The sequence below is a fragment of the Dickeya parazeae Ech586 genome (assembly GCF_000025065.1).
In the GTDB taxonomy this organism is placed as follows: Bacteria; Pseudomonadota; Gammaproteobacteria; order Enterobacterales; family Enterobacteriaceae; genus Dickeya; species Dickeya zeae.
Window position 1 is genome coordinate 922,746 of the sequence record NC_013592.1, and the last position, 57,671, is coordinate 980,416.

Genomic DNA, 57,671 nt, shown 5'->3' on the forward strand with positions numbered 1-57,671 from the left:
AGTGTCCCCCACGGTGTGGGGGACACTTGTCATGACGTCGTATGATTACTTCGCAGAGAAGTGCATGTACTCCAGCGCGTTTTCACCCGCCATACGGCCTGAGTTGAGGGCAAAACCGAACGTCCCGCCGCCCAACAGCAAATCATAAGTGTCGCCGTACATACCGGCGGCATCGTTGCCGGTCACGTACAGGCCCGGCACCGCGCTGCCGTTCGGGCTGACCGCTTCCATTTTCTCGTTAATTTTCACACCGCCGAGCGTACCGAGCGCTGCTGGCATCATCTTCACGGCATAGAACGGGCCAGTTTTCACCGGACGCAGATAATCCATGCTCTTGTTGAAGATCTCGTCGCGTTTCTGGGTGGCATAGCGGTTGTTGTCTTCAATGGTGCGTTTCAGCACGGCCGGGTCGATGGCCATTTGTTTGGCCAGGTCGTCGATACTGTTGCTTTTGAAGACAAAACCGCGGTTTTTCTGGAGTTCTTTGGCAAACTCGTCGTCGAATTTCACCAGTTTGGTATTGGCGATAACCCATTCGCCGATCGGCACATCGATACCGTCGTTGACTACGTGCTTGCGGGTTTCCTCGTCGAAGACGGAGTACATAACGCCACCTGCTTTCGCCAGCGCGTTACCGGCGTGCGGCCAAATGATAACGATGGACTCATCGGTGAAGCGGCGTCCGGTCTTGTCTACCCACAGGTACGGCTGGCGAGCGGCGGCCAGCATCTGGGAGTTAGGGGCATACTCCGGCAGACCGGGGCGGTAAGACTGTACTACGCCCATGCCTTCTTCTTTGGCACCAGCCTTCCACGCCATTTTGATGCCGTCGCCGTCTTTACCGATGTTACCTACCATGATGGTGTCGGGCATAGCGACGTATTTTTGCAGCATCTCTTTGTTGTTGGCGTAACCACCGGTGGCGACGATCACCGCTTTGGTGTCGATCTGGAACGGTTTACCGTCGCTGCCTTCAGCGATCACGCCGGTAATTTTGCCGTCCTTCATCACCAGGTCTTTACCGGCGGTTTTCACCAGCGTCGTAACCTTCATGTTTTTAAACTGCTCATGGAAGGTTTTGATCAGGTAGCGACCGTGGCCGGGGCCATCGATAACGTGCCAGGTCAGCATCCCGCCCGGCCCACCGGGGCCGATGTATTCAAACTTGATGCCTTTGGATTTCACCCACTCGATGGTGTCGGCAGAGCGATTGACGAAGGTACGCACCACATACGGGTTGGCCATCCAGTGGCTGTATTCCATGATAGTTTTAAAGGCCATATCCGGCGTGACGACGATACCCTGACGTTTTTGCATCGAACTGTTGGCCGCGAAGATACCTTCCGCGAAATTGCCGGTGCCGCCGACGGCGGGCTGTTTTTCCAGCAAGACGACGCTAGCGCCTTTCTCGGCGGCCGCCATGGTAGCGGCAGTACCGGCGGCACCTGCACCAATCACCACCACATCCGCGCTTTTCGGGATGTCGACCGTTTTGGCCGGTTCAGCGCTTTTCGCCGGTTCTGCCGCGGGCTCGGGTTGTCCTGATGCCTGAGCAGTGGTGATTCCCAGCACCGAGAGGCACAAAGCCGCAAGGAGTTTTTTTCGGTATTGAACCATATTATTTTCCTTTTATTTTACGCGTGGAATAACGCGCCAAAGACTGGCGCATCGTCCGGTATTCAGTTCGCCTTGGCTTTGGCGTAAGCCGCCTGCGAGGCGTCATGCACTGCGCCACTGGTCATGGTGGCACCGGAAACCCCGTCGACATTGATGGTCTTTTTCTCGGTCATGGTTTTTGCCAGCTCTTTGGCTGCTTCACCGCCGACTTCCGGGGTTTCGTCTGGGGCATCGATAGTGGCTTTTTGCACGACGCCTTTGGCATCGATATCCAGAGTGACGGTGACGTCACCACCGATACCTTGTCCGGTTGCTGAGTAGGTACCGGCTTTAAATTGGTCTTCAGCTACGGCTACGCCAGCTATCAGCAACAGGCAACCCAATAATGTGATGGAACTTTTTTTCATAACGAACATTCACTCTGTATGGTTAATATCATCAATAAACGGGAACCCGCGCCGGGCTAAGGGGTCAGCAGCGTTTTCCCTTCTTCGTGGCTGAGATGACGAAATAACAGGCAACTCAGCGGTAATCCGGTGCCGAGCAGTAACAACAGCAGGCTGAAATGGTTGATGTTCAGTAGCGGTTCCCATTGGGAAAACAGCCGCAACGCCGGGAAGGTCAGCGCCATGCTGAGCATAACGGCAATCAACTGACTGAGGATCATGATGTTATTGCCGCTGTTGTAGGTGTCGCTGCACAGGTGGCAGCAGGCCAGCGTACTTTCCGCCGAGTGCAATAACGCGGTCATCAGGCCGATAGCAACAGCGCAGACGCCAATCACCGGCAGTAAGCGGTGCTGAATGGCGAGGCCGAGCAGCAGCACCAGTGCTGAGGCCAGCAGCGTGCCGTACATCAGCACATGGCGGTAACCCAGCCAGCGAATCAGCGGTTCGAACAGCAGCTTGGCCAGCAGCGCGCCGAGGGAAAACAGCAACATGATGAGGCCAGCGGTCGCGGGCGGCAGCCCGAGCGAGGTCTGAACCACCAGTGATATCACTACCGGCAGCGAGGCCAGCAGTAAGCGGGTGAGCACGCCACCCCATACTCCGACATAAAAAGAACGGATGCTGAACAGGGACACCGGCAGCAGCGCTTCGCGCCCCGGCAGGTCACTGCGCAAGTAAAATAATGTACAAAGCGTACAGACAAGCCCTAACAGCACGATCACCGGCAGCGACAGCAGGTGTCGCGGTGCCGCGGCCAATAACAGGGTTACCGTCAACAGAATGCCGACCAGTGGCAGCAGGTGACGCATCGACACCCGGCAGGTGCTGACGCGGGTGCTCGTATCCGTCGGCAGAATGCGCCACGCCAGCCACAGGCACAGCAGCGCCAGGGGGACCGGTGCGATAAAAATAGCCCGCCAGGATAACCCGTCGGTCAGCAGGCTACCCAACAGCGGGCCCGTCAGGGTGCCGAACATGCCGAGCAGGGTCATACGGTTAAGGAAGGACAACCGGGTATCGGCGGGGGTGTATCGCAGCACTTGCGTGCGGATCACCGGCAACAGTAGTGCACCGCCGGTTCCCTGAATAAATCGCCCCAAACCCAGTTGGAGCGCGGAGTCGGCATGAAAGCACAGCAGCGCGCCGCCGGTGAAGATGGTCAGGGCGGCGAGGCACGTACGCCGCTCTCCCAGATGCTGGCTCAGCCAACTGTTAATCGGGGTAAAGGCCACGACGGTGATGACGTAAGCCATGACGATCGGTTCCATACGCAAGACGGGCTGGTGCAGCGCACGGGCTATCGCTGGTACGGCGACGTACAGCATGGTGGTGTCCAGCGATTGCATGAAGAACGCCGCTGAAGCCAGCCAGAAGAGTGCGCGTGGGCCCGTCATAGTCAGGCTACCGTCATCTGACCGGCGTACAGCACGAACAGCCGCAGCAGGAATACGCCCAGCAGCGTCAGGCTGGCGGTAAGGCGCGGCAGGAACGCGATACGGCGTTGCATCGCCGGTACACTGCCTGCCGCCAGCGGCACCAGCATGCCGACGCCGATAATACCGATCCAGAACACGCCGCCCCAGAATCCGCTTAACGCTACCTGTGCCGCGACCGATTTCTGCCCACCGCCTAATAACAGGCCGGTAAAAAAGGCAAAGAGCAGAAACAGTTCGACCAGCGCGATCGGCTTTTCCAGTTTGTGCAGCAGATGCAGGGTGTGCGGGCAGTATTGCTGGCTGCTCGCTGAGGCACCGACCATCATCAGTACCGCGACGCCGGAGGTGACGCCGGACACCAGAAACAGCACCGGCAGTACCGGGTTGTTCAGCAGTGGAAAGGATTTCAACGCCGAGAGCAGAAAGCCGGTATAGCAACCGAGCAACAACGCCAGCACCAGCAAGACATTTTCTACCGGACGCAGGTAGCGAGTTACCCAGGCGATAACCCGGTTGAGCACCGCGTGCAACGCGCCCGGCAATCGGCGTTCACTCCAGGCCAGCAGCGGTTGGCGATACAGGCTGGCAATCCACAGGAACATCACCAGCATGTACACCTGAAACAGCATCACCCCCAGCGACATGATGGAATGGGGATTATAGAACACCATCAAATACCAAAAGGTAATGGGGCGGGCGAGGTGGAAAATCAGGATCACCAGCCCGATGATGACCGACAGCGGCGCGATGATCGCCGTGGCGGCTATCAACGGATTAGTGTGTTGATTTTCTGCGGGCAGATAGCGGCGAAACAGTAACGTCAACACCATCATTCCTGAGGAAATTCCCACCAGCAGCAGGTAAACGGCGATAGGCCAGTCCCATACCAGCGAAGAAAAGTGAAAGGCGTTATGCATGATCGCTTTCTCCGTATTTGCCCGGTATGCGGTAAAGGTTAGGGCCGGTACCCAGGTAGACTTTGCTGCGGTAGATAGGGTTGCTTTTGATCATTTTCGAAATATCGCTGTCCGGATCGTTGAGATCGCCAAACACCAGCGCTTTGGTCGGGCAAATTTCGACGCAGGCCGGTTTCTTGCCTGCCGCCAGATTGGTTTCCCGACAGAAATTGCATTTATCTGCGGTGTTGGTTACCGGGTTGATAAAACGCACGTGGTATGGACAGGCGGCGATGCAGTAGCGACAACCGACACAGCGTTTGTCGTTAACATCGACAATGCCGGTCAGCGCATCTTTGAATGAGGCTCCGGTCGGGCAGACAGACACACAAGGCGGGTTATCGCAGTGCTGGCAGGACTGACGGAAGAACTGTTTAATGGGTTTAGTGGTATCGGTGGCGGGGATATCGACGGTTTGTATGATATTCAGCCGGGTGACGCCATCCGGCACCTGATTGGTTTTACGGCAGGCGGTCATGCAGGCTTTGCAGCCGATACAGCGCAGCTCGTTGTGCAAAATGCCGTATTTAACCGGTCGCACCCCGGAGGACGGTAATGCCGTTTCCTGTGCGGCCACTGGCAGGCCACTGCCGGAAACGGCCAGTGCGCTGCCCATAATGGCAATAAAACGGCGTCGGGTATAATTTTCCATAAAATAACCTTTCAGAAAGCAAATATCGGTTTGCAGCTATCACGCTCTGCGCGGCAATAAATCGTTTTTATTTTCTTTTCACTGGGCATGAATACACGCAGTGAATAACAACAATGCTCGTTTCTTAGAAATCAGAAGATGTTTTAAAAATAATGAGTATTAAAAGATCAGACATCTTGATGGAAATAATTGGAGCATGTGCACCTGGCGGGATATGTGTCACGCTTCACATTTAATTTTTTGTATATCCGGATAAAAATAATTGCAAAATACGATAACTGGCGAGGAATCTGTTATTATTTTCGTGAGTTTTATTATTAATGTTATTTTTGTTGTTTGCTTTTGTTATCAGCATGTCTTTTTTGATTTATGCGGAAAACATCTCTTTAGTCAAAATGAATAAAAATGATGTGGCGCAATAATTTGATAGCGCGGTACGTTATTTTTGTCGATACATAAAAAGCGAAAAATAAAAACGCCTCGGACGAGGCGTTTCAGCGCAATGGCGATCAACTGATTAATGGTTATCGACTGATTAATGGCTATCTACCGGTTAATGACTGCCAACCGATGATGGCTTCAACTGACGGTCCAGAAACTGAAGCACTTTCTGCATGATTTCTGGCTGTACCCAGTAAATACCGCCATGCTCCGCGCCTTTCACCACGTAATAGGTGCTGTTGATGCCGTGGGCAATCAGCGCTTTGTGTAGCATTTCGGTCTGGTGGGGGGAAACCACCGTATCGGCGCTACCGTGCATGATTAAAAAGGGCGGTGTGTTCTTGCTGATATAGTTGATCGGGTTGGCGACAGCCGTTTTTTCCGGGAAGCGGGTAATCGGGCCGCCTTCATTGAATACAGAAGTGCCGTTGACCCAGATAGCCTCGGTCGAGGACGCCGAAGCGTGTTTCTGCACCACCTCATCCGGGAAGCCTTCACCGACGCGGGTCAGGTCTGACAGGCCGTAGAAGTCGATCACCGCTTGTACCTGGCTGCTTTGGTCAAGGTGTTCACCGCGATCAAATTGCTTGTCGCCGTTGCTGGTACCGGCGAACGCCGCCAGATAGCCACCGGCTGAGGCACCGAACACCGCCACATGACTGGCATCGATGCCGAATTTACCCGCATTAGCGCGCAAGTAACGAATGGCGGATTTCACGTCCTCCAGCGGGGCCGGGAACAGTACGGTGGGTGCCACGCGGTACTCCATGCTGGCGACCACATAACCCGCTTCCGCCATTTTCAGCCGTTGCTGGATATAGTTGTCTTTATTGGCGTTAATAAAGCCGCCACCGGTGATGAACAGCACGGCGGGCTGCGGTGATTTGGCTTCCGGCTGGAGAATATCCATTTTCAACGCGACGTTAGCATAGCCGCGCATCGGTACCTGAGCGTAAACCACGTCGGAAATCAGTTTAACCGACGGCTGACGTGGGGTCAGGGTCAGTTCATGTGAGTTGTCTGCTGCCATCGTATGGGGAACCTGAGCGGTTGCGGTAATGATGATAGAAGACAACAGTATCATTTTGAGGGGTGGGGTACGCATGAATTATTCCTTAAAAAATTATTTTCCGATCATGGTTTTTGAATCAATATGCAAGCAGGTGGATGAGCATGGGGTACAGTCAGGATGCAGGCTAGCATGGTGATTATTAATACAAATGTGCTTAATCTCACATTAGTATTTTAACAAATTCATATAATTAATATTCGATAAGGTTATAAATAAAAATAATCATGATAAGTATCAAGCGAGCACTTTATTACCATGAGTTGGTCCGCAAAGGGAGTTTTACCCGTGCCGCCAAATCTCTCAATATCTCTCAGGCCTTTCTTTCTCAGGAAATATCCCGACTGGAACAGGAGTTAGAACGAAAACTGATTAATCGCACCACCCGCCAGTTTGCGTTAACGCCATTCGGCGAAGCGTTTGATGAAAAAATCAAACCGCTGATTCGCGAGTATTATGACGTAGAGCAATTTGTGCAATCGTACGAAGAAAGTCAGGATGGTGCCCTGATGGTCGGGGTGATTCCTATCTTCAACCGGCTGAAATACTACGATGTCTTTACGTCATTTCAGAAACAGCACCCGAATATCGAATTATCGTTTATTGATGGCGTCAGCAGCGACCTGTTGGAAAAGGTCAGACATGCCGAGATTCATGTGTCGCTCTCCACGCCATTTGATGATTACTTGCAGGATCCGCTGTTTAATCACACCATCTTTCTGGATGACAATCTGGTGGCGGTGATGGCTGCCGATCACCCGCTGGCAGGGCAAGACAGCCTGACGTTGCACCAGTTGGCGCAGGAGCGGCCGATTGTGCCGCAAAAAGGCACCGGTGAACATGCGGCGGTGTCGGCAGCGTTCAATCGCGCCGGTCTGGAAGAAACCTGCTTTCGCGAGTGCAGCAATCTCGACATCATTATGGATCTGGTGATGCACCACGGCGGCGTTGTCTTTCTGTGTACCTCGGTGGCGGGGAGCCTGAAGGGGTACGATATCGCTATTCGCCCGGTCGCCACGCCGATCATCCGTACGTTTGCTGTCAGCTATCTCAAGCGCAGCGCGGGCATTCCGATGGTGCGCCGTTTTCTGGATTTCATGGAACGCCATCACCCGACGCTACGTGGGTAACGGCTGATGCATCGGCTTATCCGTTATCGGGCGCGATGAGCGCCCGAGCGGGTTTAGCGCACGACCAGTGTGGGGGCAATACGAACGGTGTCACCGTGTTGTGCCTCACCGCGTAACACCTGTTGCAGATGGCGTATCACGTGCTCCACCAGCAACTCAACCGGCTGACGCACCGTGGTCAACCGGTAGCCTTCCCAGGCGGCCTGCGGGGTGTCGTCGCAACCGATCACTTTACAGTTCGCGCCACCGTTGAGCCGCAGAGCATCCAGCGCGCCGAAAGCCAGCGCATCGCAGGCGCAGAACACGCCTTCCACCGAGGGGTATTGTTGCTGTAACTGGCACATGGCGCGGTAGCCGCTGTGATAGGCGTAATCCGGGTTATCGGCGACGATCGGCTCCGGCAAGCCACGGCTGAGCAGACGCTGGCGAAAGCCTGCCAGTCGTTCCAGCGAGGCTTGTCCGTCCTGACGACCGGCGATGTAGGCCAGCCGGGTGAGTCCTTGTGACATCAGGTAGTCGGCCGCCAGTTCACCGGCCAGTCGGTTATCAGACAGTACGGCGGTGACGGTTTCACGCTTATCTTCACGTCCCATCAGCACCATCGGCAACGACAACTCCAGACAGCGTTCAGTGGTTTCTTGCGATAAGCTACCGGCAGAAATAATCGCTGCCTCCACCTGCCACGACAATGCCTGTTGCAGTCTGGCGCGGATGTCGCAGTGCTCGGTGACGCTGACCAACATCGGCACCAGCCCGTGTTGTTGCAGCGCTTGCGTCAGCAGATTAAACAGCCAGGGCTGGAACGGATTATCGAATTCCCCCATCACCACCGCCACGATGCCGGAACCTTGTCGCCCGGAATTGACCAGCGCGCGTGCTAGTGCGTTGGGGCGATAGCCGAGTGCATCGGCGGCTGCCAGTATCCGAGAGCGGGTTGCCTGGCTGACTTTTCCCGGCGCGGAGTAGGTACGCGACACCGCTGAGGGGGAAACGCCCGCGCTACGGGCAACATCAATCGAGGTAATGCGCTTCTTATTCATGTCCAGACCCTCCGATGATGTGCCAGTGGCCGTCATGACAGTGCGCCCGGTCACCCTGTTCGGGGAGAAAAATAGCGGACGAGGCGGCGATAGCTTGTTGCAGTGCCGCTTTTTGCGACTGTTGCACATGGTACAGCCCCAGTTGCGCACCCGGTTTACGCGCCAGCGTCTGCACCTGCGGCCAGTTGCCGTGCCAGGCGTTGCCGGTTGCCTGCGGTGAAAAACATTCCACCAGCGCCAGGTCTGCGCCTGAAAGTAAGTCGGCGCTTGCTGCGGTGAGCTGACCGTCACCGCTGTAGAACAATGACCCTTGTTTACCGCTAAGATACAGCGCCCGGTTGGGGACCGAGTGGCGGGTCGGTGCCGTCTGACAATGCCACGGCCCCAGTTCGCTCAGGCTTTCACTATCCTGCCAGTGAAGGGTAAACAGCGGTCGGCCCGTAGGCCAGAAGGCGAAATCCGCCAGTTGGCGCAATTGCTGTTGCTGCGCACGCGGAGCGATGATCGTGAGCGGTGCGGTACGCCCGCAAGATTCGCACCAGTTAAGCCAGGTCGTCAGGCCAAGGACATGGTCGGGGTGGGCGTGGGTAATATAGATGGCGTTGAGGTCATCTGGTGCGGTCTGGCGTTGCCACAGTGCCTGCGGTACCGTCGGGCCGCAATCCACCAGCAACTGGAACCCGTTTTCGCTGACCCGTATCGCGGCGTTAACCCGTTGGCTGTCGTAGGCTTCGCCGCTGCCAAGAATATCAAGCTCCATGCACAGTCTCCTGTTTCCCGGTATGCGCGGGTGAGGGTAAACGCTGTCCATCGATATCAAACCAGTGGCAGCGTTCCGCTACCACCTGCAACGCCAGCTCCTGACCGATACGCGCCGGGATGCGGCTTTCCACCACCAGTTTGATGCAGGGCTCATGGATGATATGGCCGTGCAGGTGATATTGCGCCCCCAGATTTTCCACCAAGTCCACCTGAAAGGTTGAGATACTGCTGGTTATCTCAAAGGCGTCCGGGCGAACGCCGAGGGTCACCGCGCGTTCGTCGCGCACCAGTCGTTGCAACCACGGCGATAATGTTTGACCGGACGACAACTGAAAAAAGTTCATTTCCGGTGTGCCGATAAACCCGGCGACAAAGGTCGTGGCGGGCTGGTGATACAGCTCTTCCGGTGTGCCGATCTGCGCGATACGTCCTTCGTGCAATACCACGATGCGATCGGCCAGCGTCATCGCCTCGACCTGGTCGTGGGTGACGTAAATCATGGTGGCGGCTAATTGTTGGTGCAGTGCTTTTAACTGCACCCGGGTATGAGTGCGCAGTTTCGCGTCCAGATTAGACAGCGGTTCGTCGAACAAAAACAGGCGCGGTTTACGCACGATGGCGCGACCAATCGCCACCCGTTGGCGTTGCCCACCGGAAAGTGCACCAGGTTTACGCTCCAGTAGCGGTGTGAGTTGTAGCATCTCTGCGACCTGTGCCACTTTCTCGGCAATGACATGGCGTCGTTCACCGGCCATCTTGAGCGCGAACCCCATGTTTTCCGCCACGCTCATGTGCGGGTAAAGCGCATAAGATTGAAACACCATCGCCATTTCTCGCAGACCCGGCGGCTGGCGCGAGATATCGTCGTCACCCAGCAGAATCTGGCCGCTGTCTTGTTCTTCCAACCCGGCGATGGTCCGCAATAGGGTTGATTTGCCACAGCCGGATGGGCCGACGAACACCACCAATTCCCCCTGCCGGATATGCAAATCGATGTCGTGCAGCACCGTCTGGCGACCGTAGCGCTTGGTGACCTGATGTAATCGTAATTCACTCATCCGCGAATCCTATTTCTGGCTGACGGCAAAGCCGCGCAGCAAATAACGTTGAACAAAGCCCGCCACCAGCAATACCGGCAGCGAAGACAGCAACCCGATGCTCATCAGTTCTCCCCAGTAGATCTGGTTTTCAGTCATGAAGTTGGCGATAAACAGCGGCAGCGTGAATTGCTGTGGGGTTTGCAGATACAGCAGGGCGAACAGAAATTCGTTCCAGGCCATGATCAGGGTGAAGATCGCCGTGGCGACCAGACCGGGAGCACACACCGGCAGCACGATGTAACGCAGCCGTCGCCACAGCCCCGCACCGTCCATCGCGGCGGCTTCTTCCAGCGACAGCGGCACATCGCGGATAAAACTGAGCAGCATCCAGATACAAAACGGCAGGGTGTAGACCTGATACGCCAGCATCAGCCCGGCCAGGCTGTTGAGCAGGTGCAGCGATTTGAGCAACGAATACAGCGGGATGGCCACCACCATCGGCGGCATCATCTTGATCAACAGCACCAGCAGCAGAAACAGGCTATCCAGCCGTGCCGGAAAGCGGTGGCGTGCCAGCGTATAGGCAGCCATAAAACCGGTTATCAGCGATAACGCGGTGGCCCCCGCCGCCACCCAGAGGGTATTAAACAGCCGCGCGCCAACGCCATTATCCAGCAGACTCTTGAGGTGAGTGAGCGTCCACTGTTGCGGCCAGAACGGACTGGAAAGGCTGGAGAATTCCGCGGTGGACTTAAACGCCGCTGCCACCATCCACAGGATCGGTAAGGTGAAAAACAGCAACGCGATAGTCAGCGCCAGGGCACGTAGTGCCGTCAGCCAGTAAGGGAGTCTCATGCGCTTTTCCCTCCACGCAGTAACTGCCAGGCGTAGACCAGGCTCATGGCCGCAGCGAACAGCAGCATGATGACTGCCCCCGCGCTGGCGAGCCCCAGATTAAAAAACTTGAAGCCTTGCTGATAGATGTACAGCGACAGGGTTTCGGTCGCATAACCGGGCCCGCCGCCGGTCAGAGCGTACACTTTGTCGAACAGCTTGAAGGTGTCGATGGAACGCAGCAGCAGCGCCAGCATGAGAGGCTGGCGGATAAGCGGCAGCGTGACGTACCACAGCCGTTTCCAGCCATTGGCTCCGTCGCTTTGCGCCGCTTCTAGTATGTCTTTGGGGATGCCCTGTAACCCGGCGAGAATGATAAGACAGGCCATCGGCGTCCACTGCCAGATATCGACCAGCATCAGCGACCACAGCGCCAGATGCGGACTGGATAGCCACGGTTGCGGCATCAGCCCCAGTGCGGTCAGGCAATTATTCAGCAGGCCAAAATCGTAGTGAAACCACACGCGCCAGATGGCTGAACACACCAGTGTGGAGATCATCATCGGGTAAATCAGCAGGCTCAACACCCACTGGCGACCGGGAAAATGGCGGTACAGCAATAACGCTAATACCAGCCCCAGCAGCACCTGCAACAGTGAACTGCCGAATGAAAACAGCAGGGTGTTTTTCAGACTGGTGGTGAAGAACCAGTCGTCGAACAACTGGCGATAGTTCTCCAACCCGACCCAACTGCGGCTGGCGGCGGCATAATCGACCTTGCTGAAGGAGTAAAGCAGCATCTGGCCGATGGGGTAGAGCGTCAGCAGTAGCAGCAGCGTGGCGGCGGGCAGGAGCAGCAGCCAGCGTTGCCAGCGGGAGTCAAAATGCATGGGGTGTCCTTGCGTGGGCGGACCGTGGCCCGCCCGAAAACAGTCATGTTGATGCGTGTTACTTCGCTACGTGTTACTTCAGTCCGTATTACTTCAGGACCTGTGCGATCTTTTGATTAGCCTGTTCTAACGCGACCTTCGCTGGCATTTGATCCATCAGCGCCAGTTGCAGGTAGTCGCCGAGGATGCTTTCCACTTCCTGCCAGTTGCGGATACGAGGACGCGCCTTGCCCGCTTCCAGTGCTGCCAACTGTGCCGGATACCAGCGGTATTTCTGCACCACTTGCGCATCTTGGTAGACGCTGCGGCGAGTCGGCGGCAGTCCCAGCTCCAGCGCCAGCGCTTTCTGGTTTTCCGCGCTGGTGAGGTAGCTCAGGAATTGCTGCGCCAGTTCGCTGTGCTGGCTGTTTTTGGCAATAGCCATCTGCCAGATGCCCAGCATTGGCGATGGGCCGACGTTTTGCCCCGGTGCCGGTTGCAGCGTCATTTTGCCGACCACTTTAGATTTGTCGGCGTCGTCCAGTGTGGCAGCCCAGGCTGGCCAGACTTCGATCGCCATCGCCGCTTTACCTTGCTCCATCGCCTGACGAACATCGGCGGCGTTGTACACCTCAACCCCGGTCGGTGCGAAGGCTTTCAGCGCCTTGAGGGTATTGAGCGCCTGAAGCGCTTGCGGGGAGTCCAGCGACGCTTTGCCGTTGGTGATGACGTTACCGCCGTAGGCCCACAGCATTGGCATAAAGCCGGAAACAATCGGGTTGCCCTTCATGCCACGGAACACCACGCCAGAGACGCCCGGCTCCTGCTGTTGCAGGGTTTTGGCATCGCTCAGCACCGCGTCCCAACTGGCGGGGGCTTTGAGCTGGTGTTTATCGAACAGATCCTGACGATAAGCAAACATCGCCACGTTACCGACCACCGGCAGGCTGTATGCCGGACCGCTGTTTTCCGGCACGCGTGAGACATTCAGCACCGCCGGAATGAAATCGCTGCTTTGCAGGCTTTCCGGCAGCGGTTGTAGCCAGCCATTACCGGCGAATTCCGGGCTCCAGCTGTCGTCCATCAGCATCAGGTCGTAGGATGAGGCGTTTTCCCGCAGGGAAATCACCAGTTTTTCATACAGGTTGGCGTAGGGCAGTTTCAGCAGTTCGATCTGCTTGCCAGGGTGCTGCTGCTGGAAACGGGCCAGCGTACTGTCGAGCGCTTTGCCATAAACGTCATCGCGTCCGGCGATGACCAGATCAGCGGCCTGCGATGTCATGCTGCATGCCAGACCTACGGCAAGCAACAGACGGGAAAGGGAAGTCTTACTGTGTGAGTGAGTGGTGTTGCCAGACATATTTTTGCCAAACATATTCTTGCCAAACATAGTGAGCGCCTTTTGTCAGGAGTGCATACGTTTGCACAGGCGCTATCTTTGGTGACAAGGATGACAAAAACATGAAAGCAGGATGAACAATCGGAGATCCGGCCGCGGTGAAGGGAAGCCGACGACTCGGCTTCCCTGACGTGGTCAGACTTTTTTCGGCAGGCGGGCGAAACTCACCATCAGTTGGACACCGTTAATCAGCACCAGCAGTGCAGTCACCAGAAAAACCCAACGGTAGCCCAATGTAGCGGAAACGGTGGAACCTAGCAGCGGGCCGACCACGTTGCCCAAATACATACAGGACTGGTTATAACCGAAAATGCGTCCGGTGACCTGCTGGCTGCTGTATTTGACCAGCAGCGCCTGCACGGCGGGCATCAGCGCACCGTCGGCGAACCCTAACGCGAAACGTAAAATCCCAAGCTGAACGGAGCTTTGCACCGCCGACATCAGGAAAAACAGCAGTGCGCACAGGAATAACGCGACGATCAACACCCGTTGGGAACCGATGCGATCCCCCAGTTTGCCGAGGCGGGGGGCGGACAGCAGCGCCGACACACCCGGTACGGCGGCGATAATCCCGCTGATAAAGGCAATGTTATCAATGTTAGGCGACAGATCACGGATAAACAGCGTCAGAATAGGGCTGATGGAGCCGTTCGCCATCTGAATCATCATAGTGGTGACGCACAGACTGATAATCAACAGCGGGTAAGGCAGCGAGGCAAATACCGCCCGGCCGCTGAGCTGCGCCTTTTTACTGACGGTAATCGCGTTTTCGCGGACAGCGAACAACGTAATCAGAAAACAGATAAACAACAGGGCGGAGGTGATGAAAAACACCATGCGTAAACCGATGGTATCGGCCATAAAGCCGCCAAGCAACGGCCCAATCAACACCCCGGCGACTTGCCCGGTCGACAGCGTGCCAAGCGCCCAACCGCTGCGGCTGCGTGGTACCTGCGAGGCAATCAGCGCCATGGCATTAGGAATATAGCCGGAAGTCAGCCCCATTAGGGTGCGCAGAATAAACAGGTGCCAGACGTTGGTGGCCATACCTTGTAGCGCCATGACGATAGACATACCGAGTGCGGCACGCAGCAACATCAGCTTGCGGCCTTTGCGGTCAGCCAGGCTGCCCCATAGCGGCGCGACAATCGCAGAAACCAAAAACGAAGAGCTGAACACCAGACCAGACCACAAATTCAAGGCAGTGTGGTCACTGACCCCAAGGTGTTCGATATAGAGCGGCAGAAACGGCAGTATCTGGCTCATTGCCATGCCGGTAAAAAAGCATCCCAGCCAGGCGGCGAAGAGGTTGAGTTTCCAGGTTTCCATAGGGCAGGTTTACATCGTCAGTAAAAGGCCGGGGCAAGCGCGCCAGTGCCGCGCTGAATTACGCAGCCCCGTTAGTATGGCCGTTTTTGTCTTAGCCGGGAAATAATTTTATAGATCAAAGAATAATCCAAACCCGGATAGTGAGGTGTTTTTGGTTGCAAAAAAGCGCTGCTAAATGGAGGGAATGAACAGGCGGCGCGACCGGGGGAAACGGGAAAACTAAAACGTTATTCTGGTTTTTTGTGATTGCCATCACAAAAGTATTGCGTCTGAATTCAACAAAACGTACAATCTTTTACCAGAAAGTTCACAAATAAGTCGTTAACCAAGGTGATGAACGTGCGTAAATTTCTGAGAAGACTGCTGATCGCTTATGTCAATGCTTACAAAGACATCCCGCCGGGTGCCATGCATTAATTGCCTAAGCAGACCAAGATACTAATAAGAAGGCCGCTATGATAGCGGCCTTCTTGTTTTCGTCGGGTATGAGCCTGGTCATGCTTATGTATAAGTTCCTGGGTTATTGCGTTATGGCTGGACGCAGCGTTAACACGCACGTTTTGCTACTCTCGCTTAAATGGCTAATAGATAGGCAAGATGTTTGATATTATCAATCCAACAACTGCAACAGGCTATGCTTACAATGTCACCAGTTCTCAACGATAGCGGGAGTTTTGATATGGCGATTCTTCCTATGTCATATAGTCCTGCCACTATGGCGCGGGAATACCGGAAAATTGGCGAAACGAGTGTAAACGGTCGGGCTGTGGATATTTATATTCACAATGATCAACACCATGCCGTTGCCATATATGGCGAACCCGATGATGTTGCTGGTGATTTAAGGCATGTTGTGGTGGCAAAGATTGACCTGAAATCCCGTAACAGCGACGACGAAACCGAAACCATTCTGGCTGTCATCGGTTATTACGAGAATTTGCAGCCGATGAATGCGCATTCTGCGCAGGTTGAAGGCGTGATTGTCACCAAGCGCGAACGAAATGCCAATGTCGCCAGTGCTATGTATAAAGCACTCATTAATGACGGTATTGTGCTGGTAAGTGATAACCTGCAATTCCCTGGCGGGAAGGCACTGTGGGCGCGTATGGCACGTAAAGAGATCGGCATTGATGTGTTTGTGTTCGACTCAGAACGACGTGCTTTCTGGCCGTATGACGGCGAGCGGGTCCGATACGATGGACACAGTATCCCAGAGAGCGACATCTGGAGCCTTGCGCCGAATGAATCACGAAAAGGGGTTGTACTGGTGGCTGAACGCAAACGAGACAAATCAGCAGCCTGATGTAACCTCAACCTACGCAAAAAATTGCAATATTTACATTGTGATAGTTCACCTTGTGATAGTCAGAAGGCCGCTATGATAGCGGCCTTCTTGTTTTTCGAGCGGGTTGTTACTGCATGCTGATGCGGTTAGCGGCGCACAGCCTGTGCAATCGCTTCACCCAGTGCTGCGGTATTACCGTTGCCGCCGAGGTCTTTCGTTAATGGTGCGTTGCCTGGGCCTTGCTCCAGCACACGCTCAATGGCGCTGAGCACCGCGGCCCCGGCGTCGTCATGTCCCAGATGTTCCAGCATCATCGCCCCGCACCAGATTTGGCCGATGGGATTGGCGATACCTTTACCGGCGATATCCGGCGCTGAGCCATGTACTGGCTCAAACAGGCTAGGGAAGGTGCGTTCCGGGTTGATATTGGCCGAAGGCGCAATGCCGATGGTGCCGGTACAGGCAGGGCCAAGGTCGGACAATATATCGCCAAACAGATTACTGGCGACCACTACGTCAAACCAATCCGGGTGTAGCACGAAGTTGGCGGTGAGAATATCAATGTGGTATTTGTCGACCTTCACCTCGGGATAGCGGGTGCCCATTTCGGCGACGCGGCTGTCCCAGTACGGCATCGTGATAGCGATACCGTTGGATTTGGTGGCGGAGGTCAGGTGCTTTTTCGGGCGCTTCATCGCCAGGTCATAGGCAAATTTGAGGATGCGATCGACACCAACGCGGGTCATCACCGTTTCCTGAATCACCACCTCGCGCTCGGTGCCAGCGAACATGGTGCCACCGACGCTGGAATACTCGCCTTCGGTATTTTCACGCACGATATAAAAGTCGATATCACCAGGCTCGCGACCGGCCAGCGGCGCTTTCACCCCCGGCATCAGGCGGCAGGGCCGCAGGTTGACGTACTGATCGAACTCACGGCGGAATAACAGTAGCGACTGCCACAGCGATACATGGTCCGGCACCACGTCCGGCCAGCCTACCGCACCAAAGTAGATGGCATCGAAGCCTTTGAGCAGCGTAAACCAGTTATCCGGCAGCATCTTGCCGTGCTGGAGGTAGTAATCAGCGCTGGCAAAATCAAACCATTCCCACTCTAGCCGGATATTAAACAGCTCGGCAGTACGGGTAAGAACGCGTACCCCTTCCGGCATCACTTCCTTGCCGATGCCGTCGCCGGGGATGACGGCGATACGGTAATGCGGTTGAGACATGGCAACTCCTGAACGTTTTTTTGAACGATTGCACTCGGATAACAGAAAGTGTATTTACTTTGCCTGACGTAAACAATTTCGCTTCTGGTAAAGGCATTGTTGAATAAAAGAGAAGAATAGATGCGCTCAATTGACGATTTACTGTTCTTTAGCCGTATCGCCGCACTCGGCAGTTTGACGGCGGTGGCGCGTGAAAGTGGGCTGTCGCTCCCTGCTGTCAGCAAACGCCTGACGCAACTGGAGCAACGTCTGGGCGTGCAGTTGATCAGGCGTACCACCCGCCGGTTGGATTTGACGCCGGAAGGTCAGCTATACGCCGAAGGCGCCTTGCCGATCCTGCATGAAATCGAGGAGCTGGAAAGTCAGGTACGTCGTAATCAGCTTACGCTGCGTGGGCGATTGACCGTGAATGCCTCGTTCGGTTTTGGGCGACGCCACATCGCGCCGCTGATTTCCGAATTTGCCCGCCTGCACCCGGAACTGGAAATGCAGTTGCAGCTCACCAGCCAGCCGCTCAACATGCTGGATGCCGGTGTCGACATTGATATTCGCTTTGGTGCACCGCCAGACTCCCGACTGGTCGCACATCGGTTGATGGCAAATCCACGGGTACTGTGTGCCTCACCCGCGTATCTGGCGCGTTGTGGTACACCGAAAACCGTGGCGGACCTTGCTGAGCACAATTGTCTGGTGCTGCGTCAGTACGAGAGCGATTACGGCTTATGGCGTTTTTATCGCGACGGCCACGAGTTTACCCATCGGGCTTTCGGCAATCTTTCTGCCAACGATGGTGAGGTGATCATGCGCTACGCGCTGGACGGACACGGCATTATTTTGCGTTCGTTGTGGGACGTGCGCTCCTGGCTTGGTAACGGGAGGCTGGTGGCGTTATTACCGGATTACATCATGCCGGAAGCGGATATCTACGCGGTTTATCAGCAGCGGCGGCATGTACCGGCACGCATTTCAGCGTTTATCGCCTGGCTGAAACAGTATTTACCACAACGGGAAGAAGGCGGGCAGCGCCTCCCCAAAGGTGGAGAGGCGCACGGTATTACTGACGAACCAGACGACCGGTAGTGGCTTCAGTTTCAAAGTCGCTACGGAACGGGTTGATGTCCAGGCCGCCACGACGGGTATAACGGGCGAACACGGTCAGTTTTTCCGGTTGGCAGTAACGTTTGAGGTCATTAAAAATGCGCTCGACACACTGCTCATGGAATTCATTGTGCTGGCGGAACGAAATCAGATAACGCAACAGTGCTTCCCGGTCGATTTGTCGACCTTCGTATTTGATCACTACGCTGCCCCAGTCCGGCTGATACGTGACCAGGCAGTTAGATTTCAGCAGATTGGAACACAGGGTTTCGGTGACGTGCGGCGCATTGTCACGCACCGCGTGCTGTAAATAATCAGGATTAAAGCCGTAATCGTTCACTTCAATATCCAGCTCGTCGATGTTGATGCCGGGCAGGGTATCGATCTGTGATGAATAACCGGTCAACCCCGGGTACAGCGTGACCTTAACATCGCCATTGGCGGCAGCGGACAGGTCTTTGATCAGGGTGGAGTGTACTTCGCCGATATCCTGAAAACGGGTCTGGTTAAAGCTGTTGAGGTACAGTTTGAACGATTTGGATTCGATCAGGTTTTCCGAACTGGCCGGGATAATGAATTCAGCAATACCCACCAGTGGTTTTCCCTTGCGATTGAGCCACGACAGCTCAAAGGCCGTCCACAGATCGTAGCCGTCAAACGGCAGGGGTGAACCGGTCAGGCCTACCAGATCACGGCCACGGGCGCGCGGTAGCGCTTCGAGCAGTGTCGGGTCGTATTTGTCCGGGTAGCTGGAGCGCACCCCCAAATGGGTAATGCTATCGTTTTCTGTAATATGCATATCGCTCAGTTCCTTGCTGGTACGGCATGAATGTATTTTCTGAACAGCCTGCGGGTACCGTAAATCGGGCCGACGCCCAACACCGCATAGACCACTTTAACCAGAAATTGCGACAGAATCATCGTGCGGATCACGTCAAAACTCAGCACATTATAAAACGCGATGGTGCAGAAAATCACACTGTCGACGGCCGAGGCGGTAACGGTACTGGTGATCACGCGGATAAACAGATAACGCGACTTGGTCATTATCTTGATTTTGTGCAGCACCCAGGCGTTGATGTTTTCGGAAATCAGGTAAGCCAGCGATGAGGCCACCAACACTGACATGATGCTTTCGGTAATACTATTGTACGTTTTTCCTAATTCCCATTCGGGTAAGCTGGGAATGAGGCTGGTGCACCACAGGCTGATGACGAAGAATACGTTGGAGAAAAACGCGACATAAATGGTGCGCCGTGCGAGACGTAACCCATAGAACTCATTGAGAATATCTACCAGTATGAAGGTGAACGGGTAGATAAATATTGCGGTTGGAACCACCATGTTCAGCGAAGGAATAAAAATGGGTTTGGAACCGGCAACATTGGAAAAAATGTAGATAACGCTCAACATGACCGTGATCAGAAGATAGGCATACCAGGAGCGTTCATTTCTGTCGCTGAGATCGTAGGCGGTAGTAATGTCTTTGCCGGCATAGAGTTTTTTGTACAATGCATTGAGTTCGTGTCGGCTCAGGTCATCGGAAATTTCGCTGTCGACCAGTTCCTTGAGATCCATATGGATCATCTTACCGGTCGATAGCACCATGATATTGGCGGATAACTCACCACTGTGGTTGAACCCCAGCAGCTTGAATTTCTTGTTGGCATCCATTTATATCCTTTCCTCTATGATATATCCCAGCAGGATGGTGTCCTCCGGGCGTCTTTTGTCTGCCACTGCTGCCGGGTTGGGGATGTCGACGAAAAATCCCACATCAGGAGCATGGTAGAGTATCGGCGTATTTGGCATCAGCGCAGGTGGTCGCCGCAGAAGCAACAACGCGCCGGGATGGAACGCATCGCCAATCGGCGACTCCACCTGTACCGCCACCATGTTGGCTTCTTCTCCGAAGAACCAGGTCAAGGGATACTGGACCGCTAACTGACCAATCTTGTTCTGTCGAACCGATAGCAGTTGTGACTGTGGGATGACAGGGATCGCCGCCGGGTTTTTGTTACCGTCAAATGAAACGGTATTGTTCAGCTGTTCCACCTTTTCCAGATCGTAATCTTCGATTTCTTCACAGGACACGCCGAAGAAATCGGAAATGCGATTGATGGTGGATTGCTGAACCTTGTTGACCCTACCTTCAAGAATTTTGTAGATAGTGGTACGCGTTACCCCGGTACGATTAGAAAATGAGGCTTTGGTTTCACCTCGGGTACGCATCAGATATTCAATATTTTTAATGATATTAGTTTTGCGCTGAGCATTCGTTGTTTTCATGGTCATCCCTTCTCAGGTCAGTTCTCAGACAGGTTCATCTTACGATAACGCGTTAGTTTCACCTATCCCTGTCAGGCAGAAAAATATCAGTTAATCAGGACTGTCACGCCGGATGCAGACTGAAGAAAACGCATGAAAGAGCATGGATTTATTCAATAGATTGGTGGTTGTTGTAATACGGCTATTAAAAATAGACATTAAAGATCATAAAGTGTCTATTAATGTGTTGACTTGTCTTTTTTTATTGCTATAAAGTTTAGATAAATTAATTAATCTGTGTCATGCAGATAACTCAATATAAGTATTATATATAGTTAGTATGCTAATTGATTGTTGATGGCGTCCCTGACGCAGACAGTCGTGCATCCGACACCAGGGAACCGAGACGGATGCTTTACCACGGTGGAGTGACAGGAGATATACCGTTTCTCGCCTTTCAGAACGCTGCACAACTGTGCAGCGTTTTTGTTTTGTGGGTCTGCCCTGGCTTGTGCTATTCATTCAGCGTTGTATGGGTGGCAGCGGTGCGAAGACGGGGACTATCGGGATCATAGTTGTCGATTCTGTTATCAAGGGACTTCATGCGGGCAATTGGCGGTATAATTCGGTGTAAATGGGTTAATTTTATTAAAAATCAATGTGCTACCTCAGTGAATATTTGAATAACACCCTGACGTGGTTTTTCGCTATGATGCATTTCTCTCAAACCTGTACCTGATAGGCGCTATGGAACGTTTTCTGGAAAATACGATGTACGCTGCACGGTGGCTGCTGGCTCCGGTTTATCTGGGGTTGTCGCTGGGATTACTGGCGCTGGCCATCAAGTTCTTTGAAGAGATCTGGCTGGTCCTGCCGAACATTTTCTCGATTGCGGAATCCGATTTGATTCTGACGCTGTTGTCGCTGGTGGACATGACGCTGGTAGGTGGGCTGCTGGTGATGGTGATGTTTTCCGGCTATGAAAACTTTGTGTCGGCGCTGGATATCGGCGAGGACAAGGAAAAATTAAACTGGCTGGGGAAGATGGACGCCAGTTCGCTGAAAAACAAGGTGGCGGCATCGATCGTGGCGATATCATCTATTCACCTGCTGCGGGTGTTTATGGACGCTAAAAACGTGCCGGACAACAAGCTGATGTGGTATGTGATTATCCACCTGACCTTTGTGTTGTCTGCTTTTGTGATGGGGTATCTGGACTGGCTGTCCCGCCATGATCATCATGCTCATCACGGTGCTGAAAAAGCGCATGATAAGCATTGATCGCCCGAGTTGATGGACAGGAAGCGCCCCCGATAATCGGGGGCGTTTTTTTATGGTTGGAACAGGGATATTACTCAGAGTGCGATGACATCCACCAGGCAACTCATGGCGTTAGGGCCTTGTGTGAGCGGTGATGACCCCATATCGCGGGTCAGCACGTTGGCATTGCCAGACTGCTCCACGTCGTGCCATTGCGCCTGACCGAAACCGGGCTCAAACCAGGCACCGGTCGCCATGATCACCACACCCGGTGTGACGCCATCGGTCACGTCCACTCCAGCGTAGATGCGCCCACGCTCGTTGCGTACTTCCACCCGCTCGCCGTGGCGAATGCCGCGAGCCGCCGCATCCTGCGGATGCATGTACAGGGTTTCATGCCCGGCGGTTTTGTTCGCGTTAACCTGCGGCGTGCTGCCGAGCTGGCTGTGCAGCCGATCAGCTGGCTGGATAGAGATAAAATGCAACGGCCAGCGTTGTGTGGCTTCCGCTCCCAGCCATTCTACCGGCGGCTGCCACTGCGGATGTGGGGCGAAATCCGGGTAACGGTAATCGGCGATGGTACTGCTGAATAGCTCGATTTTGCCGCTGGGCGTGTTGAGTGGGTGTTTCACCGGGTCGTGGCGGAATTCTTCGAAAAACACGAACGGTTGCTCGTCCATCGGGATATCCACGTAGCCCTGTTGCCAGAAACCGTCGAAGTCAGGCCACGCGTTGCCGACACTGCCCTGACGCTCGCGGCAGTTGAGGTACATCGTTTCCAGCCATTGCCGCTCGGTACGGCCACCCTGGGTGAAGGCGTCGCCATAGCCTAAACGCTCGGCCAGTTCGCTGAAAATGTCGTAGTCGTGGCGAGCCTGATGCTGTGGTGCAATCGCCTGATGCATGGCGAACACGAAACGATCCCGTGAGGAGCCGCCTATATCGTTTCTTTCCAGCGAGGTGGTGACAGGCAGCACAATGTCGGCCATCTGCGCGGCGGCGGTCCAGACGATATCCTGCACGATAACGGTATCCGGGCGCTGCCAGCCTTCAACCAGCCGGTTAAGCTGCTGGTGATGGTGGAATGGGTTACCACCGGCCCAGTGGATCAGATGGATATCGGGATAAGTGCGTTGCTCACCGCAAAACGTATAGGGCTTGCCGGGGTTCAGCAGCATGTCGGCGATACGTGCGACCGGAATCGACTGGCCGGGATTGGGGACGGAGGGCGACGCGGGCGCGGGGGATGTCATGCGCTCGTTACCGACGCTGTTCATCGAGCCGTGACCAAACGAGAAACCGCCACCCGGTAAACCCACCTGCCCGAGCATCGCCGACAGTGCGATCATCATCCAGTAAGGTTGTTCGCCACGATGGGCGCGTTGCACCGAGTAAGAACAGGTCATAAAACTGCGTACACCGATCAACTGTTGCGCCAGTTTTTCGATACGTGCAGCCGGGATACCGGTGATAGCACTGGCCCATACCGGTGTTTTGGCAATACCGTCGCTGTGACCGTTGAGATAGTCGCGCAGTTGTGCGTAACCGACGCAATGATGCTCCAGAAAGTCACGGTCTTGCGCTTCCCGTCGCTGTATCTCGTAGCCCAGCGCCAGCATCAATGCTACGTCGGTATTCGGGCGAATAGGAATCCACTCCGCGTTGACGAACGCCGGGCAGTCATCTCGCATGGGGCTGATATTGATAACCGGAATGCCGCGCGCCACCAGTTTCTCCAGCGCCGGTTTTAGTGTGTGATGCCCGGCACCGCCGGAAGCGACCTGGGCGTTCTTTAGCGCCAGCCCGCCGAAGGCAATGAACAGTTCGCAGTGATCCGCCACGCTACGCCATTCGGTGACTTTGCCGGTGAGCGGGTGGAAGGTGCCTATTACATACGGCAGGAAGAATTGTGCTGCTCCCCAGCTGTAGTTGCCGGTCTGGTCTACCGCGCCGCCGCCGGAGAAATAGAAACGTCGAACCTGAGAACGGGCATGATGAAAGCGCCCGGCGGACGACCAGCCATATGACCCGGCGAACAGACCGTCAGCGCCGTAACGATCGCGTACCCGGCGGTTTTCTTCCGCCACCAGATCCAGCGCGAGGTCCCAGTCCACTTCGACGAACGGTTCTTTACCACGCAGCGTACGATCGCTGTTTTCTCGTTTTTCCAGCCAGGAGCGGCGCACCGCCGGTTTGCGAATACGTTTGTCGGAATAGACTAGCGGTACGATGGAGTCGAGCATGGGCGACGGGTCCGGGTCATCAGCAAACGGTTCGCAGCGGATAAGCCTGCCGTCTTCAACAACAGCGGTGAACGCGCCCCAATGGGCAAGGTGTGGATAACGCCTGATTGTCATAACGTCCTCGGTAAATTGGCTGGATGCCGTGCAGGCTGGCGGTAACGCGCCAGGCAGTATTCCCTGAAAGATACTGCTGATAATGCTATGGTTTGTTATCTATTTGGCTGATCATCATACAAGCCTGCTACATGACAGGCCAGTCAGTCCTTATGCCAATCGGGCATGTGTTATGCCGGGCGATCGCGGTGTATTTTTCAGACTGTGATACAGTCTGACGGTGTGTAATCTCATAAAGCGACGACCGATGCACCGACTTCCCCCTCTGCCTGCGTTGCGCGCGTTTCTGGCTGCCTGTCGGGCAGGCAGTTATAGCGCAGCGGCTGAAGAATTGAATGTTACCCACGGCGCTATCAGCCGACAGATTCGTATTCTGGAAACCTGGTTAGGGCAGACGCTGTTTGTCCGATCCGGCCAGTGCATGGTGCCGACGTTGCATGCGCAGGCATTCGCCAAGGAGATGAATGACGTACTGGGGGTAATGGATGAGGCGGCCCGCCGCTATGGCCGCGGTGAGGCAACCCAGCTCTTGCGTATCAGCGCACCGGCGACCTTTACCATGCGCTGGCTGGCGCCGCGACTACCGGCGTTTTATCAGGCTAATCCTGGAACGCTTATCCAGATCCATACCGCAACGACCCAACAACTGGCGGTGACCAGCGGCTTTGATCTGGTAATTCGTCTTGGGGTGTTTAACAGCGATCGTTTCAGTGCGCTGCCATTTATGCAGGAACATTATACCTTGCTGGCCGCCCCTTCATTGCTGACACGCCAGCCGCTCTCGGTGCTGGGTGATGTGGTCAACCATACGCTGCTGGATACCGAAACGCGCCCCGGCTTTTGGTCACAGTTGTTTGACGTGGGCGGGTTAGTAGACCCCGGTACGCTTAGCTGGCTGCGTTTTGATCATTTCTACGTCACGTATGCGGCGTTGATTGATGGGTTGGGCATTGGGCCGGGTCCGCTGCCGTTACTGGCGCGCGATGTGGCGCTCGGCAGACTGGTGGCCCCCTTGCCGGCGCTGCGTATCGCCGAGCGTACCTATTATTTACTGACGCCTGCGGGGCTGGCGAAAACCCGGCTGCATCACTGCTTTGAGCAGTGGTTATTGGAACAGGCGGGCAATGAAGAGGCCGTCTGACTGACACCACTCACCTCGACAGACACCACACACATTATTGTCATGCACCCGCGTTAATGTGGATACATGACCGAATCCGTACACGGCTGAGTCAGAAAGAGGTACGCCATGAATTATGTGCAGGAAATGCGTCAGTTGATCGGGCATCGTCCGCTACTGCTGGCAGGTTCTAACGTGATTTTGCTAAACACGCGTGGGCAGGTGCTGTTGCAGCATCGTCTGGAAGGTGTGTGGGGGTTGCCCGGCGGGCTGTTGGAACTGGGGGAGTCGCTGGAAGAGGCGGCGATTCGCGAAGTACGTGAAGAAACCGGGCTGCAACTCAATACGCTTGATTTTCTGAACATGTTTTCCGGCCCCGACCACTTCTTCACTTTGCCCAATCAGGATCAGATCTATGTACTGACGGCCTTGTATGTGTGCCGCGACTGGCAAGGCGATATTGTCGTGGATACAACCGAGTCGCGTGACGTGCGCTTTTTCGATTTTCAGGCGTTGCCGACATTGGGTGACGAGTATCGCGAATACCTCGATTATTTTTTGTCGCTACCGTCGTCGCGCTAGTGCGCAGGCAACGTTTCCCATAGCAGTGAGAGACCGGCTATCAGCATCATACTATCCACCAGCCGGTTAAATAGGGTGTCGGACAGGCGCAGTACGAAGCGTTTGCCGATGTATACCCCCGCGACCTGTGTTAACCCGACCAGCACCCCGGCCAACAGCACTGACCACGGTAGTGCGCCTATCACCCCGAAGGTGGCGGCTTTGGTCAGATAGATAACCAGCGAAGCCGCAGACTCGGTGGCCAGCAGTGCGCCTTTCAGCAAGCCGTAACCGGCGAACAACGGGATCGTCAGTGGACCGGTGGAAAAGACGACGCCGGTAAGAAAACCGACTACACCGCCCGCCATCGCCAACTGACTGTTGTTGAGTATGAAAGCACGTCGGTGGGCCAGGTGACGTAGTGGAATCAGCAACAGGAAGAACAGGCCGATACACAGGCTCGACAGACGTACCGGCATCACCCACAGCAGGCTGGCGCCAATGACCGATGCTGGAACGCCCGGCAGGCAGTAATAACCCAGCGCTCGTAAATTGATGGCCTTACGCCATAGGATAACCTTGGAAATATTACTCATGGTGGCGGCGATCGCCATGATTGGCACGGCGGCCTGTGGGCTGAATGCCCACGCCAGCGCAGGCAGCAGAATGATAGAGCCTCCGGTGCCGACAATGCCGCTGACACTGCCCGCGAACAGACCGAGAATAAGGATCAGGATGTCGCTCATAGATGACCTCTGCGTAAGGATTATTGTGTTTGAGGTGAGCATACCTGTGTGAAAAGTGAATATCTCTGCCGAAAAAATCACACTTATGTGAGTTAAAGTCACACATCGGTTGATGCAAGGGTAAAGGCGGCAAACGCCTTGACAGCCAATCTTCTGCTCGCATAGGGTGGAAACGGCAGGCGCGATGGACCGATAGTGCCCAGCCAGTCGACGCCGTGGCGACTTTACACACAGCCTGACGTCTTCGTAACGAGAATAATAAAATAAGGTGCTGCAACATGAGTCTGACGACGTATCTGGGTAAGCAGGTGCTGGGGGTGCTGGCCTGTTACCAACAAGGAAATGTAGTAATTCATATCTGTGGGGTGTATCCGCGTGCGGATAACAGTTTGCGAGTGTTCTTCCCGAAAGGACATGACCTGACGGTGGGGACGCTGGCGACGGTACATCTCGATAATCGCACCGGTGTTGATGAGTTCGATGCCAATATTTCGGTCTACCGTGCATCGTACAAGGGCCGTGTGGTCAGCGTGGATGAAGATTGGGTCATTCTGGCACCGCGCGAATGCCAGTTGTTGCACGGTTTCACCCCGGTAGTGGATATTCGTGAACCGGGTTACGTGTTCCCAACTGATCATCGCCCGGAGCGGCCGGTGCCCTGGACGGCGATGACGTCACTGCCTGATACCGAGCGTAAAGACTTTACCAATAAAGTCGGCGTATTGGTGACGATGGCCGAAGAGCAGCCGCATACCACGGTGTTGGCGTTTCTCTCCTCGGTCGAGGACGATATTTTCCTGATTACCTTCCCGGAAACCTTCAAATCCCAATTACTTAAACGCAACCCACATTGTTTCTTCGCGATGGATGAGCGCTCGCACTATACCTTTGAACGTTCAATCGAGTGGAATTACACCCTGATTGAAGGTGATGCGCATCTAATTGACCCGACAACACCGTTGTTTGAAGAAGTGCGCCATGCGTTCATCAATAAAAACCCATGGGAAATGGCGTTCTTTCTGCGCCCGAATCTGGAGATGTATCACATCAAGAGCCGACAATTGGTGTGTCCGGGGTCTCGTCAGTCTATTGAATCTGCGTGATAGAGCACCACACGAGTACAAGATGATATATCAATTAGCGCCCTGACATTGCAGGGCGTTATTATATTTCGAATTTGAAATAGCAATAATCAAAATGCTATTTCTATTATTTTTTTATTATTGTTGAGATTGATTAATGCTACTGGTAGTAAGGTGTAATTTTTTAATTTCTGGTCGGCGTTAGTTTATTTACACCGATCTTCATTGTTATATAACGGTATTTCTTAAAGTGTTACTCGCGATGCTGTCGGCTTATTATCAATAATGATGTAGCGTTGCTAATGATAGGAAGTGATTGATGAATAGAGAAAAAAAGAAGATGAGTCAGAATCTGCACTGACCCCGTTATCTTCCGTAGTGATAACGGGACAGCGATGGAGATGATTATTTAAAATCTACTGCCATCAGTTCCGGTACGCTGGAATGACGGGTCGTTTCCACACACTTACCCACGTATTCGGTAAAGCGCGGTGGGGTTTTCATGCCCAGTTGCAGCAGTTTACGGTTGCTGAATTTCACATTTAACTGGGCGAATGAGCCATAAAGACGCATAGCGCGCAGCATCAGACGTTCATTGCAGGGGCCGTACAGCTCGCTAAAGCTGCTGCGCAGTTTGATCAGATCAGGATAACTGACCTGACGGTAGGCTTCGCCCATCGGTGGACGTGCTGCTGCCTGCGCCATCGCTTCATCGACCTCGTTGAAACTGACGCTGGAGGCTTCGCCTGCGGAAATATGGTAGATATCGTTAACGGCCTGTTCTGAATGCATCAGCAGCAGGATCGCGTCGGCACAGAAATCCACCGGAATAACGTCGATTTTGTCATCCAGTGAACACATGAATTTCTTGAGTTTCATCGCCATTTCGAACACCCAGTAAATGCTGCTCGAAGGTTTACAGCCCAGACGTGAATGGCCGACGATGATGGATGGACGCACAATCAGCAACGGCATAGCCGGGCAGTGCTCACGCATCAGGTTTTCGATGGTTGCTTTGGACAGCGTGTATTCGACGATGTGCGATTTTTCCGTATCCAGATGGCCGCATTCTTCCACCACCTGATCCTGCTCCGGAACGCACGACATTGCTGTGCCGATCTGGATGAATTTTTGCAGTGAGGCAACCTGGCTCATTCGTTTGGCGAATGCCAGCGTGCCTTCCACATTAACTTTCCAAATCAATGGGTTATTACCAAATGAGGCAATCGCCGCACTGTTGATGACATGGGTGATACTGTCCAGTACCGGGTTCTGTAGAAAAGACTCTGGTTCAGCCAGGTCGCCAACGATAATATTGTCTGCAGTTAAACGAGATAATACCGATTCTGGAATATCAAATTTACGCAGATTATTGAGAATTCGTTTAAGTCCATCCTGCTGCGTTTCAGCTCTGACCAGCATAAATATATTTTCGATCTGCTTGTCCTGTAACGCTTTTTCCATAACAGCACCGCCAAGGAAACCTGTGGCCCCGGTGATAAATACTTTTTTCATGACGTGTAACCCTGATTAATTGTCAAAAAGGCCAAAAGCGAGTGCTGTCTGAATAATGCTCAGGAGCAGCGCGGCTATTCTATTTCAGTCAGTTTTATATTTTCAATTTGCCAGACACTTTTTCTTATGTTGTTGTCGTTCCGTTTAGCTTTTTGTGCTCTTGATATTTTACTTAAGATGTTATTTCTCTGACTTTTATGCCATACGCGACCTGTAAAAATGAAAACGAGCCTGCCTGGTCGACGTATCAAGTCATCATCGAGGAAGGAGGGGAAAATGGATTGGCGCACTTGTCATCCAGTGGAGATAACTATCACCGGATAGCCACGGATAATACAATAACATGACGGCGTCAGCATCGTTTTTCCAGCGCGAACCTCAACGGTATCCGGTATTCTCGTCAGCGCCTGCCTGCTGGCGCCGACGAGAATCTGACACTGACGAGAATATAGACGAGAGCCAGGATTAGAACGTATAGGTAACGGCAACGGTGCCTTCACCCTGATCGGCGCGAAACACGATAGGGCTGTCTGAGGCTTTATCGTTCAGATGGGTATAGCTGCCGCTGAGTAGCGTGGTCCAGTGCGGATCGAACTGATGTGACCAGAACAGCGAGACAGACTGTCCATATAAGCCACTGCCTGCCTGATAGACGCGGTAACCCGAGTTCTGGCTCTGCTGCTGGTTGACGCCGTAAAACAGGTTGTTATTGCGTGCGTCGCCGAACAGTAATATGCCCTGAGCGCCCAGTGTGTCTGACTTATCCTGAAACAGGATGCTGGTCAGCGACGTCTGGTATTGCACGCCCTGACTGTCGGTTAACGGCAGCGTTGCCTTCGCCTCCACTGACCATCGGTCGTTAAATTGCCAGCCGATCGCCACCGCGGTATTCAGTACGCCATCAATTTTTCCCATACCGCGTAATTTGTCGGAGCCGGCGCGGAAAGTGGATTTTTTGTCGGTTCGTCCTGGGTTGTAGCCTAACGTGTGCTCAAGATAAAACTGGCCGAATTGCAGGTCATAGCCCGCCCCTTTGGCCGTATCGAAAAAGAAAGCCCCCTGACGAGCCTGAATCACCGGCAGCAGATTCCAGGCTTGCTCATCCGAACCGCTGTAGCGCGGCGCATTGTGAGCGGCAAGGCCGACAGTCACGCCATCTTGTTGATCTGGCGTGGTATCGTCCGCCCAACTGGTGTTGCTGGCGGCAAAGAAAAGAGTAGCTATGTAAAAAGGGATATGTCGCACTATCATCCTGTCTGAACTCCTTAAAACGGGAACGTGATGTTGCCTTGTCGTGGTGCTTTATTCTGGCGCTTTTGTGCTTCCTTGCACTAAGTGTCGAAGTATACACATTAGCGTCAATACCCCGTCGGTAAATGATGAAGAAATTATCAAGAGGCCATGATGAGTCTGAAACGCATTCTGATAATCGAAGATGACACGGATGCTGCCAGCGTGCTGGAAGCATACCTGAAACGTGATAATTTTCAGGTACTGCTGGCAGGTGATGGCGTTGGCGGGCTGGAAATGGCGTTGCGAGTAAAGCCTGATCTGATCCTGCTCGACGTGATGCTGCCGGGCCTGAACGGAACCGAGGTGTTGGCGGCTTTACGTCGCAAAAGCGATGTCCCGGTGATCATGGTTACCGCGATGGGGGATGACACCGACAAGATTGGCGCGTTGCGCTACGGTGCCGATGACTACGTCACTAAACCCTATCACCCCGGTGAGGTGGTCGCGCGGGTACAGGCCGTACTACGGCGTACTAGCGGCGTGATGACGCCAGGTCGGACGCTGAGTTTTGGCCCGTTGGTGGTCGATCAGGATGCGATGCTGGCGGCGGTGACTGACACACAAGGGCACAGTCAGCCGCTGGAGCTGACGCCAACCGAGTTTAGCCTGCTGACGACCCTGTTGCGGGCTCAGACCCGCGCTTTTTCCCGTCAGGAACTGCTGGAGGCCTGCCTGCCCGAGAGCGACGCGCTGGAGCGGGTGGTGGATACACACATTTATAATCTGCGCAAAAAACTCGAAGCGGTGGGTATTAGCGGGGTGCTGCTGACGGTTCGCGCGGTAGGTTACCGGTTTCGTCAGCCATGAAAAATATGCCTCCTCTTTCGCTGTGGCGCTGGCTGTGCCTGCGGATTCTCTCGTTGGCGATTGGTACCGTGGTACTGATCGCTACCTGTATGTGGCTGCGCTTTATTGTCTGGAGCCTGTGGGTAGTACACAGTATGCCGGAAGCTGTGCGTAACGAATTCGAAATATTACGTGCTAATCCTGAGCTGAACCGTACCCGTTACTACCACATTCTGGAGACCTGGTACGGCCCCAAACTATTCGACCTCTCTATTGCCTCTGAAGATTGGTTGATCTTGGGGGTATTAGTGTTGGTTGCTATCCCACTGATTGTGATGTTGGGTCTATGGGCGGCGAGGCCATTGTCGGTGCAGTTCAGTCAACTGGCTGTGGCGGCACGCGAGGTAGCGCGTGGACAGTTTTCCACACGCGCCAGAATGGTGCCGGGTGCCCCCGCCGAGTTGACCTTGCTGACCCGTGACTTTAACGCCATGACCGCACAACTTGAGCGCTACGAGCGTGAGTTGCATGCCTCACATGTGGCGATGGCGCATGAGCTGCGCTCACCGTTGACGGCCGCGATGGGGCGGTTGCAGGGAATGCTGGATGGTGTGTTCCCACCGGATACCCGGCAGTTGCAAATGGTGATGAACCAGATGCTCAACCTTAACCGACTGATTGAAGACCTGCATTTGCTCTCGATGGCCAGCGCAGGACAACTGGCTATCGACAAAACCCGACTGAACCCGGTGGAGCTGCTGCGCGACCGTATCGCCTGGCTGAAACCCAATGCGGAGGCGGCCGGTTTCTCGGTGACATTACATGCCGATGAGGAAGGGTATTGCCTGGCAGATCCGATCCGGTTGGGCCAGGTCTTTACCATTCTGATGGATAACGCTCTGCGCTATGCGGTGGAAGGGAAGACACAGCGGATTGACGTTGTACGCCAGCAGGACCGATGGCGGATCCAGTTTCGCGACTACGGGCCCGGCGTCAGTGACGCCTTTCTGCCGCATATTTTTGAGCGTTTTTCCCGGGCGGATACCTCGCGGGCGCGTCATTCCGGCGGTAGCGGACTGGGGTTGTCCATCGCCGAAGCGATTTGTGGCGCGCTTGGCGGCAGCCTGACAGCGGAAAACCATCCGCAGGGGGGAATGTGTTTTACCCTTGAGTTGCCGGTGGCGTGAGATTGGGAAGCGTATCGCCTGAGATAATGTCGGTTTTTCAGCTACCTTGATGGTTTCTTGATAAAGCGTGGAAACAATCTGGAAATGTATGTGGTGTAATGATCCGTAGCGGTTAACAGGAAATTATTATGACACAGACAGAGTCCATGCTTTGCGTTTTGCATCATTTGAGTTGTCACTGGCGCTGCGCTGTTCTTCGTGCCTGCGGTTTGTGTGGGGGATTACTGCTTATCAGTGTGTTATCCGGTTGTGATAATACCAGTAGTAAGGCCACGCCTGCGCCATTACGCCCGGTGCGTACCGTGACAGTCCAGCCGTCGGTGACTGGCGATGTCTTATCCCAGACCGGTGAGATCCGTCCGGCGGAAGAAACCGCGTTGGGGTTCCGTCTGGATGGTCGAATCATATCGCGTATGGTGGATGTCGGGTCGGAGGTAAAGGCCGGTGATGTGATAGCCACGCTGGATCCCCGCGACACGGATAACCAGTTGCAAAGCGCGAAGGCGGATTTGACCCGAGCAATAGCATCAGAGCGACTGGCAGAACAAAACCTCAACCGTATGAAGCAACTGGCGCCCAATGGCGCAATTTCCCGTGCACAACTCGATGAAGCACAGTCAAACTGGGCATCGGCGGTATCGGTACGTGAAAGTGCGCAAGCCAGCGTTAAAAGCGCTCAGGACCGCGTGGGGTATACCCGGCTATCTGCACCGGTCGCAGGCGTGATCACCTCGGTCAGCGCTAACGCCGGTCAGGTGGTGAATGCCGGTCAGGAGGTGGTGCGACTGGCCACGTTTACCGGTCGCGATGCGGTTTTCAATGTCTCTGAACGGTTGATTACCCGTGGTCTGACCGACCCGCAGGTGACTGTGTCTCTGTTGTCTAACCCCGCTATCAAAGCTCGTGGTGCTGTGCGAGATGTTAGCCCGCTGGCGGATGCGGAAACTCGTACCTGGCGGGTACGGGTTTCGCTCACCGAACCGCCGAAAGAAATGGTGCTGGGTGCCACGGTAGAGGGGGAAATCACGCTGCCCGGCAGTAGCGTGATTGTGTTGCCAGCGTCGGCGCTAACTCGCCAGGGAGATAACCCGGCGGTGTTTGTGGTTGAACCGCAGACGCAGGTGTTGCGGTTACAACCGATTACCTTGCGGCACTACAGCAAATCTCAGTTGGTGGTTGCCGGTGGCCTGGCGGCGGGGGACAAGGTGGTCACCGCTGGTGTGAGTAAACTGCGTGCGGGTGAGAAGGTCGCGCTGACGGAGGCGCAGTAATGTCATCAGGATTCAAGCAAAAGTGGAACCTTTCCGCCTGGGCGCTGGCCCATCAGCAACTGGTGGCATTTCTGATGCTGGTCGTTGTGGCTGCTGGTGTGATGAGCTATGAGCGCTTGCCGCGTAACGAAGACCCGGCGTTTACCATCAAAACGGCGGTGGTCTCTGCCAGTTGGCCCGGAGCCACCGTGCAGGATACCGTCAGCTTCGTGACCGATGTGCTGGAAAAGAAGCTGCAGGAAACGCCTTATCTTGATTTTACTGAAAGCTACAGCCGCGCCGGTGAGGTAGTGATATTCGTCAACCTGCGTGACAATACGCCGCCGTCTAACGTTAAGGATATCTGGTATACCGTCCGTAAAAAAATGAAGGATGTGGCTTCCAGTTTGCCTGATGGGGTGGCTGAACCAGCGGTTAACGATGAGTTTGACGATACGTTCGGCACCATTTACGGCTTTACCGCCGAGGGTTACTCGCCGCGCGAGCTGCGCGATAAGGTAGATGACATTCGTACCGAACTGCTCGCCACGCCGGATATCGGCAAAATCGAGGTATTGGGCGCGCAGGATGAGCAGATCGTAGTGGCGTTTTCACCCAGACAACTGGCAGGGATGGGGCTTTCCTTGCAACAGGTGACGGCGGCGTTGCAGGCACAGAATGCCGTCAGTCCGGCTGGCATCATTCGAACCAATAATGACAAGATAGCGCTTCGGGTCAGCGGCGCGTTTGTTTCCGAAGCGAGCCTGCGCGACGTGACGCTGCGTATTGGTAGCCGCTTCATCCCGTTGACCGACATCGCGACGATTCACCGTCAGGCGGCTGAGCCGCCCGCACCGGCGTTTCGCGTCAATGGACAACCCGCCATTGGGCTGGCGATTTCAATGGCATCGACCGGCAATATGCTGGATTTCGGTAACGCGCTGCGCAGCAAAATGGCGACGATCAGCGCGTCACTACCGTATGGGATTGAAGTCACCAACGTGGCGGATCAATCCTCGGTGGTGAAGTCGTCGGTCAACGGTTTTGTCCGGGTGCTGCTGGAGGCCGTCGTGATCGTGCTGGCGGTATCGTTCGTTTCGCTGGGTAGCCGCGCTGGTCTGGTGGTGGCGGCGTCGATACCGATTGTGCTGGCGATGACCTTCACCGGTATGGAGGTAGCAGGTATTGGCCTGCAGCGCATTTCACTCGGGGCGCTGATTATCGCGCTCGGGCTGTTAGTGGATGACGCCATGATCACGGTAGAGGCGATGGTGTCGAGCCTTGAGAAGGGGGAGGCCCGTGAACAGGCCGCTACCCGTGCTTATGACACCACCGCGTTTCCGATGCTTACCGGTACGCTGGTGATGATCGCAGGCTTCATTCCAGTGGGGTTTGCTGCATCCAGCGCCGGTGAGTACTGCTACTCGCTGTTTATTGTGGTGATGATGTCGCTCATCAGCTCCTGGGTGGTGGCTATTCTGTTCTCGCCACTGATTGGCGTCTGGTTGCTGCCGAAGGCGGTGAAAGCCCATCAACATAACGCCGGGTGGCTGTCGCGTATGTACGAGCGCTTGTTATCGACAGCGTTGCGCTATCGTGGACGAACACTGCTGCTGACGGTGGCGCTGCTGGCACTGGCCATCGTGGCTGCCGGTCGGCTGGAAGGCGAATTCTTCCCGGCCTCAGACCGGCCAGAACTGCTGGTCAGCCTGACGTTGCCGAATAATGCCTCTCAGGAAGCGACCAAACGAGAGGTGGTACGGCTGGAACAGTCGCTGAAAGGTGACCCGGACCTGGATCATTTTTCTACCTATGTGGGCTCCGGTGCCGTGCGTTTCTACCTGCCGATGGACGTGCTTTTAGAAAATGAAAATATCGCGCAACTGGTGCTGGTGGCTAAAGGGTTAAAAGAGCGCGATGCGCTGCGCGCCCGATTGGAGAAACGCCTGCAACAGGATTTCAGCCATTTGGTGACCCGCGTATCGCCGTTGGAGTTGGGGCCGCCGGTTGGCTGGCCGCTCAAGTATCGGGTGACTGGGCCAGATATCGGCAAGGTTCGCGAGTATGCTACCGGCCTGGCCGCGCTGATTGGCAACACCCCCGGTACACGGGAAGTGAACCTGACCGCCGGTGAACCAGAGCGTGCTATTCGCATTGACGTCAATCAGACGGAAGCGCGTGCGGTGGGCATCAGTTCACAGGATGTCGCCAGCGCGCTGGCGACCATTTTCTCCGGCACGACGGTAACCAGCGTGCGTGATCGTAACCGAATGGTGGGCGTGGTGGTGCGCGCCCGTAATGTGGAGCGTCGGGATCTGGATACGGTTGCCAGCTTGCAACTGCGTACTGCTAGCGGGCAGCAGGTGCCATTAGGGCAGATAGCCTCCATCGGGTATGGCATTGACGAACCGATCATCTGGCGTCACAAACGTATCCCCTTTATCACGGTGCAAACCGATCTCGCTCCTGGGGTTCGCGCTCAGGCATTGTCGGCGATGCTGGCACCGAAAGTGGCGGCGTATCAGGCGACATTACCATCGGGTTACCGTATCAAAGAAGGTGGTTCGGTAGCGGAGTCCAACAAGGGGAACAGTTCGGTATATCGGGTGTTGCCGGTAACGCTGCTGGTGATGTTGATATTGCTGATGGTGCAGTTGCAACGCTTCTCTCGCATGATGCTGGCTATGATGATGGCACCATTCGGGTTGATTGGCATCGTGGCGGCGATGCTGCCAACCGGTACGCCGATGGGGTTTGTCGCTTTACTCGGGGTTATCGCGTTGGCAGGGATGATCATCCGTAATGCGGTGATCCTGATAAGTGAGGTGGACACCAATACCGCCGCCGGTATGTCTGCCACTGAGGCGATTATCCACGCGGCTCGCCACCGCTCGCGCCCTATTCTGTTGACTGCCATGGCGGCGATTTTGGGGATGATCCCCATCTCCAGACAGGTATTTTGGGGACCCATGGCCTACGCCATTATAGGCGGGCTGATTGTCGCGACGTTGCTGACGCTGACGGTGCTACCGGCGGCGATCAGTCTGGTGATGCAGTGGGAGGCGCGCGCTAAATCGCGGCGATAACGCGTGGATAACGCGGGTAAGAGAGCCTGCTATCCGAATACGGCCCGGCATCAGTCACGATACCGGGCCGCAGGCTCAGAAGGTAAAACTCAGTTTGGCGGCAGCACCATAGGTGTGTTGGCTTGCAGTGCCGACCATGCCGGTCAGGTCAAGATGGACGCCGAAGGGAGATAGCCCAATACCGGCGGTGACCTGGTCTTTGTCACTGTCGCGCATATTGGCGCGATAACCCACACGCAATTGCGCCCAGGACAACACGCGATATTCCGCACCCACACCGGCGTACTGGTTCTTTTTCTCAGCATCAAAACCACTGGCGGGCGTCAGGTCGATATCGGTCGCCAGCGTCAGCTTTTCTTTGTTCCAGGCCGTGCCTGCAGTGACCTGAGGACGAAGGCTGAAAGTGCGCTGAATGCCCTGCACCTCTTTGGTATCGATCCGACGGCCAATCAGGTTTTGCGCCACCAGACCGGCACTCCAGTCTGGCGTCAGGTTGGTACTTACCCCCAAATCCAGGTTCGCACCGGTCGTGGACTTTCTGAATTCTGAATTGCGGAAATCGGAAGCGCTGTAGTTATTGATTGATGCAATATAGTTATAGGTATCAATCTGTTGCAGTTTTGGGGTAATGCCGACCGAAACCGGCTGACCAGCGATACTGAATGCTTTCGCCATGGCAACACCGTACTCGGTCACCAGCGCGCCTGCGCCTTCGGCCCGGGAGGTGAAGTTATTCAGGTCGGCTGAACTGGGAATGGTTCTTCCTACCGCCACGCTATCCAGATAGGCCAGATCACGGTCGGTCACCACCGCTTTGGCGTTGGCAACCCCCCAGCCTTTCACGACAAAAGCAAAGGGTAGCGTTTGATTAGGAACTGCAATGACGGCCGCTGCCGCAGCATCGCCGTAAGCGCGATCGCCATTGATGCCTTCCAATTCACCCCGCAGCGACTGAAAGGAGGAGATACCCTGCTGTAACGCCAGTCGGCGCAACAGTGGGTTGGTGACACCGCTGCTGGCGTTCAGCGTGTTTTTGACGCTGTCCCAACTGCTTTTGATACGATCAAACTTGTCTTCCACTTTATCCGGATCGGAAACGAAGACACCAACGGACGGGAGGATCACGCTAACATTGTCGCTGGCCTGCGCGTTGGTGAGCAACGCCGGGTTGGTCAATGCTGCAGAACCGTAGTGGGATGAGGCGACACCCGTTCCCCCCATAGCGTCATTCCTTGCATCCGACCAGGTGCCAGCGGCAAAGGAGATGGCGGGAGAAAACAAACCCGCTACCGTTATGGCGCGGACGAGTGAGTTTTTGTGCATACGAGCATTCCTTTATCAAAATAAGGGATTGAGGAAAAATTTCCTTTTTGCTGTGTGCTCGTAGTGTTTTTTAAAAATAAACGTAGTAGCTAAAGTAAAAGTAGAGGACACCCTTATACAGACTGAGAAAAAATACTCCAGTGGCAGGAGGCTTGTCTCACAGCAGCTTGAAATGGCTTTTTCGGTGTGTCGCTTTTTCAGTGTGTTATTGCACCCAAGACCTGCGTGCAAAAAGCATCGACAGCCTAACATTTTCATTTTTGGCAGTGATAGTCTTTTACCTGATATCAGGCACTTCTGGTGGCGTGTTTTTCTAGTTTGTTGAATTTATTATCTTTATTGATTGCGTGAATAGCGTGCTTTAACTCGCTTTATTTGATGGAATGAATATCTTGAATTAATGTCGGTATTATGTAACCCCTGTGTTATCTGCCAGATAACGTCCATATCCACCTTGTAGCAGCGTTGAATCTTTCCTTATTTTCTTTGTGATGATGGCGGCATTCATTTACCTCTTATTATGCCATTAGATTATTTTATGCTGATGGTGTTTTTAATCCCTGATAGGGTGAAAGCTCAAGGGGCATAGGAAAGCGAGTGTTTATTTCTACAGCTATCTTGTACCGGCGTGCGGGCCGTAACGATAAAAGGTGAAGTATGGGAAAAATTGAACGATTTCAGCGTGGGGATTTACTGGTGGCGGCCTGTCCGTCGCGCGAAGTTTTACAACATATCACCAGCCGCTGGGGCATTCTGGTCCTGATTGTACTGGAGTCCAAAACGCTGCGGTTCAGTGAATTACGTCGGCTGATTAATGGTATCAGCGAACGTATGCTGGCTCAGACCTTACAATGTCTGGAAGGTGACGGTTTGATTCATCGGGTGGCTTACGATGTGGTGCCGCCGCACGTGGAATACAGCCTGACCCCGTTGGGAAAAGAAGCATCGGAAAAGGTGCGAGTGCTGGTCGATTGGATAGAAGAAAGTATGCCGCGTATTACTGAACACTGGCGTAAATCGGGAGCGTCGCGTTCGTTGAAAACGCCCGCCTGATATTTGCTGCGCGTTCGAACTGCGTGACAGGCTTTCCCCGAGAGCTATCTTGTGAGACCCCACGCATCAAACTGTTTGTTGATTTCCTTAATGGACGCGAGCTTTATCTTGGGGAGTGTCAGTGTTTCAAAAAGCTCGGCATAGTATTTCCGGTTCCCTGGCGTGACAGCGGCAATATGGTGGATCATTCTCCAGTTCAGTCTGTCTTTTCCTCCTTCCAGACCACCGTAACGCTGGTGCTGAAACAGCGTGCGGTTCACATAGCGAGACAAACTCGCCAGTGTGGATATATCAAGCAAAATAAGCCCGGTGGCGCGAGATAAACGCTGTGGCAGGCATCTTTTGTAATTTCCATCCATGACCCACTTTTCTTTATTGATTGCCGCATCGTGCAATAGCAGAAATTCACTGAATGGACGTTCTTGCCAGTTCGAATAGGGGACATGGAAAAAACGGTCCAGATGGATAACCTCCAGATGACGTTTCTTCGCGATTGCATAAGCCAGGGTAGATTTACCGCTATTTGATGGGCCGATAACGCAAATTCTGTCGCCTAAATCGGAAAGTTTCATCGAGACTCTCATTCATCGCCGCTGAACCCGAGCCAATAATACTGACGTTGATGCCATTGTTCTATTATTAATCGACCGCTTAGCGGGAGGAGAGGGATTATCTCGAATGATGCTGTCACTGGCGCTATAACAGAACATCCCGGCCTTCAGGCCAGGATGTTAAGCAAGCAGGTTGAAGCATAAGGGGGCTTTTTTACCGTTCTTGTGCTGCTAAGTCAGAGCGGTCTGTGGCTCAGGGTTTTGCCAGTGAAATGGCAAAGGTACCCTGTGGAACCACCGGCAGATATTTACGGTAATAGTCGAGATAGTTTTTGACCGGATCGATATCTTTAAATAATTCGGGGTAGAGGGATTTGGCAATAAACTGCACCATGGCGAAGTCAGACAACGTGCGTGACGCGCCCTGATAAACCGCGAACACCTGCTGGTTTTTCACCGCAGGAAAATCTTCCCAGCCAGCGCGCTGAGTGAACCCACGCAATTTGGCCTCAGCATCCGCTTTATTCACACCCACGCCCATTAGCATTGCATCGGCGACTTTGTTGTCCTCACGACCGGAGAAGAACACGGCGTCTGGTTTGCTGCTCAGCACTTGCTCTGGGTTCATAATTCCCCACAATTTCACATAGGGGGCGGCAATATTATCGCCACCGGCTAAATCCAGCATCGATCCCCACATGTTTTGACCGTAGGTAAAGGAGTATTCGGACGGGCCACGGTTACCGAATTCAAAATACACTTTGGGCTTAGGTTTATGGGCCGCAGCAATACGTGCTTCTACCGTTTCGATGCTGCTTTGATAAAAGTGTGCTATCTCATTGGCGCGTTCGGTGTTTCCCGTCAGCTGACCAAATATTTGCGTTGATTTCACATGCAGAGCGACCGTCTGAGCGTTGTAATCCACCACAACGACAGGGATATGCAGTTGCTCAAGGGTGGCGACTTCTGCTTTCAGCGCCTGATATTGCCAGCTCGCCAGGATCACCACATCGGGTTTCAGGCTGATCAACTTCTCAATTGACACGTTATGCAAGTCAACTTCGCCAATATCGGGCAGTGTTGCCAGTGAAGGGCGATGTTTCACGTACATCTCCCAGTTGGCCGGAACCTTGCCGCGCCAGGCTTCGCGCGAGATACCCACGACATGATCGTAGGCCTTATCACCGCCGACGGCCATGTAGTCTTCAAAGTAAAAGCCCAGAATGGCGCGTTTAACCGGCACATCAACGGTCACGTTGCGCCCGGCGGTGTCATTGATCGTCACTTGTGCGGCGATGGAGGCACCGCTAATGACAGATAAACCGAGTAACGCGATACCCCTGAAAATACTGAACAACATCCTGACCTCTCTTCTTATATGACCTGGAATCATGCGCCGAAAAATCTGAATAAGAATAATAAAAATTCGCATTAAAGGCCAGCGGGATAGAGGAGGATTAGGAAACAACATGCAGGTATTAGTGAAGGTTAAGTATTTTGTGGATGTAAAACTGCAGCGACGTGATTTTTGAAAAAAGAGTCTGAGCTATCAGGATGATTATTCAATATTACAGTATTCAGCAAGGCTCCTGCTTGTTCTTGATTATGCCGTTCAGTGCGGTAGTCTTGTAAAATTTATTTATCAATAGGGTAAAGGAATGGACGCTATACAGCAGCATGCTGCGACACTTTTGGAGCGAGTTGCACACTGGAATGAGATGATGCTTCAGGCGCGGTCCTGTCATCAGGAGCTTGCGCCCGATTTTAGCCTTGTGGACTGGCTGAAGAATGACGAGCTGGCGCTTTCACGCTACCTGCGATTTTTACTTTCTCCTGATGAAACGCATGGTCAGGCTGCATTGTTTTTAAAAACGTTTATTTCCCTGATTAAAATGAGGGAATATTATAGCCCGGTGGTCGCCGGAGACAGTGATTATAACGTCAGGGGGGGATTGTGAAGTCACTGTCGAAAATGGAAGAAAGATAGACCTGTTGCTGACGTTTCTTGATGGTGTCATCGCTATTGAAAATAAACCATGGGCTGCAGATCAGGAAAATCAGTTACGGGATTATGCGCTATGGCTCAATAAACGTGAAAGGCCATGGACGTTAATCTATTTATGCAATCATGAACCGAGTGAGTTAAGCCTTCCTGAACACACACCGGAAGTACTGAAGAAGGATATCTTGGTATGAGGTTGTCGAATGGTTGAATACCTGTTTATGTGATGTGAAGGCTGCGGCAGTCAGAATTTTTGTTGAATCATTGGTTAAATATATCCAGAAATCAGTTAATGGTGAGTTCATTATGGATAACAGCCGCGAGCTATCGGAAATCATCCGGAAAGATAATCGCTCTATCGAGTCTGCATTTATGATTTTCAATCAGATGAATGAAGTTCGTGACTCCCTATTAAATGAATTCATTCTCGCATTGAATGATTCCTTTAAAGACTACCCTTTTGTAGTACAGTACTATAATCAGAGCTCTTTAAAATATGGTACTAATTTTTATATACGTTTTTATCCCAGTAGTTATTTTTCTCTATGCTGGGAGTTTGGCCGCTCAAATTATAGCGATTTATATTTCGGCATCTCTGATGAGAGTCTCGGTGCGGATGCAGACAGAACAGAGAAGATCAGTACAGCCATGTCAGCATTGTTTTCAGCTTCGCAGGGAAAAATCAGTAAGCACTGGTCCTGGTGGAGCTGGGATTTGGATCCTCAAGGAAGAAATCGAATCCCCAGAAACTGGAGCAATGATGGGGCTGTATGGATAAAACTACGTGAGCGTGGTGAGGGCAGCATCTTTGAAACTATACGTGAAGTGATTCTCACGGTGTATCAAAAAATGGATTTGGATTTATTACGATAACGTGTAGCTGTCGGAATATCGAAAACGTAAATGTTGCGGATGCATGACCTGCTCCTCATTGCTTAACACCAAAGGTCGGTACCGTGAGGGGAGAAAATAACTACTGACACTGGGCTGTCCATCAGACGAGTCATCGAACGGAGTTTGATGGAGAGTCCGCAAGCTGAAAAGCAAAAAACCAGCTCGCAGGCTGGTTTTTCTTAATAAGTGGTGCCGGACTCGGAATCATATCCACGATTAACATGCTGTTTATCATTGGTTTTATTGGTATTTATCGTAAACAGCGCCCCCACGAAAGCCTCCATAAAAAATCGCTTTGTTTTTGTGATGGCTGTCACGATGAATCGGTGTTTTAGCGGTTAACGGCGCTAAAGACGTGGTTTCATCTCCTATGCAGGCAACAGCCGACAGCTCTCTGGGTTGAATATATTTTAAACGTAGACTTGATATGTAGGATTCGTGGTTTTTGAGATAATCATAAATGATGTGATCTATAATAGATGGATTATATTGGTATTTTTGCTATTATTTTGAGATGTTCTCATAATCTATTTGAGATAACTACATATCATGGCTCAATTTAATCACTTTGAACTTTCGCTTCTGAACCCCAGTTTTGACTCCCCTTTAGTCGACGCTCTGACAGAGCTGGAATTACTCCGGCATCTGAGACTGGAAACGGATGTTCACCCTATCCTGTTTGCGCAATTGAAAGCCGTTTTCCACATGCTGGAGAGTCTGGGTTCTGCGAGGATTGAGGGAAACCACACGACACTTGCCGACTATGTGGAAAGCAAAGTCGAAGGAACACAGAGTTCGACGGATCAGCTCAAAGAAATCAACAATATTGAAGCTGCGATGGAATTCATCGACGAGCATCTAAATAATGGTGATGAGATAACGGAATATTTTATCCGCGAGCTACATAGTCTGGCGGTTGTCGGGTTGCAACAAGAAGGCGACAGAACGCCCGGTGCCTATCGACAACATAACGTTAGCATCGCTCAGTCTGACCATTTACCGCCGGATCATATCCACGTTCCTGATTATATGGCAGAACTGACCGGCTTTATTAACCGTGCTGATAAACCAAAATATGATCTGATGAAAATTGCACTGGTGCATCACCGTTTTGGCTGGATACACCCATTCGGTAACGGTAATGGCAGAACGGTCAGACTGCTAACCTATGCGTTATTGATCAAGTATGGTTTTAATGTTCAGGCAGGTGGCCGGGTTCTTAATCCGACAGCGGTATTCTGTAATGATCGTGAGCGTTATTACGCCATGCTTTCATTAGCCGATAAGGGAACAGAGCGGGGCTTAGAAGAATGGTGTTTATATGTGCTTTCGGGAATTTCATCTGAGTTGAAGAAAGTCGATCAACTGACAAACCATGCTTTTTTGAGTACAAAAATACTGTATCCAGCGATCGACTTTTCATCTGAAAGAGGGCTAATAAACCCGTTGGAATCTAAAGTTCTTAAACGCGCTGTCGAGCTAGGGACGATAAAAGCGGGTGATCTCCGTACCGCTTTACCTGACATGAAACCAGCGCAGGTGACTTATCAGCTCGGTAAATTGATTGACCGGGGACTGCTCCAACCAGTGGAAGAAGGTGCTCGTTCCTATACGGCGAAGTTTTCTAACTCATATCTGATTCGTGGGGTGATTAGGGTTTTGCGGGAAGAAGGGTTTATTCCTAACCTATAATCTTAATGAGTAAATTAAATTACAGGCTCCATGTTTTTGTCTTCTATAAATATTAAGGTGGTTATTTCCCAAACCACCTTAATTTAATATATGTTAATTAATATGCTATAAATTTTCTTGTAACCAAGATTCTAACGCATCTACTTGTACAAAGTTAATATTAGTTTCATAGGGTGGATATCTCAACCACCAGTAAATTTGTCTACTAATGTACAAATTAATGAATTTGACGTCATGCTTATCTCTGGAGTTATTCCAGTTTAGTAGGGTAAGAATATCATTATAATTTTCCGCTAGAAAATTAATTCTTTTTTCTATTTTCCCAATCTGTCCTCTTTTATCACCTCTACCAAATATTTTCTCTCGTAAACGACGCATATCTTTAATGCAATAGTAGGGCTGATTATACTTACACTCTATATTCAACCAGGTGTTGCTATCAGAAAAATAGGCTAAAGTATCAAAATCACCTACATCAGGAAATTTTTTCTTTGGAAAGCGTTTCTTAAAGTCGATGCCAAGTTCAATTTGGGTTGCGAACCTTTTTACAATATTAAAAGTGGTTATTTCTAATTGCTTTTCAATACCCTCTTTTATCTTGCCAACCTCATGTGAAATGTGGCTCCATTCAAACTCGGCAGGAAGATATCCATTTGCAGTATGAGCAATCCATATTGTCCCAGCTCGATAAGCTGCCGCAGCGCCCCAGATTATATTACTATTGCTTGTTTCTATTAGTGGGCGAATATTATATCGATGATCTCGTTTATTGTGATCGGATATAGGAACATCAAAACATTCAGAATCAGTACCAAGTAACTTTCTTATCTTATTGGGATTGAGAATAAGAAAGTCTATTATCTTCTCTACTTCGTCATTAACCAAGTTTGTATTGTTTTTAAGCAATATGTTTACCATATCAGCCCTTGTCGTCTGATATGAAGGATTTAATTCAATTTGGTTAAATCTGGCCCATTGAAACAGAATAGAGAAAACAGAAAGTAAACTAGAGTATTTGAAGCCTAGATCTTGTTGAAATGCACGATCAAGAACATCCACTTTTTCATTTATAATATCGGAGTCTACAGAGTCAGTGTCGTTTAAATTATAACCTAACTTATAGCCAGCCTGTTCTTCACTAAACTTATCTTCTTTAATCTCACGATCTTCGGAAAAAAATATTTGTGGGATGTAAAAATTATCTATATTCAAACCGCCTACATCAATATCATTATGCAAGATGTCACTTGCATTATAAAGTACGATTAACCAATCGATATCAGCGAGTAATTGTAAGATATCATCGGTAGTAGGTATGGTTTCATTTTTTGAGTTAAGACTTAAAGTGCATTCAAGCAAGTATCTATAATTTGCTGACATACGATTGAATTCATTACTCTGGTTTGCTAATTTTTCTGTTCTATTATAATTAACCTCATGTTGAAGGCTTAACATAATGTTTTTATTTTTTCTATGGTCTTCGGCTACATAAGCATCATAGTTTTCAATTACAAATTGTAGCAAGTGCTCTCTGTTCATAGAGAGTATTGTTGCGTGGATTTTTTCTCTGAAAAAATCGGCTAAAGGGTTAATGATGTCCTTGGCATTTTGTAGCTCATAACTACCTTCCTTAATTCCAGACTCTTTAATTAAGTTAGCTAATTTTTTTCTGGCTAGTTTGAAGTGTTTGGCTTCAGGAATATTGGGTTTTATTTCTAGAGTATCAAAGGTGCGCTCTTCGCTGGATATTGCCATCCTGGCAGGTCTGTTACCTGTGTTGACTATTTGTTGCCTGATGTCTTCGGAGAACTCGATATTAAGTATTTTGGATAGCAATTGTAAGAATGTAATGCAGACATCAGCCTGGAAACTGGCATTTTGTGGTCTGTTAAGACGATATTGCATGAAAGGTAAATTAATGCAAATTTGTATGTTCGCAGAAGAATTATAATTATTAATTAACGATGTATGAGTGAACAGCTCAGGGGAAACATGTTCTGCAATATCAGAATTACTATTTACCAGGTATTTTTTGTCAACAGCACAATGAACAGTGATTCTGTCTATGTTCTGGAATGATATATTTTTAAAAATATCTTTTCGTTGCGATAAAGCATCACTGGCACATTCTAAAAATAATGTCAGAAGCTGACCGTTAAGATGATCTTCGTTTAGTAATGGCTTGCAATCGGCACAAAAATGAATTGTGCAATTATTAATCGTTGTAGACCAGGATACATAGAAATGACTTTTCGATATTAATGAAATATTTCCTTGGTAACTACTACTGATGTTCCATTTCACATTGGCATCAGGGAAATTTGAGGGAACCTGTGACCAGTATTTTTCCAGTTCTTCATATCTCCAATTAGAACCCCAATGAGGATCAAGAGTAATCATGTTAAAATTTATGGCACCATCTTCTAATACAGAATGAGTTCCTTTGAATGATGCAAACTTATCTATTATTGAAATAAGGAACGGATTTATTTTTGATTTATTTTGATCTAAATATGAAAAAAACAATGATAGTTCATTTAGATTATCTATTGAGTCAAATAATGCAATAAATTCTGTCAAAAAGAGAATGTGGTAACTATATTTTAGTCGCGGTGGCTCAAAAAAATGCATGGCAGTAGTAAGATTAGAATTTATGAAAATAAATTCAATATCATTAATTGATAGTTGTTCCCCTGAGCCATTTCGAATACCTAACAATTGTGATGATGAAATCGGTGATAAAGCCCACTTACCTTGATTAAAAAGTTCAAAAACGTCTTCTTCTATATTTTTTAACTTACTTGCTGAATCAATATCAAAAAGAGCAAATAAATAAAACTTATCATTACCCTGTAATAATCCTGAGAATTTATAAGGTAGGACCTTTTTTTTGCTCAGGAGCAGAAATGGTTCCTCAATTATGCTTTCAAAACACTGTGATATGAAATTTGAAATGGCATCAGAACAATCGATATCCATTTTTTTGGAAGCGTAGTGCTCAATAATTACATTTGCCATATTCCTGAATGACAATGGATAAACATGATTATCAATGCTGACGCCAATAGCAGGGAGTGCTACACCTTCCATTATTATATTTGATAATTCAGAGAGGGAGTTAATGCTTTTAAACTCCCCGGATTTTTTAATAAATATTTTTTCTGTCTGACTTATTAATTGTTCAAACGCATGACTTGTATCCGTTAAAGCCTGCCGGCAAGCTTTCCAGAACGTTTCTGGGGGGATTTCGACATGGCCGGGCGAGAGCTCTTGCTCTGAGAGAGTATCAACTGGATTTATGCTTGATAAAAATTTATCCTGTAAAATAAGAACATTTTCCATTTGCTTAAGAATAATTGGATATTTCGCGTATCTAATTCCAAAAGCTTGAATATAATCATATAAGCGTTCGACTGAGCTACCGTAAAAAATTCTATAAATATTATCTCCCCATTGTATTCTTATTTTTCCCCAGTCTTGTTCAGGGACAAAGTCTTCCATTTGAGGAATGTCAGGTAATATCTTATAAATAATGCTAAAAAATTCGCTTGCTTGTTGATATGTTTTAAGTTCCTTTTGGTTATCAAACATACTAACATCCATGGAGAGCAAGGTGTTGAAAGCTATAGTGTGTTTTACAGGTGATGAGATATTAGGTAGCCATAATTCGGAAATACTTAATGTGAGAAAAAGTTCTGCAAGGTTATACTCTTTATAAACAGATGTTAAATTATCTTTTATTTTTGGCATAACGTCTTCATAGTTTCTATTTCCCTTGCCAGGAGATTTTTCTCTGGATTTGTTATTGCTTTTTTTCTTTTTTAAATCTCGTTTTGCCTTGCTGTTCTTTCCCATTTTAAAATCCTTTTGAGAACTAAGTGTATCGATATGCTGGATTTAATATCCTTCAAGTCTTAACTTTGCATGCCGATCATTATTTGCAGCATCAAAATCATAATGTGAAGCAAGATCATCAAAGACACTTGCTAGTTTGGGATGAGTAAAATATAACTGGTTGGCAATTTCTTTGTACTGGTCAACTAGTTTTCGTTCTTTATCACCGCCTTCATAATAAGCTCTTACTGTTGCGCCACGGCTATTAATAGTGCCATGATTTCATCCCGTTCTGTTTCTTCCAGTAAATCTTTGATTATTATGCTGTGCCATGGTGCATTATTTATATTTTTTGAGCGGGATATCCATTCACCGATTATATAATCGGTAGTATTGCTTCTGTCATTTTCTGTCGCCAGTTTCCTTACTTCCTTAATCCAGTTATTAAATACGAATTCATCAATATTATTATCTGGTTTCAGACCGGGGATCCCTTTTCCTTGATTCAGAACTCTGCCTGCTTGTTGTGCCGCAGCCATTAAGGATTCATCCTGTTTATATTCTTTCTCGGATTCTGGTTTATAAGCAAGATATATTAATTGAATAAAGAGTGGTGGATTGGAAAGTAACTCCGCGTAAAGATTTTTCGCTCCTTTTTCACAATTTCTGAATGCTGAGAAAAAAAAGAATTCCAGTAAGGCCAAATCTAAACGTGAAACCTGGCCTGATGATTCAAGGTATTCTATAGCCTTGGATAAATGCCAGCCATTTGGTATTGGTACATCTTTTTCGGTGCTAGTTCTGAATCCATGTAACAGTTTCAAGATGTTTTGCCAGGAAATTTTTTCCATACGATGTTTTACGAGATTAAATGCCGATATATACCTTTCAGAAAGCATCATTTTTCCGATAAAGTAGTCAATTTCATCAGCATCATCACTCCAGATATGTGGATAATTTATCCTTTTCCAGTACAGGGCTTGGGCGTTTTCGGGGTAACTCGCAAGGTTGTGCCATGTAGCCATATTGGGTGGGAGTATTGAGTGGAATGCGGCAATTTTCTCATCACTATCCATCTCATTTTTGAACTCTTGAGAATTTAACAGAATAAGTTGTTTTTCTTCAGGGAGCCAGGCATAAAATGAACTTATCAATGGATCGTGAAATGGGAAACCATTGTCTTTAAATTTTTCAACAATCCATGAGAATGACTCAATCAAATTTAAGTTGCAGGTAGCCAGGGACTCACCTATTACAGACGGCGATTGTGCTAATGAAAGTAAAGATGATATTCCATCCCATCCTTGCTGGAAATATATCTCTTCTATTGCACTGGTTCGCATTTTTATTATTTCTTTGCTGTGAACCTCATAATCTCGCTCACTCCCTTCGGCCAATACGGGATATTGAGAAGTGAACAATCGACGTTTATCAAGAATAATATCCTGGAGAGTAAATAAACTGACAAATGCCATGAGGTTTTCTGCGACCGCTCTGCTTTTTTTATCTCCATCTGTGTTATACGAATTATGCCAGTTCAGATAGTGATACAGTGCTTCTCTCACAATTTCCTTATCTCCATCGGAAAAAGAAATTGTGCTTTTAATTAATGTAATAAGCCTTTCCTGGTAGGCACCTTCAAAATGATCTATTCGCCTGATAAGAGCTGCTATTCTTTCAGCATTATTTTCTGCCAGATTCAGTATTCGCTCACCCAGTGCAGAATAATATGCACTAAGAAAAATCCCTCTCATTTGCGCACTGCCAGCATCATCATCCCGCCATTTTGGTCTGGCATTTTCCATATACATACCACCCATAGGATCGGTTTGTTCATAGAGAAAACGCCAGATAATGCTCTCGTGTTTTTTGATAAGCATATCAAGTACGATAAGTCTTTGTTCATCAGTAGCCATTGTTTGAGGCCAGTAGGGCCTGAGCAACGATTTCAGGGTATTTTCCGGCGTGTTGGCCCAGTTTCCCTGAGTTCTTAATGATGATAGCATTGCCAGAATAAGGCTGACTCTGAATAATCGCCTTGGATTCCATGCCAGGATTTCCAGCGCATGTAATAAGTCAGCATGCCAACAACGCATACCAAAGCCAGTGCTTTCACTCGTTTCCGTTAGTGGGCGAGTAACGGCAACCTCTGTTGACTGTAAGCTTGTTTCTATGGATTTTAAGAACACCTCTGGTGATGCTTCAGCTAACGAACATAATACATCTGTTAATGACAGCCATCTCTCACCATCGGCATCCATCAGCAGATCTCTAACCAGATTGTCGATGGCAGCAATGATGAAGTCTGAATTAATCCCTTCACTGCTTTCAGCGTAGATTCTGAGCTTCACCAGTGAGTCAGCGATTGATTTCAGAATAAAATCTGATTCTGAACGAACTTTTCCATAGATAGATGCCATCCAGCGATCTTCGTTTTTAAGCTCCAGGGCCGGATCGGGTTTAAGTAGCGTCTGTTTTACAACCAAGAAGAAACGTTCGAGCTGACTTTCTGTTAGTCGGGGGGCAAGCTGATACAGTAGCTCAATGGGAGATTTTGCTTTCCATACATCACCAATCTGTAAAACCGGAGAGTCATCCCGAAGAGATATTTCGCGTAGTTCCTGTTCCAGTTCTTCGTAATCTTTTTGCGCAATAGTTTCAACGCAATATTTATCGCCTTCCTTTTTGCCATTCCAACATCCCACCAGGGTCAACGTGATTAACGCTTTTGCTGGCGATGTGGTCAGCCATACGGGAGATGAAATTGTCGGGTTTCTGGCCCTAAGGCGTCGATAAACTGACCAGGACCGCCCGGTTGTTCGTGATAACCGCCTTGCATCGGATTCTTCTTCTCCTAAAGCAATGAGCTTCTCTTCAAAATCACTTCGGGTAAGACGCTCCAGTGTAATGGTATCGTTTTGTTTATTGCCTGTCGTATTGTGATCGCCCAGGGAAAATGGAATAAAAACAGTTCGTTCAGGCTGGCATCGGCTTTGTCTGGAAATATCACTGTTCATCGCCAGACAAAGTTGAATTGAGGGATTTTTATCAATAAAGCGCCATCCATCATCAGTAGTTATACAGGCTGCTATATTTTCATGACCCATTTCTATTAGGCTGGCACAGGCAAAAGCGATAGCCTCTTCCTGACTGTCTGCCCGGATAATAATTTGTTCTTTTTTCTCTGACAGAAAGCCGTTCAGCGTATTTTTTTCTTCTTCTCTACCCGTCAGTAAGGTTTCTTTTGTTAACGGAAATTGTGACTGATTGCGCCATCGTTCCCAGAAATGGGAAATGGATTCAATGCCTGCGCCAGTATGGCCCGTTAGTTCACCGAACCAGAGAGCTACAGCCGGTGCGTTTTCCAGCCACGTTTCCAGATCGTCAGCATCAAATGCATAAACGTTGGACCAGATGTTTTCAGCTTGGGCTTCTTTGAGCCAGTTATCTTTTTTTGGCCACCGACGTGGTGATACGAAAACGAAGCGGCTTTGAGCCGCTTCCTGTGGTGAAATTTGTTGATTTCGTTTCCGAAAATCTGAGCGGGCTTTAGTAATGATGTCGGAGGAACAGCCCATTTCCCAGAAAGAGGAACCACCAGGAACCCAGATATTGCCTTTGTCAGCCTGGACAATACCATCCCAGCCGCTGCCTGAAACAGAATCACCGCCGGGCATACTCAATGCTGTTATTGTTGTGGTCGCATTGATTAATCGCCGGATCAAAATGGGCAATATTCCCTGAGCGTCTCTTGTGTCCGCCCACTGTTCGATTTGGGTCGCGGTGATCCTCATATTCAGATCCTCAAGATGTGTTTTCTGGATTATATTTTAGGTTACTGAATGAATAAAATGGGGGCTATTGGTAAGTAGCGTTTATTTTCTGTATTCTACTATTTGCTATATGATTAGTTTAATTTTCAAAATCATTATATAGATTAATTTATTTTTTCCATTGAACCATTTCACCATTATGTAATTTTAAAATTATTTCAGCAAAATCATCATCAACCGTATAAAAATAACACTCTGGCACATTAAGCACTTTAGCAAACGCGCACATCATCTCAAATGTTGGGCGATGTATACCGCTTTCATATTGGGATATGCGTGATCGTGCAGTGGCTTCTTCAATGCCAGCCAGTACGCCTAGCTTTTCTTGAGTGAGATTGGCTTGTAAACGAGCGGTTTTAAGGCGAATGGGCAGCATAATGGCACCATCAATAAGAATATTGATAGCATGTTTAGCACTACTTTACATGAGGGTTGCTTAGACTTCCTGAACAATAGAGAGGGGGACTTATTTGCATTCATCAGGAATGGCGCTGATGTTTAAGGTAAAGCTCCAGAATCATGTCAGCAAAATCATCGTTTACCGTGTAAAAGTAACATTCCGGCACATTAAGCACCTTTGCAAATGCGCACATCATTTCAAACGTTGGACGATGTATCCCACCTTCATACTGAGACACGCGGGAACGTGCAGTTTCTTCCTCGATGCCAGCAAGAACTCCCAGTTTTTCCTGAGTGAGATCTGCCCGTAGTCGGGCGGTTTTGAGACGAGCAGGCAGCATTCATTACACCATCAATGATCATAGATTGACTTAGTGTTTAGCATTACTTAACATCGTGGTTGTTTAGACTCTCTGAACAAATGATGTTTAATGTGAGGCTACAGAATAAGGATCATGGTGATGATTGATAAGGACTGGCACCCGGCTGATATCATCGCCGGGTTAAGAAAGCGAGGAACAACACTGGCGGCGGTTTCGCGTAACGCGGGGTTAGCGTCTTCCACGCTGGCAAATGCGCTAACAAGACACTGGCCTAAAGGGGAAAAGCTGATTGCGGAAGCGCTGGGTGTTTCGCCTGCGGAAATCTGGCCTTCCCGTTACCGCAAGTCAGAAAATCGTTAAAGTAAAACAGGATCTCCCGAACCGTTATCGGCCTGGGTCGGTAACGGTTCGGGAGAAGGCAAGCGAAGCGCGGCAGTTTACTTTTATCGATAAATTTCTCAGTGAGTCGCGATAGTGAGTGTCACTATTATTGATTCCATCATTTTCGTCTTTTATTCGCCTCATGAGATTGCCTCATTAGTTCGCCTCAGGTATGAGCCGATGTGATGCGCCGACAGCGTGAGGCGAATGCGGTGGCAGCAATGCAGTCATGTGCCGGAAAATACATTTCCCGGCACAAAACGGCGTGCGCCAGTTCATGCGGGCTGGACGCCCTTATTGCCTGGCACATGGGGGTAATGTCGTGGCTGGACGCCACGCCAAAACCCCCAAGGTCAACGGCGGCACACCGTCGCGCGCTACGCGCGACCAACCCCTTTAAGACGCGCGTTTTAGCCTGTTATTTCTTTTCCTCGCTGGCTCGATGCGAAATAACGGGAAACGCCGCTTTAAATGGGTTGGTCGCGCCACGCTACCGGCTGGTGGCCGGAGACTTAGCGGCGACGGTGTGCGGGGCAAGCCCCCCACAAAAACCGGCGCGTGGGCGCGCCTATTTGCTCGCTGGGGCGGCAAATTTTTTGCGGCTCCCCCCGGTCTGCAAAAGCCGCGTGGGCGCGGCTGTTTGCAGATGGGTTCGGCGACGCAAATTAGCCATTTCTGCGAAACGGAATTTACTCGCCTCACGCCACTTTTTAATTTCTGCTGTTCGCATCCATTAAAAAGCCATACAAGCGCGGCCTGTCATATCGTTTGTCCCTGTAAACACGGGCAATTGCGATGGTGAAAAATCCGCTGTTGTATCAGGGATGTTCGGTGCTCGCTCTGCTGCGCTCCGCCTCAGCCCTGATGCAACAGCGGCGTAAAGAAACAATATAAGCCGACTCTTTTCGATCAGAAGCGGCTTATTCCATCGGTGCATCCGTCTGACTCAGGCAACCTTAATCGACTTCTCAAAGCGATAAGCCGGGATGAACTGATGCTGGCAGGCATCAAGATAATCCGACCACCATTGCATCATCTGCGTGCGTTCGTCGAGGTGCTCCGCCTTGTGAATATAGGCGGCGCGAACGTGGTTGCGCTCCTGATGGCTCATCTGCCGCTCCACGGCATCTTTTGACCATCGACCTGATTCAATCAACGCGCTACATGCTATCGTGCGGAAGCCATGTCCGCAGATGTCCGCCTGCGTGTCGTACCCCATCGTTCGCAGCGCTTTGTTGATAGTGTTCTCACTCATTGGTTTACGCGCATCGTGATCGCCCGGAAAGAGCAAATCCCCGTTGCCGGATAGTAGTTTTAGCTGCTTCAGTACCGTTACCGCCTGTTTTGACAGCGGCACCAGATGCGGCGTTTTCATTTTTGCACCACGCTCTGAGTGACGCACACCCGTAATGGGCTCCCGCTGTGCGGGAAGTGTCCACATGGCGTTATCCAGATCGATTTCCGTCCAACGGGCAAAACGTAATTCGCTGGAACGGATAAAGATCAGCAAATTAAGCTGTACCGCCAATCTTGTCAGCAGTCTGCCGGAATAGCCTTCGATTCTTTCCAGCAGTTCCGGCAACCTTTCTAACGGCAGGGCAGGGTAATGGTTTTTCGGCGGTGTGGTGATAGCACCGCAGAGGTCATTGGCCGGATTGCTGGCAATCAGTCCTTCCTGTACGGCGTAACGCATGATGACCGTCGTGCGTTGCTGTATCCGTGCAGCCGTTTCCAGACAGCCCTTTTTCTCCGCTACCCGCAGCGGGATCAGCAAGTCGGCGGTTTTCAGGTCGGTAAGGGGGGTCTTACCGATCAGCGGGAAAACGTGTAATTCCAGTGAACGAAGGACTTTGGCGGCGTGTGCCTCAGTCCAGCGAATGTTCGCGGCCACCCACTGACGGGAGACGGTCTCAAAGGTATTGCCGTTTTTTCTCGCCTGCTTGTCCTGCTGTTTTTTTACTCCGGGATCGGCACCCGCGCAGAGTACCGCACGGGCTTCCTCACGCAGTTTACGGGCGGTTGCCAGCGAGGCAGTCGGGTAAGCGCCAAACGCCAGTTTCTTCTCCTTTCCGCCGAAGCGGTACTTAAGATGCCAGAGCTTGGAACCGTTAGGTTTAATCAGCAGGTATAGACCTTGCGCGTCACTGAGTTTGTAAGGTTTATCGAGCGGTTTGGCGTTGCGGATGGCGGTATCAGTCAGGGGCATGGTGGGGGCTCCGTAGTTTATCGAACCGACAGACCCCCAATTAAGCCCCCAAAAACTACGGATGTCAAAAAATCTGGCAGTACCTTTATGTACTCCAGATTCTTATCAACTTACTGATTTTTCTATGTTCCCGGACGTATAGGAACGTCCCAAAACAAAAATATGGTGCCCGGACTCGGAATCGAACCAAGGACACGGGGATTTTCAATCCCCTGCTCTACCGACTGAGCTATCCGGGCAACGGGGCGCATTAAACCGTATATCGCGATGAGCGTCAACGAGTTTCTGTCACAATCGCTGCGGTTGGTCTATTTTCAGCCAGTCGCCCCTGTTCGTCATTGATTTGACGAGCGGGGTGGGGCGCAGGCAAGCCTGATGGCAGGCGGTAATGCACCGATAAATACTGTCACATTCGTTTTCTTGAATTCGGTGAAAAATAATGCCACTATTGCGCGGTTTTTAGCTTACCTTTCACCTGCGGTTATTTAGAGGATTGCGGATATGTCAGATTCAACGCCCATGGTACAGACACCGTGCGCCGGATCTCCGCTGTTGTTGCCGCACCTTGAACGCACTGCGTTAACCCCATCCCTGTTTTTCCGATTATCCCTTACCACCATGCGGTGAGGCGTGCTGACGCCCACTGTTAGGCATGACTAAAAATAGAGCCGTTCGGTCTCTGATTTTACTGATGTCTATCGGACGGTGCTGGTCCCAGATGATGCGTATTTCTCTGTGCCGTTGGCGCGGGTCATACATTTGTCGCGGTTAGCTGGCATGCTGTTTGTCGTTTTGGGCAGTAGTTGATGGGGTACGTTACGCTTAATACGTAGCGTTATCTCTGCGCGGTGTCTTTCAGGCACGTACACTCATTCTTGACCGTTTGGGTTTGGGTACATGAAACAGTTAAAAATTGCGGCTAATGCGGCGGTTGCCTCCCGTCTAATCACCTTGCGTCCGATTGTGGCGCTCAGTCAGACCGATTTTACCGATATCGCGGCCGTCGTGGTGTCGGTTGAGGAGGCGCGCAGCGGCATCCTGTCGGTGATGCATCACTCCGGTTTCGGTATTCCGGCATTCGTGGTGCGTGAGCCGTGGCACACCGGTGAAGAACAGCTGCCACCGGGCAGCGAGTGGCTGAGTCTGGATAAAGCCGGGGAACACGCGCTGCAACTGGAAAAAGTGGCTGCGGAGTATCAGGCTCGTTTGTTGCCGCCGTTTTTCGACACGCTGTCTAAATATGTTGGCATGCGTAATACCACGTTTGCCTGCCCAGGACATCAGGGCGGGTCATTTTTCCGCAAGCATCCGGCAGGCCGTCAGTTTTTCGAATTTTATGGCGAAAACATGTTCCGCTCCGACATCTGCAACGCGGATGTGAAACTGGGCGACTTGTTGATCCATGAAGGTGCCGCTAAAAAAGCGCAGAAATTTGCCGCCACCGTATTCAATGCCGATAAAACCTACTTTGTGCTGAACGGGACGTCGGCGGCGAATAAAGTGGTGACCAACGCGTTGCTGACACGCGGCGATCTGGTGCTGTTTGATCGTAATAACCACAAATCCAACCATCATGGTGCGCTGATTCAGGCGGGGGCGACGCCAATTTATCTGGAAACGGCCCGTAACCCCTTTGGTTTTATCGGTGGGGTGGACGCGCATTGTTTTGATGAAGGCTATCTGCGCGAGCTTATTCGCGAAGCCGCCCCGGACCGTGCTGATGAAGCCAGGCCGTTCCGGCTGGCGGTGATTCAACTGGGCACCTACGACGGCACTATCTATAACGCCCGCCAGGTGGTGGATAGCATCGGTCACCTGTGTGACTACATTTTGTTTGACTCTGCCTGGGTGGGGTATGAACAGTTCATCCCGATGATGGAGCAGTGCTCGCCACTGTTGCTGGATTTAAACGAGAACGACCCGGGGATTTTTGTCACTCAGTCGGTGCATAAACAGCAGGCCGGTTTCTCACAAACGTCGCAAATCCACAAGAAAGATAACCATATTCGTGGGCAAAAACGCTTTTGTCCG

General features: G+C 51.2%; 49 protein-coding genes and 1 tRNA gene (2 of these 50 cut by a window edge). 20 read left to right on the plus strand and 30 right to left on the minus strand.

The features are described 5' to 3' along the window. Window position 1, plus strand: a 1-nt sliver of a protein-coding gene (alkB, locus tag DD586_RS04180; protein ID WP_012883565.1) for a DNA oxidative demethylase AlkB. Its footprint begins 653 nt before the window's first position; just 1 of its 654 coding nucleotides falls inside the window; the start codon falls outside the window, past its left edge; the stop codon is cut by the window's left edge — 1 of its three bases falls inside, at window position 1. Between the two features lie 44 nt (window positions 2-45). On the opposite strand, the gene DD586_RS04185 is transcribed toward alkB, so the two are convergent. The 6 genes from DD586_RS04185 to DD586_RS04210 form a co-directional block, all read right to left on the minus strand. After that, the gene (locus DD586_RS04185; protein ID WP_012883566.1) at window positions 46-1,617 is read right to left on the minus strand and encodes an FAD-dependent oxidoreductase; all 1,572 of its coding nucleotides are present in this window, start codon (window positions 1,615-1,617) and stop codon (window positions 46-48) included. Window positions 1,618-1,679: 62 nt separating this feature from the next. Then, window positions 1,680-2,024: an FMN-binding protein gene (locus DD586_RS04190; protein ID WP_012883567.1), complete on the minus strand. Its 345-nt coding sequence runs from the start codon at window positions 2,022-2,024 to the stop codon at window positions 1,680-1,682. Window positions 2,025-2,080: 56 nt separating this feature from the next. Continuing rightward, window positions 2,081-3,460 (minus strand): MFS transporter, encoded by a 1,380-nt coding sequence (locus DD586_RS04195; RefSeq protein ID WP_012883568.1) that lies wholly within the window; start codon window positions 3,458-3,460, stop codon window positions 2,081-2,083. A 2-nt stretch (window positions 3,461-3,462) separates the two neighbouring features. Continuing rightward, complete coding sequence (gene nrfD, locus DD586_RS04200) at window positions 3,463-4,419, minus strand: cytochrome c nitrite reductase subunit NrfD (RefSeq protein WP_012883569.1); 957 nt, start codon at window positions 4,417-4,419, stop codon at window positions 3,463-3,465. Then, window positions 4,412-5,110 (minus strand): 4Fe-4S dicluster domain-containing protein, encoded by a 699-nt coding sequence (locus DD586_RS04205; RefSeq protein WP_012883570.1) that lies wholly within the window; start codon window positions 5,108-5,110, stop codon window positions 4,412-4,414. Before DD586_RS04205 ends, nrfD begins: the two co-directional genes overlap by 8 nt. Before the next feature lie 553 nt (window positions 5,111-5,663). Further along, window positions 5,664-6,656: an alpha/beta hydrolase gene (locus DD586_RS04210; RefSeq protein WP_012883572.1), complete on the minus strand. Its 993-nt coding sequence runs from the start codon at window positions 6,654-6,656 to the stop codon at window positions 5,664-5,666. A gap of 191 nt (window positions 6,657-6,847) precedes the next feature. On the opposite strand from DD586_RS04210, the gene DD586_RS04215 reads away from it, so the two are divergent. After that, the gene (locus DD586_RS04215; RefSeq protein WP_012883573.1) at window positions 6,848-7,750 is read left to right on the plus strand and encodes a LysR family transcriptional regulator; all 903 of its coding nucleotides are present in this window, start codon (window positions 6,848-6,850) and stop codon (window positions 7,748-7,750) included. A gap of 53 nt (window positions 7,751-7,803) precedes the next feature. Here the strand turns inward: DD586_RS04215 and DD586_RS04220 are convergent, their stop codons facing one another. The 7 genes from DD586_RS04220 to DD586_RS04250 form a co-directional block, all read right to left on the minus strand. Next, entirely contained in the window at window positions 7,804-8,790 is a 987-nt protein-coding gene (locus tag DD586_RS04220; protein WP_012883574.1) for a LacI family DNA-binding transcriptional regulator, read from the minus strand. Next, complete coding sequence (locus DD586_RS04225) at window positions 8,783-9,550, minus strand: MBL fold metallo-hydrolase (protein WP_012883575.1); 768 nt, start codon at window positions 9,548-9,550, stop codon at window positions 8,783-8,785. The genes DD586_RS04220 and DD586_RS04225 overlap by 8 nt, the downstream gene beginning before the upstream one ends. Further along, window positions 9,540-10,610 carry an ABC transporter ATP-binding protein gene (locus tag DD586_RS04230; RefSeq protein ID WP_012883576.1) on the minus strand — a complete coding sequence of 357 codons (1,071 nt, stop codon included), beginning with the start codon at window positions 10,608-10,610 and terminating at the stop codon, window positions 9,540-9,542. The genes DD586_RS04225 and DD586_RS04230 overlap by 11 nt, the downstream gene beginning before the upstream one ends. Before the next feature lie 9 nt (window positions 10,611-10,619). Then, window positions 10,620-11,447 (minus strand): carbohydrate ABC transporter permease, encoded by an 828-nt coding sequence (locus tag DD586_RS04235; protein ID WP_012883577.1) that lies wholly within the window; start codon window positions 11,445-11,447, stop codon window positions 10,620-10,622. Continuing rightward, window positions 11,444-12,316, minus strand: a complete 873-nt coding sequence (locus DD586_RS04240; RefSeq protein ID WP_012883578.1) for a carbohydrate ABC transporter permease — start codon at window positions 12,314-12,316, stop codon at window positions 11,444-11,446. Before DD586_RS04240 ends, DD586_RS04235 begins: the two co-directional genes overlap by 4 nt. 88 nt (window positions 12,317-12,404) lie before the next feature. Continuing rightward, entirely contained in the window at window positions 12,405-13,685 is a 1,281-nt protein-coding gene (locus DD586_RS04245; protein WP_012883579.1) for an ABC transporter substrate-binding protein, read from the minus strand. Window positions 13,686-13,829: 144 nt separating this feature from the next. Next, window positions 13,830-15,023: a multidrug efflux MFS transporter gene (locus DD586_RS04250; RefSeq protein WP_012883580.1), complete on the minus strand. Its 1,194-nt coding sequence runs from the start codon at window positions 15,021-15,023 to the stop codon at window positions 13,830-13,832. 333 nt (window positions 15,024-15,356) lie between these two features. Between DD586_RS04250 and azuC the strand changes: the two genes are divergently transcribed. Both azuC and DD586_RS04255 read left to right on the plus strand, forming a co-directional pair. Continuing rightward, on the plus strand, window positions 15,357-15,440 hold the full coding sequence (azuC, locus tag DD586_RS22440) for a stress response protein AzuC (protein ID WP_146214194.1): 84 nt from the start codon (window positions 15,357-15,359) through the stop codon (window positions 15,438-15,440). 217 nt (window positions 15,441-15,657) lie between these two features. Then, entirely contained in the window at window positions 15,658-16,326 is a 669-nt protein-coding gene (locus tag DD586_RS04255; RefSeq protein WP_228669741.1) for a hypothetical protein, read from the plus strand. A gap of 128 nt (window positions 16,327-16,454) precedes the next feature. Here the strand turns inward: DD586_RS04255 and DD586_RS04260 are convergent, their stop codons facing one another. Next, window positions 16,455-17,540 carry a tartrate dehydrogenase gene (locus tag DD586_RS04260; RefSeq protein WP_012883583.1) on the minus strand — a complete coding sequence of 362 codons (1,086 nt, stop codon included), beginning with the start codon at window positions 17,538-17,540 and terminating at the stop codon, window positions 16,455-16,457. A gap of 120 nt (window positions 17,541-17,660) precedes the next feature. On the opposite strand from DD586_RS04260, the gene DD586_RS04265 reads away from it, so the two are divergent. Then, complete coding sequence (locus tag DD586_RS04265) at window positions 17,661-18,620, plus strand: LysR family transcriptional regulator (RefSeq protein WP_012883584.1); 960 nt, start codon at window positions 17,661-17,663, stop codon at window positions 18,618-18,620. On the opposite strand, the gene queF is transcribed toward DD586_RS04265, so the two are convergent. The 3 genes from queF to DD586_RS04280 are packed head-to-tail and all read right to left on the minus strand — an operon-like array spanning window position 18,595 to window position 20,927. After that, entirely contained in the window at window positions 18,595-19,437 is an 843-nt protein-coding gene (gene queF, locus DD586_RS04270; protein ID WP_012883585.1) for an NADPH-dependent 7-cyano-7-deazaguanine reductase QueF, read from the minus strand. The genes DD586_RS04265 and queF overlap by 26 nt on opposite strands. A 5-nt stretch (window positions 19,438-19,442) precedes the next feature. Next, a complete protein-coding gene (locus tag DD586_RS04275; RefSeq protein WP_012883586.1) occupies window positions 19,443-20,312 on the minus strand; it encodes a queuosine precursor transporter in 870 nt (289 codons plus the stop codon). Beyond that, complete coding sequence (locus DD586_RS04280; RefSeq protein WP_012883587.1) at window positions 20,313-20,927, minus strand: helix-turn-helix domain-containing protein; 615 nt, start codon at window positions 20,925-20,927, stop codon at window positions 20,313-20,315. Window positions 20,928-21,653: 726 nt separating this feature from the next. Between DD586_RS04280 and DD586_RS04285 the strand changes: the two genes are divergently transcribed. Further along, window positions 21,654-22,187 carry a TIGR00645 family protein gene (locus DD586_RS04285; protein ID WP_012883588.1) on the plus strand — a complete coding sequence of 178 codons (534 nt, stop codon included), beginning with the start codon at window positions 21,654-21,656 and terminating at the stop codon, window positions 22,185-22,187. A gap of 74 nt (window positions 22,188-22,261) precedes the next feature. Here the strand turns inward: DD586_RS04285 and DD586_RS04290 are convergent, their stop codons facing one another. Then, window positions 22,262-24,523 (minus strand): molybdopterin-dependent oxidoreductase, encoded by a 2,262-nt coding sequence (locus DD586_RS04290; protein ID WP_012883589.1) that lies wholly within the window; start codon window positions 24,521-24,523, stop codon window positions 22,262-22,264. A gap of 247 nt (window positions 24,524-24,770) precedes the next feature. On the opposite strand from DD586_RS04290, the gene DD586_RS04295 reads away from it, so the two are divergent. Next, window positions 24,771-25,664 carry a LysR substrate-binding domain-containing protein gene (locus DD586_RS04295; RefSeq protein WP_012883590.1) on the plus strand — a complete coding sequence of 298 codons (894 nt, stop codon included), beginning with the start codon at window positions 24,771-24,773 and terminating at the stop codon, window positions 25,662-25,664. Between the two features lie 108 nt (window positions 25,665-25,772). Next, window positions 25,773-26,225: an NUDIX domain-containing protein gene (locus DD586_RS04300; RefSeq protein WP_012883591.1), complete on the plus strand. Its 453-nt coding sequence runs from the start codon at window positions 25,773-25,775 to the stop codon at window positions 26,223-26,225. Here DD586_RS04300 and DD586_RS04305 read toward each other — a convergent pair. Continuing rightward, complete coding sequence (locus tag DD586_RS04305; protein ID WP_012883592.1) at window positions 26,222-26,950, minus strand: sulfite exporter TauE/SafE family protein; 729 nt, start codon at window positions 26,948-26,950, stop codon at window positions 26,222-26,224. The genes DD586_RS04300 and DD586_RS04305 overlap by 4 nt on opposite strands. 278 nt (window positions 26,951-27,228) lie before the next feature. Here DD586_RS04305 and DD586_RS04310 point away from each other — a divergent pair, with 278 nt between their 5' ends. Beyond that, entirely contained in the window at window positions 27,229-28,053 is an 825-nt protein-coding gene (locus tag DD586_RS04310) for a hypothetical protein (protein ID WP_012883593.1), read from the plus strand. A gap of 384 nt (window positions 28,054-28,437) precedes the next feature. On the opposite strand, the gene DD586_RS04315 is transcribed toward DD586_RS04310, so the two are convergent. Further along, window positions 28,438-29,547: an SDR family oxidoreductase gene (locus tag DD586_RS04315; protein ID WP_012883594.1), complete on the minus strand. Its 1,110-nt coding sequence runs from the start codon at window positions 29,545-29,547 to the stop codon at window positions 28,438-28,440. Window positions 29,548-30,012: 465 nt separating this feature from the next. Then, window positions 30,013-30,798, minus strand: a complete 786-nt coding sequence (locus DD586_RS04320) for a MipA/OmpV family protein (protein WP_012883595.1) — start codon at window positions 30,796-30,798, stop codon at window positions 30,013-30,015. Between the two features lie 153 nt (window positions 30,799-30,951). On the opposite strand from DD586_RS04320, the gene DD586_RS04325 reads away from it, so the two are divergent. The 4 genes from DD586_RS04325 (at window position 30,952) to DD586_RS04340 (ending at window position 37,149) form a co-directional block, all read left to right on the plus strand. Continuing rightward, entirely contained in the window at window positions 30,952-31,647 is a 696-nt protein-coding gene (locus DD586_RS04325) for a response regulator (RefSeq protein ID WP_012883596.1), read from the plus strand. After that, window positions 31,644-32,813, plus strand: coding sequence for a sensor histidine kinase (locus DD586_RS04330; protein WP_012883597.1), 1,170 nt, complete (start codon window positions 31,644-31,646; stop codon window positions 32,811-32,813). The genes DD586_RS04325 and DD586_RS04330 overlap by 4 nt, the downstream gene beginning before the upstream one ends. A gap of 128 nt (window positions 32,814-32,941) precedes the next feature. Beyond that, entirely contained in the window at window positions 32,942-34,084 is a 1,143-nt protein-coding gene (locus DD586_RS04335; protein ID WP_012883598.1) for an efflux RND transporter periplasmic adaptor subunit, read from the plus strand. Further along, window positions 34,084-37,149 (plus strand): efflux RND transporter permease subunit, encoded by a 3,066-nt coding sequence (locus DD586_RS04340; RefSeq protein ID WP_012883599.1) that lies wholly within the window; start codon window positions 34,084-34,086, stop codon window positions 37,147-37,149. Before DD586_RS04335 ends, DD586_RS04340 begins: the two co-directional genes overlap by 1 nt. Before the next feature lie 75 nt (window positions 37,150-37,224). Here the strand turns inward: DD586_RS04340 and traF are convergent, their stop codons facing one another. Next, window positions 37,225-38,472: a conjugal transfer protein TraF gene (gene traF / locus DD586_RS04345; RefSeq protein ID WP_012883600.1), complete on the minus strand. Its 1,248-nt coding sequence runs from the start codon at window positions 38,470-38,472 to the stop codon at window positions 37,225-37,227. Between the two features lie 657 nt (window positions 38,473-39,129). On the opposite strand from traF, the gene DD586_RS04350 reads away from it, so the two are divergent. Then, entirely contained in the window at window positions 39,130-39,525 is a 396-nt protein-coding gene (locus DD586_RS04350; protein ID WP_012883601.1) for a winged helix-turn-helix transcriptional regulator, read from the plus strand. A 44-nt stretch (window positions 39,526-39,569) separates the two neighbouring features. Here DD586_RS04350 and DD586_RS04355 read toward each other — a convergent pair whose 3' ends face one another. After that, window positions 39,570-40,097 (minus strand): P-loop NTPase family protein, encoded by a 528-nt coding sequence (locus DD586_RS04355; RefSeq protein WP_012883602.1) that lies wholly within the window; start codon window positions 40,095-40,097, stop codon window positions 39,570-39,572. A gap of 232 nt (window positions 40,098-40,329) precedes the next feature. Next, on the minus strand, window positions 40,330-41,436 hold the full coding sequence (locus DD586_RS04360) for an ABC transporter substrate-binding protein (protein WP_012883603.1): 1,107 nt from the start codon (window positions 41,434-41,436) through the stop codon (window positions 40,330-40,332). Between the two features lie 298 nt (window positions 41,437-41,734). On the opposite strand from DD586_RS04360, the gene DD586_RS22215 reads away from it, so the two are divergent. From DD586_RS22215 to DD586_RS04370, 4 genes are all read left to right on the plus strand, one after another. Further along, window positions 41,735-42,034, plus strand: a complete 300-nt coding sequence (locus DD586_RS22215; protein ID WP_012883604.1) for a PD-(D/E)XK nuclease family protein — start codon at window positions 41,735-41,737, stop codon at window positions 42,032-42,034. Then, the gene (locus DD586_RS22220; RefSeq protein WP_228669743.1) at window positions 42,006-42,272 is read left to right on the plus strand and encodes a PD-(D/E)XK nuclease family protein; all 267 of its coding nucleotides are present in this window, start codon (window positions 42,006-42,008) and stop codon (window positions 42,270-42,272) included. Before DD586_RS22215 ends, DD586_RS22220 begins: the two co-directional genes overlap by 29 nt. 112 nt (window positions 42,273-42,384) lie before the next feature. Continuing rightward, on the plus strand, window positions 42,385-42,951 hold the full coding sequence (locus DD586_RS22225) for a hypothetical protein (RefSeq protein WP_012883605.1): 567 nt from the start codon (window positions 42,385-42,387) through the stop codon (window positions 42,949-42,951). A 570-nt stretch (window positions 42,952-43,521) separates the two neighbouring features. Then, complete coding sequence (locus DD586_RS04370; RefSeq protein ID WP_012883606.1) at window positions 43,522-44,664, plus strand: Fic family protein; 1,143 nt, start codon at window positions 43,522-43,524, stop codon at window positions 44,662-44,664. A gap of 105 nt (window positions 44,665-44,769) precedes the next feature. Here DD586_RS04370 and DD586_RS04375 read toward each other — a convergent pair whose 3' ends face one another. The 4 genes from DD586_RS04375 to DD586_RS21210 form a co-directional block, all read right to left on the minus strand. Then, window positions 44,770-48,519, minus strand: a complete 3,750-nt coding sequence (locus DD586_RS04375) for a hypothetical protein (RefSeq protein WP_012883607.1) — start codon at window positions 48,517-48,519, stop codon at window positions 44,770-44,772. 224 nt (window positions 48,520-48,743) lie between these two features. After that, complete coding sequence (locus DD586_RS04380) at window positions 48,744-52,292, minus strand: hypothetical protein (RefSeq protein WP_228669745.1); 3,549 nt, start codon at window positions 52,290-52,292, stop codon at window positions 48,744-48,746. Window positions 52,293-52,440: 148 nt separating this feature from the next. Then, the gene (locus DD586_RS04385) at window positions 52,441-52,707 is read right to left on the minus strand and encodes a helix-turn-helix domain-containing protein (RefSeq protein WP_012883608.1); all 267 of its coding nucleotides are present in this window, start codon (window positions 52,705-52,707) and stop codon (window positions 52,441-52,443) included. 103 nt (window positions 52,708-52,810) lie between these two features. Next, window positions 52,811-53,071, minus strand: a complete 261-nt coding sequence (locus DD586_RS21210; RefSeq protein ID WP_012883609.1) for a helix-turn-helix domain-containing protein — start codon at window positions 53,069-53,071, stop codon at window positions 52,811-52,813. 120 nt (window positions 53,072-53,191) lie between these two features. Between DD586_RS21210 and DD586_RS04395 the strand changes: the two genes are divergently transcribed. Further along, window positions 53,192-53,413, plus strand: coding sequence for a helix-turn-helix domain-containing protein (locus DD586_RS04395; RefSeq protein WP_012883610.1), 222 nt, complete (start codon window positions 53,192-53,194; stop codon window positions 53,411-53,413). Between the two features lie 967 nt (window positions 53,414-54,380). Here DD586_RS04395 and DD586_RS04400 read toward each other — a convergent pair. Further along, window positions 54,381-55,640, minus strand: coding sequence for a tyrosine-type recombinase/integrase (locus DD586_RS04400; protein ID WP_012883612.1), 1,260 nt, complete (start codon window positions 55,638-55,640; stop codon window positions 54,381-54,383). Between the two features lie 163 nt (window positions 55,641-55,803). Next, window positions 55,804-55,879: transfer RNA gene (locus DD586_RS04405), tRNA-Phe, on the minus strand. Between the two features lie 658 nt (window positions 55,880-56,537). On the opposite strand from DD586_RS04405, the gene DD586_RS04410 reads away from it, so the two are divergent. Beyond that, window positions 56,538-57,671, plus strand: the 5' portion of a protein-coding gene (locus tag DD586_RS04410) for an ornithine decarboxylase (RefSeq protein WP_012883613.1). 1,020 nt of this gene lie beyond the right edge of the window; the window shows 1,134 of its 2,154 coding nt (coding positions 1-1,134); its start codon is at window positions 56,538-56,540; its stop codon lies beyond the right edge, outside the window.

Excerpts from the sequence above, each read along its gene's own strand:
- DD586_RS04185 (WP_012883566.1), bottom strand. The coding sequence starts at position 1,617 with ATGGTTCAATACCGAAAAAAACTCCTTGCGGCTTTGTGCCTCTCGGTG.
- DD586_RS04190 (WP_012883567.1), bottom strand. The coding sequence starts at position 2,024 with ATGAAAAAAAGTTCCATCACATTATTGGGTTGCCTGTTGCTGATAGCT.
- DD586_RS04195 (WP_012883568.1), bottom strand. The coding sequence starts at position 3,460 with ATGACGGGCCCACGCGCACTCTTCTGGCTGGCTTCAGCGGCGTTCTTC.
- nrfD (WP_012883569.1), bottom strand. The coding sequence starts at position 4,419 with ATGCATAACGCCTTTCACTTTTCTTCGCTGGTATGGGACTGGCCTATC.
- DD586_RS04205 (WP_012883570.1), bottom strand. The coding sequence starts at position 5,110 with ATGGAAAATTATACCCGACGCCGTTTTATTGCCATTATGGGCAGCGCA.
- DD586_RS04210 (WP_012883572.1), bottom strand. The coding sequence starts at position 6,656 with ATGCGTACCCCACCCCTCAAAATGATACTGTTGTCTTCTATCATCATT.
- DD586_RS04215 (WP_012883573.1), top strand. The coding sequence starts at position 6,848 with ATGATAAGTATCAAGCGAGCACTTTATTACCATGAGTTGGTCCGCAAA.
- DD586_RS04220 (WP_012883574.1), bottom strand. The coding sequence starts at position 8,790 with ATGAATAAGAAGCGCATTACCTCGATTGATGTTGCCCGTAGCGCGGGC.
- DD586_RS04225 (WP_012883575.1), bottom strand. The coding sequence starts at position 9,550 with ATGGAGCTTGATATTCTTGGCAGCGGCGAAGCCTACGACAGCCAACGG.
- DD586_RS04230 (WP_012883576.1), bottom strand. The coding sequence starts at position 10,610 with ATGAGTGAATTACGATTACATCAGGTCACCAAGCGCTACGGTCGCCAG.
- DD586_RS04235 (WP_012883577.1), bottom strand. The coding sequence starts at position 11,447 with ATGAGACTCCCTTACTGGCTGACGGCACTACGTGCCCTGGCGCTGACT.
- DD586_RS04240 (WP_012883578.1), bottom strand. The coding sequence starts at position 12,316 with ATGCATTTTGACTCCCGCTGGCAACGCTGGCTGCTGCTCCTGCCCGCC.
- DD586_RS04245 (WP_012883579.1), bottom strand. The coding sequence starts at position 13,685 with ATGTTTGGCAAGAATATGTTTGGCAAAAATATGTCTGGCAACACCACT.
- DD586_RS04250 (WP_012883580.1), bottom strand. The coding sequence starts at position 15,023 with ATGGAAACCTGGAAACTCAACCTCTTCGCCGCCTGGCTGGGATGCTTT.
- azuC (WP_146214194.1), top strand. The coding sequence starts at position 15,357 with ATGAACGTGCGTAAATTTCTGAGAAGACTGCTGATCGCTTATGTCAAT.
- DD586_RS04255 (WP_228669741.1), top strand. The coding sequence starts at position 15,658 with ATGCTTACAATGTCACCAGTTCTCAACGATAGCGGGAGTTTTGATATG.
- DD586_RS04260 (WP_012883583.1), bottom strand. The coding sequence starts at position 17,540 with ATGTCTCAACCGCATTACCGTATCGCCGTCATCCCCGGCGACGGCATC.
- DD586_RS04265 (WP_012883584.1), top strand. The coding sequence starts at position 17,661 with ATGCGCTCAATTGACGATTTACTGTTCTTTAGCCGTATCGCCGCACTC.
- queF (WP_012883585.1), bottom strand. The coding sequence starts at position 19,437 with ATGCATATTACAGAAAACGATAGCATTACCCATTTGGGGGTGCGCTCC.
- DD586_RS04275 (WP_012883586.1), bottom strand. The coding sequence starts at position 20,312 with ATGGATGCCAACAAGAAATTCAAGCTGCTGGGGTTCAACCACAGTGGT.
- DD586_RS04280 (WP_012883587.1), bottom strand. The coding sequence starts at position 20,927 with ATGAAAACAACGAATGCTCAGCGCAAAACTAATATCATTAAAAATATT.
- DD586_RS04285 (WP_012883588.1), top strand. The coding sequence starts at position 21,654 with ATGGAACGTTTTCTGGAAAATACGATGTACGCTGCACGGTGGCTGCTG.
- DD586_RS04290 (WP_012883589.1), bottom strand. The coding sequence starts at position 24,523 with ATGACAATCAGGCGTTATCCACACCTTGCCCATTGGGGCGCGTTCACC.
- DD586_RS04295 (WP_012883590.1), top strand. The coding sequence starts at position 24,771 with ATGCACCGACTTCCCCCTCTGCCTGCGTTGCGCGCGTTTCTGGCTGCC.
- DD586_RS04300 (WP_012883591.1), top strand. The coding sequence starts at position 25,773 with ATGAATTATGTGCAGGAAATGCGTCAGTTGATCGGGCATCGTCCGCTA.
- DD586_RS04305 (WP_012883592.1), bottom strand. The coding sequence starts at position 26,950 with ATGAGCGACATCCTGATCCTTATTCTCGGTCTGTTCGCGGGCAGTGTC.
- DD586_RS04310 (WP_012883593.1), top strand. The coding sequence starts at position 27,229 with ATGAGTCTGACGACGTATCTGGGTAAGCAGGTGCTGGGGGTGCTGGCC.
- DD586_RS04315 (WP_012883594.1), bottom strand. The coding sequence starts at position 29,547 with ATGAAAAAAGTATTTATCACCGGGGCCACAGGTTTCCTTGGCGGTGCT.
- DD586_RS04320 (WP_012883595.1), bottom strand. The coding sequence starts at position 30,798 with ATGATAGTGCGACATATCCCTTTTTACATAGCTACTCTTTTCTTTGCC.
- DD586_RS04325 (WP_012883596.1), top strand. The coding sequence starts at position 30,952 with ATGAGTCTGAAACGCATTCTGATAATCGAAGATGACACGGATGCTGCC.
- DD586_RS04330 (WP_012883597.1), top strand. The coding sequence starts at position 31,644 with ATGAAAAATATGCCTCCTCTTTCGCTGTGGCGCTGGCTGTGCCTGCGG.
- DD586_RS04335 (WP_012883598.1), top strand. The coding sequence starts at position 32,942 with ATGACACAGACAGAGTCCATGCTTTGCGTTTTGCATCATTTGAGTTGT.
- DD586_RS04340 (WP_012883599.1), top strand. The coding sequence starts at position 34,084 with ATGTCATCAGGATTCAAGCAAAAGTGGAACCTTTCCGCCTGGGCGCTG.
- traF (WP_012883600.1), bottom strand. The coding sequence starts at position 38,472 with ATGCACAAAAACTCACTCGTCCGCGCCATAACGGTAGCGGGTTTGTTT.
- DD586_RS04350 (WP_012883601.1), top strand. The coding sequence starts at position 39,130 with ATGGGAAAAATTGAACGATTTCAGCGTGGGGATTTACTGGTGGCGGCC.
- DD586_RS04355 (WP_012883602.1), bottom strand. The coding sequence starts at position 40,097 with ATGAAACTTTCCGATTTAGGCGACAGAATTTGCGTTATCGGCCCATCA.
- DD586_RS04360 (WP_012883603.1), bottom strand. The coding sequence starts at position 41,436 with ATGTTGTTCAGTATTTTCAGGGGTATCGCGTTACTCGGTTTATCTGTC.
- DD586_RS22215 (WP_012883604.1), top strand. The coding sequence starts at position 41,735 with ATGGACGCTATACAGCAGCATGCTGCGACACTTTTGGAGCGAGTTGCA.
- DD586_RS22225 (WP_012883605.1), top strand. The coding sequence starts at position 42,385 with ATGGATAACAGCCGCGAGCTATCGGAAATCATCCGGAAAGATAATCGC.
- DD586_RS04370 (WP_012883606.1), top strand. The coding sequence starts at position 43,522 with ATGGCTCAATTTAATCACTTTGAACTTTCGCTTCTGAACCCCAGTTTT.
- DD586_RS04375 (WP_012883607.1), bottom strand. The coding sequence starts at position 48,519 with ATGGGAAAGAACAGCAAGGCAAAACGAGATTTAAAAAAGAAAAAAAGC.
- DD586_RS04380 (WP_228669745.1), bottom strand. The coding sequence starts at position 52,292 with ATGAGGATCACCGCGACCCAAATCGAACAGTGGGCGGACACAAGAGAC.
- DD586_RS04385 (WP_012883608.1), bottom strand. The coding sequence starts at position 52,707 with ATGCTGCCCATTCGCCTTAAAACCGCTCGTTTACAAGCCAATCTCACT.
- DD586_RS21210 (WP_012883609.1), bottom strand. The coding sequence starts at position 53,071 with ATGCTGCCTGCTCGTCTCAAAACCGCCCGACTACGGGCAGATCTCACT.
- DD586_RS04395 (WP_012883610.1), top strand. The coding sequence starts at position 53,192 with ATGATTGATAAGGACTGGCACCCGGCTGATATCATCGCCGGGTTAAGA.
- DD586_RS04400 (WP_012883612.1), bottom strand. The coding sequence starts at position 55,640 with ATGCCCCTGACTGATACCGCCATCCGCAACGCCAAACCGCTCGATAAA.